Genomic DNA, 57671 nt, shown 5'->3' with positions numbered 1-57671 from the left:
TCACCTCGCCGGCATCCTGTAACTTACTTTTGAACTCAATAAAATAATTGGGGTGAAGCTTCACCATATTGAAGCCTGCATTATCGAGAATTTCCAGATACATTTCGTATAATACGGAATTCCATTTATGGAGTTCCTGAGCCTGAACTTTACGAATGCTTAAGTCTTTAGATTTTTCAAGAGTTTTTTTAATACGAAGGCGGTACTTACTTTCTAGCTCATCCAGGTAGTCTGAAAATTCATTCCAATCTTCCCGAACAAAAAATCGCATTCCAGGCTGAATCTGAAACTCAAAAAATTTGAATTTCCGCAATGTTCTTTGCACTTGAAACCTCTTGCTTGCCGGAAGATCCTTTAGTAGGCAAACTGAAACTTCCTTTAAGACTTTTTCTTCAATAAAGAGTTGATCAATCATCTCCATCATGATCTCTTCCCGATCTCTGCAAGGCACTTCAGGAAGGAAATAAAATCCATGGGGCCCAGATGAAAGTAGATTTCCATTGATCAAAGCTTTGAAAGAAATGTGAGCCGCAAGCATTTTCTTGGTTGTCTGGACGAAAGCACTAAAGAAAGAATTGCAGCTTTTGTCCTGAGGTAGTTTCAAGCTTTTTGCGGCAGAAAAATCAACCAGTTGGAAATAAGCCAATCCTAAGGGCCGTTCTTCTTTGAAAAGGACTACATAGATAAAGCTCATTTTATCTGGCGGCCTACACTCGATAGCAGACAGGTAATCGTAGGAGATTGCAACAGGTAAGCCCTCCAGAGATTCCCATAGTGAAGCACAGGCATCCAGTGAATGCCATGACCTCCAAGTCAAACCCGATTTTGTCAACTTACCCTGTTTCACAACAATTTGTAAGAACTATCTAAACCATCAAATGTTCACCAAACCCACCTTCCTTGACTGCCTGCATTTGAAAAAGTCACAATCCGCGTATAATTTTGGAATTATATTTGCAGAAAATTTAGCATATATGCGCTTAAAGTTTGTTTATTGGGTCGGTCTCGTTGGTCTTTTGCTGGTATATGCAGCTTGTTCATCTGGTAAAAAATATGCTCTGCTTCAATCAGACTATTATACACTTCAGAAAAAATATGAGAGTATTAGTACGATTACCTCAAAGTCAGATTCATTGCAGACCGACTTAAATGATTGCCGATTACAACTAAGCAAAACGGAAGACGTCCTCACAGAGCTTTATTTGAAATTTGAAGGCAAAGAATATCAGACAAATTATCCAACCAGACAAGTCAATGTGTCAAAATGCGATTCTCTACGTTCCTTGAATATTGAGTTGAATCAAAATTTACAAAACCAAAATATTATAACACGAAATTTACAAGATGAAAATCAAAAATTGAAAATTCTCAGTCAAAATTCACTCGCTCAAAATAATGTTGAATTAATGAATTTACAGGCAAAATATTCTTTTAATGAAAATCAACTAAAAGAAAAAGAATCCGAAGTCAATAAATTGAAACAGAATAATTCCGATCTTCAATCCAAGGTATTTACATTGCAAGAGACACTCGATAACACTATTCAAGATCGAAAATCAAATAAATCAAATGATCAGGTCGAAAATGATCTTGCCGAATTAAAGTCTTCAAACAATCAACTTAAAGAAGAAATTAATAAACGCGAACTTACCATTCAGGATCTTAACAGACAACTTAATCAAATTAGCAAAGAATCAGAAACTAAAACTACAAAAAAAGTCAATTCTAAAGAAGTTGAACAATTAAAGAGAGAGAACTCTAAATTACAAACAGAGTCAGAAGAAATTTCAAATAAAATTAAATCACTTGACATAGAGTTAAACACACTAAAAAATTTATTGGCAGAAAAGGACAATAAACTAACAGAACAAAAAGAAAAAGCCTCAAGTTACGAAACTGAGATCAGCAAACTTAATAATCAACTGGAAGTTGAACAAAATAAATTCAATACCTTACAAGCTAAATTAGCTGAGAATCCAAAATCTAAATCAAAAGAACTTCAGGAAAAAGAAAACGAAATACAAGCTCTCCGCATTCAATTGAGCAGTGCTCAACAATCACAAGCCCAACTAAAAGATGAAGAAATTATACTAAGGAATAACCTGGAAAAAGAAAGAATACAAAATCAAGAACTCACTGTTCAAATAAACAGTCAAAATAATACACTGAAGAACAAGCTCAACGAAGATTCCCTAAGAAATGAAATTCAATCCTTGATCATACAAAATCAGAGAACTCAATCCGAATTGAGTCAAAGTAGACAAAAGATCGAATCAATGAATAATGCACAAAATAATTCTGTGCAACAAAATTTAAAATTGGAAAACCTCCAAAAAATGTTGGCTGAAAAAGAAAACGAAATCAAATTATTAAAAGACAAAAATTCTGAAGTAACAAAAACAGAACCTAAAAATCAAACTCTAAAATCCACAATTCCAAACGAGTTGTTGGAAAAGCTTGAGTCCCTTCCACAGAAATACCCTAAAGCGGGTTTATTCTATAGAATTTCGGAATCTGCAGCAAGCATTTTCGTACCCCAATCTTTTCTCTTTGAAGGAGAGACTGTCGCTCTTAGAGAACCTGGCAGTACATTTCTTACAGAATTAATTTCAATATTACCAAAGAGTCAACCACTCGATATTGATATCGTTGGATATGGATCTTCAGATTCCAATGCAAGTAAAACCTTAGATGGGTCATACAGACGAGCCAATACCATCAACAAGCTCATGATGGTTTCCGGTATTTCGCCTACCCAGGTAACGATTGGAGCCAGACCATTTGGACAATTCAACAACAGGCAAGGTATTACACCTGCTGGAATTGAGATCGCACTTAGCCCGAGATAATGAAAATACATATTTTCATAGTATGTTGTTTCATATTCTCTCTTCCTTCCAAATCACAAAGATGTCAGGCAGGACAGCAATTTATTCACACATCTGACGGTGCAAAGCTATCTCCTAGAGACCAAACTTTATATGTACAAACTGTATTTCATATCATTTCGGAAGACAGCTCACACAGTATCAGCAATGATAAAATTTTCCAGCAACTGCAAATTCTGAACGATTTTTACAGCAATAGAAATCTGAGCCAAGATCCGACATTGCCAGAAGTATATCGAAAATTGGCGGCCTGTCCTAAAATACATTTTTGTCTGGCAAATATGGATCCATTAGGAAATCCAACAACTGCAATCACTAAAACACAAACCACCATTCAAAATATTGGATGCAGACAGAATATGACCACCTATTTTGTCATGAAAGAATCTTTAGGAGGAATAGATATATGGGACCCGGCAAAATACCTGAATATTTTCATTGCTGATAGAGCTGACTGCACGCTTGGTGAAGCTGTGCTTCCGGAAGATGCAACTAAGAGCAAGGATGGAATAATCATAGACCCTCGGTTTTTTGGTTACAATTTCTTGCATTCACCTTACCATCTAGGATTGACTTTGGTCCATGAAGTTGGTCACTATCTCGGTCTGTTGCATCTAAGTCCAAATGAAAATTGCAGCTCGGATGATGGAATCTCAGATACTCCTATCCAGGAAACAAATTATAGGGACTGTCCGGAATATCCTCAATTCAGTTGTGGCAACGAAGCCATGGTGCAGAACATTATGTGTCTGGTAGATGACTATTGCATGAAATTTTTTACAAAAGGACAGTGCGAGAGAATGAGAACGGTTTTGCTCACACAAAGAGCTAATGTGACAATGAATAATTGTCAATCTCAAAACATTGATTCAAAAGATGATTGGAGAATTATCAATATATATGATGGGTGGCTGCTCAAATATCAAGGTAACCCGATTTCAGCATTACATTATAAATTATTTAATATAAATGGCCAGTTGATCCATCACCATACTTTTAGAGATCAACAAACTTTCTATATACCGGAACAGGGACTAACTTTGCCTTCCGGTGTTTACATTATCGAGTTAAATTATGAAAACAGATATTCAGTGTTAAAATTGATTCATTAATTTTGAATTCTATGCAAAAATTCAGTACTTCTACCTTGCTTATAGCACTAACGATGACTATCTCACTTACATTCTTCAGGTGCGGCACTTCAAAAAAATCTCAGTCAATGAATAAACCAGTAAGAATTTCCAGAGCGGTCATTATGACTAAAGGACCCTGTTTTGGAAACTGCGGGGTCTATTCTATCACTGTTTTGCAAAATGGTATCGCATTACTTGAAGGGAAGGAGCATGTGGAACTTAAGGGTGTTTACTTTACAGAACTAAATGACGATGTGTTTTCCTCACTGGTAAGAGATCTAAAAAAAATTGATCATTCAAAATTACAAGATCGATATTTTATAAATATACCAGATCTTCCAAGTACAGCATTTCAGTTTTACAACACACAAGGAGAGAAAATAAAAGAGGTTACTTCCAATACTAAATTGCCGGACGACTTACAAGAGATCCAAACCAAATTGGCAAACATTTCTAAAAGTTCTGCATGGACCCAGATCCAAAAAAAGGAGGATATGATCAACCCAGAAATTATTTATAATGAACTCCAAATAGATTTAGATTCAAGTTATACTATAGAAAATTTGATATCAGATTATTCATTATACAATTTGAAAGTTGTACATAAACTCTCACCTTATATGAACTTATACTTAGTTACTTACGATGGTGATTCCATAGGTAAATATGAAATGTTAATGACATTACGCCGTTTAAAAGGTGTAAGAACTGCTTTGTTTAATCGAAAATTAAAAAGCAGAGAGGAGTAATACTATAAACAATATATCCGTACCAGGAATCATAGTAGTTTTTTGATCCATTTAAAATACTTAAAAGGTGGATATCGAAATGGCAGATCAATCCAAACGGGCGTAGTGAGCACTGACTTTTTATTGCTGAATGCAAGAAAGCTTTCTTTTCCGTGATATTTTCCAAATCCACTTCCTGATACGCCACCAAAAGGTAGTCTTGAATTGGCAAAATGCAAAACAGTTTCATTAATACAAGCGCTACCCGATGAAATGCAATTCAAAAAATCAACCGAACCGGATTCAGGGCCAAAATAATAGAAAGCCAGAGGCTTGTCATGTTTATTGATTTCATTTAAAGCTTCTTCATTCTCTTCAAAGCTTAAAATAGGTAATAGAGGTCCAAATATTTCATCCTGCATAATCCTTGCATCGACTTGTATTTGATCCATCAAAGTAGGAGAAATAAAAAGATCTGATTCGGAATACTGACCACCGTAAATCACCCTACCATCAGTAAGATAGGATACAAGTCGATCGAATGAAGATTTATTGATAATTCGAGGATAAAAATGGCTAGATCCCACTGAGCCTCCATACATGGATTGGATACAAGATTTGAAATGCTTCACAAATTCTTCTTTGAGAGATTGGTGGATCAAAATGTAGTCTGGAGCAATACAGGTTTGGCCTGCATTGATAGTCTTGCCCCAAGCAATTCTTCTAGCTGCTATTTCGATGTTCGCCCCTTTGTTAATTACACAGGGGCTCTTTCCACCGAGCTCCAATGTGATTGGAGTTAAATATTTTGAAGCAGACTGCATAACAATTTTCCCAACACGGATGCTTCCAGTAAAAAAAATATGATCCCATTGTAGTGTCAATATAAACTCATTTAATTCCTTCCCTCCCAAGATACAGGATACATAATGTTCATCAAATAAATCACGAATCATCTGATCCATGAATAAGGCAGTGAATTTAGCATCCGGAGATGGTTTAATGACTGAGCAATTCCCTGCTGAAATTGACCCTATCAATGGTGCCATCACTAAAAGAAATGGATAATTCCAAGGAGCAATGATCAAACTTACCCCCAATGGTTCAAGTATAACTTTTGACCTCGATGGAAACAAAAATAAAGGTGTTGGACGTTTTTCATCCCTAGCCCAAGTCTTTAATTTTTTGATATGAAGATCGAGTTCGGCCATCACCAAACTAAGCTCAGTCATATATGCTTCCTCATAGGATTTTTTCAAATCTTTCCAAAGAGCTTCTGAAATTTTATTTTGGTTCTCAAGAATATATAGTTTTATTCTTTTTAATGTTTTTACCCTAAAATCCAAACTCTTGGTTTCCCCTTTTCTAAAATAATTCTTTTGCTCATCTCTTAATTGAATTACTTTCTCGATTGGAGCTGATTTGAATTCCGCTTGAATTGAATTTTCCACTATTTCGTTCTCCCGCATTCTAAATATTTTAAGGTCAATAAAAAAATTTCTGATTAATTGGCATTAAATTTTCTTCAATCTTAGAAGATTCTATCCTTTGAGAAGATAAAATATTTCTCTTATTTTCGCTTTGTTCCAGATCTGCGGTACTGGATAAAACGGATTTGCTTCATAAAAAGTCTTATTCACTAAATCTTCGATATCTGCATCAAGAATTCCTTTCAACTTTTGTGGAATATTTAAGCGCTCGTTCAAAAGCTTTACACTTTGAATAAAATAATTCGCTTTTGATGCGATGTCTTTTCCTTTAAACTCCTCTGAAACTTCATCTGCCAATTCAGCCAATTGGGTATAAATACAAGATCCATAAGCTTCTAAAACGTAAGGCAAGATAACCGCATTGGCTAGTCCATGTGGTATACCATATCTACCCCCGAGTGAGTGCGCCATTGCGTGCACATATCCCACATAAGCTCTGGTAAATGCCAATCCGGCGTGATATGCAGCTATTTGCATATTCTGTCTGTGATCGATTTCATGACCTTGTTCAAATGCAGGTATCAAATTTTCAAAAATTAATCTGACAGCTTTTCTGGCTGATTCTCTAGTTTCATCTGTATTGCTTTGACCAATATAAGCTTCAACCGCGTGAGTGAGGGCATCCATCCCGGTAGTAGCAGTAACAAATGGCGGAAGTCCTAATGTGAGTTTAGGGTCGAGGATTGCTATTTGAGGAATTAATGGAAAATCAGTAATTGCATACTTAGCAAATTTATCTGGATCAGTAATTACTGAGGCCAGAGTTACTTCACTACCGGTACCGGCAGTGGTTGGTATAGCTATCAAATCTGGTGTCTTCCATAAAACTTTCAGTATTCCTCTCATCTGATAAAGAGTTTTGCCAGGCTGGGCTACTCTGGCACAGACTGCTTTGGCACAGTCAATAGGTGACCCACCTCCAATAGCAATAATAGCTTGACAACTCGTCTTTAAAAACAGTTTCAAGGCACTCTCTACATTATCCACTGTTGGATTAGCTACAGTCTCATCATACAACACCACGTCAAAATGGTCACTGACCAAAATATCCTGCAAAATACTGACCAAGCCACTCTGCACCAGACCTTTGTCAGTAATGATTAGTAATTTTCGGATATTCCTGTTTTTCAATTTATCAGGAAGCAAGTAAATACTGTCCGGCCCCACCAAAAGTTCAGGCACTCGCCACGGCATTACATTGGAAGTGCACCTCAGCACCCATTGATAAATTCTACAGTATAGCTTAAACAAAATATCCATCTTTATAGACAGTGGCTTCACTGAATCAAGTTAAGCTTCTATCTGGACAGCAAATATATCGAATAAGACTCAGCAGTTTGGGAGAATAAAGACAGTTGGTGATCAAAATACAGAGGCATGCAAACTAAAGGCAGTATGTCAACAAATCCGTTGGGTCTATCCAAAATTTTCAAAAAAATAATCTAAAATCATTAAAAATCAAAATTCTATCGTATCATTCTTGCGATCTTCAATAGGAATCCGATGGTGTTCTCAGATGAGAATCGTCTTATTTCTTCTTACTTTTTTTTGCCAAAGGGTTAAAGTTCAAACACAGTTGCAGCCACTTTTCAAGTGCTTTGTTTGATTGTGTGCCTTGTTCAGTGATATAAACAAATCCTTTCATCGGTTTTCCGGTAAAATTCATCTCTTTACTTTCAGCAAGTTCAATTGTTTCTAAAAAATCCTCCTCGCTCAACCTGCAAAGGAGCAGGTTTTCCATAGTCATTTTGTCTTGATGTGTCCCGCAGAGCATTTTATCATCGACAAGAAAACAAATCCCACTGAACATTTTCTTTTCAGTGTAATGAACATCTTTTTCATCAAGTACTTTCCTTATTCTATTAGCAAACAATTCATCAAATGGCATAATGATATAAATTGCGTTTTGTAATCTAATCTGACTATGGTCCAAATATAATTATTATATTTTTGGTATTTTCGTATTGGTTTAATTATTGCGTGAATTTCAGTTCTCATTCCAATTGATATTCCTGCCTAATAAAAAAGGTCCCGAATTTCAACATTCGAGACCTTTTTATACAAATTTTTATTAATGGTCTTTATTTCTTTACAAAATTCGATTTTGCAACGATGTTATTATTGTAATAAATCAGTAAATAATATACACCTGGACTAATATTATCCAGATTTATAGGAATATGATTTTCATTTGGCATAAGCTCTAAGCTATATTTCTCTAGCACATTTCCTCTCACATCAGAAATGGCAACAACTACTTTGTACTGTCCATCACTTTTGACAGTGACATCTATGTTATCTGTAGCTGGATTAGGGTTAATATTTGTAATTTCTATATCCGGGTTTTGAAATCCTGCTTTAATCTCTATTTTCTTTTGCACGCTACATTCAACCCCGTTTATCCAAACAGTTAGAGTTACCACATAAGTTCCGGGAGAGTTGTACTTGTGAGTGACCACCAGATCCTTTGAATATGTGCTATCCCCAAAACTCCACAACACGCTATCCGGCTTTTGTCTAAAATTACCTTGAGCATAAAGTGTAAGTTGGTCAGTTTTGAAATACCAGTCAAAGCCACAAGGATTTCCGGTATTCTTCCCAACTTGTATTTCCTTGACGATAATGCATTCTTGTGTACCAAACACCATTACAAGTTTTACTTTATAAATTCCTTCTTTCGAGTACACATGGACCGGCTGCAAATCATTTGATGTTGTTCCATCGCCAAAATCCCAAAACACCTTGTCCGGTTTTTGACTAGAGGTGGGTGTAAAGCTGGCTTCCAACTGATTTACTCTGGCACTAAAGTCAATTGCACATGGATTGGGGTTTTTTGAATCTATTACTTGAATCCAGGTTGAAACCGCTACTTTGCAGAATTCGGATTCGATATATGCAGTGACCAAATACCTCCCTACAGAATCATATTTGTGTCTAACAGGGTTGCCTTCCTCTTTTGGGCTACCATCACCAAAATCCCAGGTAATTTTGGCATTCTTTGCATCTGAACTCGCTGTAAATTCGAAGAATAATCCTGTATTACTTACAGTAGGCGCTACTGATTTGATCATAATTTTAGCGCAACAAGATGCATTGAATGACGTAGGCTTGCGATTTGAACCGATTACCACTTCTAGTATGGCACTGGATGTACAGATTGAATCCTTGTACACCAAAATTACTTTGTATGTTCCTTCAGCAGCGTAGGTATGACTTATTGGATTACCTGTCCCACTGCTTCCGTCACCAAATTCCCAAGAGTATTCACCTGATTTATTAGGAGGTGTTGCTGTGAACTCAACTGTATTGTTCACTCCAACCTTATAATTGAATTTCACAGGGCAGCCAGCTGGATTAACTGCAAGATCACAGATTATAAAATCATGGTTTGTAAGTCCTTTCTGAGGCCTGTATCTGAACTCTTGAGGTGTGGTCGCACATGGATCCTTTACCTGGAACAAATACTCCGAAATACTTGATGCCGAAGGTTTCGCTTCATAAAAATAATATCCATTCCGATCAGTTAGGATGGTTTCTGTTTTCTTGGTAGACAAATCTGTCACCAGAATCGGGTAGTTTGCTACTTTATTTTTAGTAACAGTGAGTACATTCCCTGCAACTGTATAATCAGAAACTTGTGCTTCTGTGATATAGGATATGCAGAAAAAGACGAGGGAAAACAATGCAATTAAACTTTTTTTCATGCTGTATTTTTTTGGAACAATTGATAATATTCGATAAATTCTTTGAAGATATTCAACTTACTCAAGTATTATGCCCATTTTATAAAATTGCTGCCTAATATCTCGCAAAATTACACTAATTTGGACAGAAGTACAATATAATTCGCATTGGGATAATTTTACAACATTAAAAATCGTCTTTAATCAATATGAATTTAATTTTCAATGGATATTATAAACAATCTCATATTTTTATTTCGGAGGAATCTTCAAGTCAAGACGTATGATGCCGGGGGTTTGGCTCTAAGTTAAATCCTTGATTCCTTCACTGGTGAATCCCTGTTCAGGTTTGAGGATCAGCATCTATACAATTTTTTGTTAAATCTTAATGTATTGACAGTCAATACTTAATTTGCTTTATTTTTGCAGCAAATCATGTTATGAAATTCGTTTATTATAGTTTTCTCATCACCTTCAGCCTTCTTTTGGCTTCATGCAAGAATTCATCATCGTTATCCGATCCAGCGGTAAAAACTGCAGAGGATACTTTTGCGGGAAACGCCACACCAGAAACTTATAATGCTTTGATTACCAGCTATCTGGATTTTTTAAAAAATCACAAAGAAGACAAAAAAAATCAGGAGCTGGTGCTAGAAAGGGCTCTTTCTGCAAGTGAAAAAATGGGTAATAAAGGACAGCAAGTCGTATTTTTAAATAATTTGATGAAAGAGTATCCCAACAGGGCTGATCATAATACAAATGTATTGAAAATGGTACAGCTGCTCGATAGTCTGAATAGATTGGCTCCAGCACATGTGATGTCACTTTGCTATATAAAAGCAAACCCTCAAGATCCAAAATCTGCTGAACTGAAAAAGACTTTACCTTCAATAGCTACACCGGAAGAATACATTCTGGAAATCGGTAAAGCTATTTTTTCAGATACAATAAAGGGTTTTAGCGAAGAAAATGCCAGGGTTTACGTAGATGCATGTGAAGCATATGCACTGACAATTCCAAATGATTCAGAAACTCCTGAATTCATTTTCAAAGCAGCAGAAACTTCAAATACCTTACGAACTTATGATAAGTCTTTTGCATTGTATGATTGGATCATAGACAATTATCCGACCCACAAAAGAGCTCCGATGGCATTGTTCATGAAAGCATTTTTATTCGATGGAACGTTTGCTGATTCTACTAATTCCAGAAAATACTATACAGAGTTTCTTGAAAAATATCCAAATCATGAATTTGCAAAAGATGCTAAACTCCTGTTGCAAAATGTCGGCAAAAGCGATGAAGAAGTTCTTAAAGAATTGATGGACAAAAACAAAAAGTAATAGGCTTAACACCAATCATTTTAGAATAAAAAAATCTTAGCGTTTTTCTTTGATTTATAAAGCTCATACTGTATTCCGGTAATTTCGATTGGAATTTTTGACATTGACCAGAGATATGATCTGAACACATCGTTATCTCTTTCAACTTGAGGAACTTTATACCAAGTGGATATAACAATGGCACTATCTTTTTTCCAAAGGATATCTTTTGCTGATTTGCACTTCCAAGCAAAACTTTTACCTTTTCTTTGTCTCTCAGCTACCAAATTGAGTTCTACACCAGTAGTATCTACCATAGCTTTACAAGTATAACTTAATTTTATCCACTTATATTCAGATTGATTGAAGTACCGGTTTGACAAAACGATTCCTTGTGAAAATTCATGCTCAGGTGAAACTACAACGCTAGCATCTAAATGTTGAAAGGAATTCAAAGAATTCGCATCTACATGATAGCTAGACTCATACTCAACTCTCTCTTTATAGAAATCCGGCAAACTGTCTATCATAACAGATTTATCATCTTCCAGCATCAAACTCCTTTGTTGTTCAGAAATAGGATGTCTTTGTCCAAATGTGGAGAAATAGAAAGGAGTTGATATATAATCAGTAGGCAAAATGCCTTTATTTATTTGCCAAATCTGAAAGATGTTTAGCACAGTAAAGCAAGCTATAGAGCCGATGGTAATTAATTTAAATAAAAGCTTAAGTCGTTTGAAATGTTGGAAAAATAATGCTAAACCCAAGCTCCATACCACATACATTGGAATTATAGCTCGTTGCCCAAATGAATCCGCATACCACCAACATGTCCAACTGCAAATAATCCAAAGATTGAGAAAAGTAAATATCACTGTCGGCCAAAACCATTCTCTACAATGCCTATACAAACTCCAAAATCCAACTACAAAAAATATTGCCATTGGTGTATATATGAATAATCCTTTCCTGAAACTAAACAGTACTTCTAAAACATAGGGATTAAATAATTCAAGAGCCTGACCATTATTCCCCTGATATGAATTATAAATAAAATGGCCTGTTACTACCTTCCAATAAATGATTTGCAAACTCAAAATAATCAATCCCGGAGTTAAAGTCTTCATATTCTTGATGACAAGTATTTCACTCTTCATCTTAGGCCAATGATACCACAACATTCCGGCTGGAAGGAAAATACAAAATACCTCAGAATTCCGAATAACAGCTATTAAAGCCATAACTATAAAAATAATGGTCAATTTTATTTCAGAAAATTCATCAATCAAACTTTTTGTATAAAATAATAAAAGTGCATAATACATAAATAAATATGAGTGAGACATCATCGCTTGCCCATTCATAAATCCATGCAACAATAAATTGGTGCCAAATGACAAAATAATCAATGTGATCAAAGCATATTTTTCTTCCACATATTTCACTAAAAATTTAAAAAGGAAGAACAAACCTATAAAGACACATATATAACTCCAATACACTACCGCCTTTACGTAAATCTGATTTGTCCCAAACTCATGGTCTATGCCCAAAATCGCAGAAATGGCATAAGCAGAAAAATAAGCCGGTGAATATGCCAGGGACAAACCCAAAGGATACATGATAACATTGTTTTCGGTACCTGGTGCTTTGTAAATTTGATAGACTACATCACCACCAAGCTTATGATAAACATCTTCAACTTTATTGTAATCTTTCAACTTGATGTCGTTGATATGGGTAATCGCCGGGAGATAGAGATAATATCCAAAAACATCATAAAGTGGTTTTGTATTCCTGTTATAATGCCAAGTGAGCAAAATCAAGCATACAAATAATATTCCAAGGTATAGAAACTTTCTATAGTCCGACAATAGGTGTGGCTTCATAAATACTTGTAAGCAAACAATAAATGTATCTAGATGTACTAATAACAAATTTTAAGTTACCTGTTCTAGAAGTAACAAAGATACACAACAAATACTAGATATCACTGTGATCTAGCATTCTCAGAATATTATAAGAAATCTATTACAATGAGGCATCATCCAGCAAAAATTCCGTTTGAACCTCCAAATCGCGAGGCCTTTATTTGATTTCAAATTTTTTTGATGCTAAAGCGGGGACAGCGCTACCTTTGACTATCCCTCTGACTTTCAACTCATAGAGTGAATTTACACCTTTTAGAATTTTTGCTAATCTGATTGCAGGTTTGAGAAGTATATTCTTACTTTCTATTTCATCAATGGGTGATTTAAGAGATATGGATAGCACAGTGCCCTCAATTGTAGTATCTTCATCTTCTGCAATGCTCCAAGGTCCAGAAAAGTGTGAATGGCCCAATACATAACTTTCATTTTTCTTAGATCGCCCTCTACCCAATGAATAGTGTTCTATCAGTTCCACTTCTATGCTTTCTACTTCTGCACTTGTAATCGTATTCATCTGAAGCTTAAACAAAAACAGGTTCTTCTCAACCCTATCCAATTCAACGATTTGAATTTTTACTGATTCAATCCCAAAATACTTTTTAATCTTACTGATCATACTCCAAATTTAATGCAAAATTGAATATAATAAAAATACTTCGACGAACTGCTCATTCCAAGCTACGAAATCCTGAAATAGAAGTAATAAATGATTCAATATATCCAAACTGAGGGTGTGGTCTAAATAAAAATTTAAATTTGGACGAATTTCCTATGCCAGGAATTTTGCAAAGGCTTGAGCCAAAACTGGTTAAATTCAGATTTCGACTTCACAAGTAAATCAAAGAATAAAGTATCATTCTTCACTCCGCCTGATTTATACAAGTCAGTCAGCTCATCTACTGTAACAACTTTTACTTCATCTTCAAAAATATAATACAACAACTGCCTGTCAAAAAAATGAAGCTGAAACTCATTTTCCAAACTTTTAATAAAATGGACAGAAGAGTCTATTGAGCATCCGCCCGGTTTATTGATGTCTTCATCCACCATTAAAATTACAAAATAATTATGGATCACCCCACCGCTTGCTCTAAGCTGTGTGCCATGACTTGACCAGTTTTGAACGAACTGTTGCACTCTCTCATACAGGTCTGAAATTTTTGAATCATCTATTCTCTTATCTGATGCAAAAATCCACACTCGCGAATCTTCCGGAAAACCAAGAAAGTCTACCATTTAAAATATATTTTGCTGAATAATCCATTCAGATATATCATATACTGTCACTTCATCTTGCTTGTCTTTGGCTTTTACTCCATCCTGCAACATGGTGATACAAAAAGGACAATTGGCAATAATTTTTGTTGCGCCTGTATCCAGAAGTTGTGTAACGCGTTCTTCATTCACACGAATAGATCCCTTCTCCTCTTCTTTAAACATTTGAGCGCCACCGGCACCACAGCACATTCCCAATTTTCTACTCCTTGTCATTTCAGCTATTTCAGTATTCAAAGATTCCAATACATTCCTAGGAGCTTCATATACATCATTTACTCTACCTAGATAGCACGAATCATGATAAGCAACTTTCTGAGACTCGATGTGAGTATTCACTTTCAATTTACCTGTTTTAATCAGTTCATCCAGGAACTCTGAGTAATGCAATACGTGATATATTCCACCCAATCCAGGATATTCATTTTTCAAAGTATTAAAGCAATGTGGACAAGTACAGACAATATTCTTTATTTGATAAGAATTTAAGGATTCTATGTTCTGGATGGCCAGCATCTGAAACAAAAATTCATTTCCAGCTCTACGCGCAGGGTCTCCTGTACATTTTTCTTCATCACCGAGTATTGCATACTTTGCATTTACATGATCTAATATTTTACAGAAAGCTCGAGTTATTTTTTGGGCGCGGGCATCAAAATTTCCTGCACACCCAACCCAAAATAAAAAATCTATTTGTTCCCCAGCAGCGAATACTTCACTCATGATTGGTACTTGGTTCATCACTTACTCTTTTATTTTAATGCAACTTTTGATTTTAAATATTTTCATTCAACCATTCGGTTCTAGAGGCAGAAAGAGACCACACTGATTGATTGTTCTCAAGACTGTTGAACATAGGCAACCATTCTGCGGGTCCTGATGAATTTACCAATATATCATACCTTCTCATTTGAAGAATAATTTCTAAAGGATCAATTAAAACAGGACATGCTTCTACACATGCATTACAACTAGTACACGCATATAATTCTTCTGCTGATATTTTATCAAACAATGATTTTCCATCATCAAACTGTAATTTTGAATTTACTCTTTCAACTGAGATTTTAGCACTCATTGTAGAAATGTCTTCCATTCTGTCTCTTACATCCATCACAATTTTCCTTGGTGACAATACTTTTCCAGTCTGATTTGCCGGACAAAGTTGAGTGCATCGACCACACTCAGTACAAGTCATTGCTGACAATAACACTCTTTGATCCAAATCGAAAACATCCTTGGCACCAAAATCTTCTACTGCCACAGTTTCTGAATGTGTTGGTTCCTGGCCTAGCATGGATCTAACTTCATTTTCGATAGCAAACATTGGGCTCATCATACCCCGTGAGCTTAGCTTTGAAAAATAAGCCTGAGGAAATGCTAAAAAAATGTGTAAATGTTTTGAAAATGGCAAATACAAAATAAATCCGAGAATAACCAGATAATGCAACCACCAGCCCAACCTCTCAATCATTACCAAAGAAGCATTTGAAAGTTCAGATAAGGAAGGCGATACCAACATCCCCGACATATAAAGATTGCCTGTGTTGATGTAATGGCCGTAATGTCTGTCTTGCAAAACTTGATCTGCTCCATTCATCAGGAAAATTCCAGTAATTAAAAGTATCTCTCCGCATAAAATTAAATTCGCATCTCTGAAAGGCCATCCTTTTAGCTCCGGTTTTTGAAATCTGTCCAGGCGCAGAACATTTCGTCTCAATAAAAAAACAATTGTCGCAATAAATGCCAATACGGAAAGAATTTCAATAAAGTTGATCATAAGTGGATAAAGAATCGACAAGAATGGTCTTAATATTCTATGTTGTCCACTAATGCCATCAATGACAATTTCAATGAGATCAATTTGTGTAAATAAAAATGCGACATAAATGAATAGGTGAAATATGCCCGATATCGGTTTTTCAAACATTTTCTTTTGCCCCAAAGCAAACATAATCATATTCTTCCATCGAATACCTGAATGATCATTTGGCAGGGTACCTTCTTTCCCCAACATGATCATACGAAAGATTCTATTGAATCTTTTAGTAGCAATAAATGCAACAGTAATTGTAACTAAAAGGAATAAAACGATTTGGATGATCATATCATCAATTTTTTCGGTACTTGATAATTTTTATCCTGCATGATTTATCTATGAATCTGTTTGTGAAAAATGATGTCAAATTCGACCCAATCTCCCTATTCCAATTCACCGAAATAAGCAATCAAGCTTAAAGATATAAGTTTTCCTAAAAATCTGCTCCCATTGTACCCGAGAAATCTGGACACTAAAGGTCAAATGGCTGGACCCTATCAAACTTTCCAAGTGACAAAAAAGTGTAACTTTGTATTATGGTAATTCTTCAGCATGAGCAAATCGTTTTTAAAATTCGCAGAATGGCTGCTGAAATCATTGAGCGCCATGCAGATGAACCCTACATCATTCTAGCTGGGATTAACAACAATGGATTCAGATTGGCTGGTTTGATTCAGGCTGAACTAAATTCTATACATCAACTTCCTGTGAAAATTGGCCGAATTCGGCTAAATCCTGCAGCTCCACTCGAAGACAAAGCAAGTTTGGATTTGGAGAATAAAGAAATAAGCAATAAAGTCATCATCATCATTGATGATGTCGCGAATACAGGCAGGACTATTTTCTTTGCCTTTCAACCTCTATTTCAATCTTTGCCCAAAAGATTGGAAGTGGCAGTATTGATAGACAGACTACACAAGTCCTTTCCTGTACATGTAGATTACATGGGCTTGCGTCTGGCAACTACAACTAAAGATAATATACTTGTAGATATACAAAACAATGGCGCTTTTCTTGCATCTATGCAATGATTGTGGTATCTATTTTCCTGGATTTAATTGAAGTGAATCGTCTTTAAGGTAGCTGAGAATATCTGCTTGAGATAAAATTCTGCTTGCTGTTTCGTATCCAAGTTGGTAGACTTGGTTTGAAGATTTAAAATCAAATCTTCCATACTTGCTGAGATCATCTGTCTCAATCAAAAGGTCGCACTTTTGTTTTTGATATGCAGAATTACTATTTACGGACAATTCAAGGCATCTGCTCATCAAAGGTATGTACCCAGAAAGCTGTTTTTTATCCATTTCACAAAGCGGAAACAAACTCGACCCGATCAAAAAATCGCAAGAATTTCTCAACAAGGTAGCCGGTAGATTCATCAATATACCTCCATCGAGATACATTTGTGTTCCAATCATAACAGGCTTAAACAACATTGGGACAGAACAAGAAGCGCGGATAGGCCTGCTCAACTCACCTGATTCGAACACTTCTAATAATCCAGTATTCAAATTTGTAGCGGTAATTCGAAGTGGTATCTTTAATTTGTCAAAACTATTGTGCGGGATATGCTTCTTTACCAAATCCCCTAAATAATGCAAACCGGTGAGACCATTGATTGGAAGTTTAGGTTTAAAAAAATGAAACCAACTTGTGCTCAATGCGACATTGAGCATTTCTTTAGCAGAAATGCCTGCACAAAAAAAACTTCCAACCAATGCTCCAGCACTAGAGCCTGCTACTATATCAGGTTTAATGTCGTACTCTTCCAATGCCTGGAGTACGCCGATATGAAATATCCCGCGAGTACCCCCTCCTGACAAGCATAGGCCTATTCGCATGTCTTATTTGATAATTTTAAAATAAGTTTCTACTTCCTCATTCGACATCCTCAATAAGTACATACCAGGTGGCAAGTCAACGACATTTACTTGATCTATCGCAAAACCATGTTTTACAGTTCTGCCGCCAGTGTTCAGCAATTTATAGCTCCATGATCTTTTTTGCCCATCTTGGATATAAATAGTGTTCTGGACCGGATTAGGATAAATGATTAATCCATCTTTACTTACATTTTCGTTGGCAGTTATCCAATGAAGATCAGAAGAATATCGTGGTAGTATCTGATAATCTCCCGTCAAAGGGTCAGTAGAGTCAAACTGTCCACCGAGACCTATCAGGTTGAGTTTAGTACCTGAGGCTGGACTGGATGAAATATCAGTATTATCATCAATGCGCATAACAAATTGGTTTAGCCCATCCGTAAGTGTAACGTTAAAACTAGACCCGTCACCTTTCCATTCTGAAGGATTAACGAGGGTCAGATTTTTCAATTCAACAAGCTCAGATTCAGTTGACTCATCCAACTTGATTACAAGGCTTGGCGACTTCAGCGGATTGTCAGAAGATAATTTCCATAATGTATCAAGATTGATTTGAGTCAAACCCCTGAATTGATCAATGGTCCCTCTCACGGTCAACAAATCTCCTTCTTTCACGTCATATCCAAAAAACTCAAGACCTGAAAAAACTCCAATTCCGCCTGTAGCATCAATTATGGTAAATTGCAATCCTTGATTTCCATTGAGATCAATACCATAAACGATTCCGGTCAGTTCACATTTCACGCCTAGCGAATCTGCCTTTCCTTCAATGTTTGAGGTGGTTACTTTTCCAATAGTTAACGCCTTATAGAATCCTCCCTCAGGATCATATGGATTGATATCTGAAATATACCTAGGCATCAACTGATATCCGTCAAAATAAGGACTTGCCCCGTCAAATTGGCTTCCAATCCCAGTAATATTGAATGTTCCACCCGGCGCTTTTTTTGAAACAAGATCTACGTCATTATCGATTCTCACTTCATAACTATTCACTCCGTCAGTTACGCGGGTTGTAAATCCAGTTGGATTGTTACTCCAAGTGATTGGGTTCTCTATGTGCACATTTTTTATTGTTACCAACTGTGATTCGGTTAATTCATTTAGATTGGTCACAACTGTAGGATCTACAAGTTTGTTTCCGGATGAGATGTAAATGATCGTATCAGGAGCTGTGATGGGTGTGATTTGGATAAGTCCATTGAACTGGGAGATAGATCCTCTGACTGAAACTTTGTCTCCTTCTTTAACGGTATAACTGTAATTTTTATTTGGGCTGAACACTGCAATTCCATCGTTGTATTGATCTATGAGCGTGAATTGAAGGCCCTGAGGTCTCAAATTAACACCATAGACTACACCATCAAGTTGGCAATTTATGTTCAACGAATCTGCGTCGCCTAATGAATTCACCGATGTGACTACACCAATCGGATAGACAGGATATCCACCAGACAGTGGTTTCACGGTAATGATCCCATGAAGCTGATTAGGGTCAGAATCGGACTGGTACTGGTATGTTCCTACAATGTCAAATCGTTTTACATAACTCCAGTTTGAACCTGAAAGGCTTCCATTACCAAAACCCTCAGGATTCAATGGGAAAGTGGACAAATTCCCATTGACATTGTTAACCCCTGAGATATTTTGCCATTCGATATGTTCGCCTTGGAAAATTTCAATTTGAGCGGGATTGAACGTATTGTTGGTTATGCCAATCGTATATTCAGCACATTCTACATTGTTGGCAATATTAGGCGAAGCGAAAAGTTGTTTTCCATCGATCGAAAACCCAGTACTTCTATTGGAAGGTTTCCAATAGCCTGCTTGAGAGTTATCAGCTGTTGCTCTACACAGTTCTAGAGAATAGCCTTGGCCATTTGCTTTGCTGTTCCACCCTCCCAAGCCTGGTGAATACCTCACTGAATCCACTAGATTGCCGCTGGGGTCCGCTATAGAAACCAATTCACCTCCATTTGCCAATGCAGAAGTCCCTGTCCAAAAGGCAGGTTTAAAACCAAAGATTGAATCAAACTTTTGTTGATTTCCACAGATCACATAAAATGATCGAGCTTTGATTATTGTATCCGGGAAAGTATAGGTGACACCATCTTTGATCTTATAATCCTTTAAAGGAATGTCTGAATTTCCGGGATTATAAAGTTCGATGAATTCCAAATAATCAGTGCCCGCTTCCGGCGGATTGTACATGATTTCATTAATCACAACTTGTGCCTGACACAATTGGATGCTCATCCAAAGAAAAGTGCAAATACCTAGAGATAACTTCATCTTTATTTTTTTAAAGGTTAAAAAGAACGCACGAATTGAATTGAGGTAGAGTATTCTTCTAAAGACAATCTCAATTCACTCCAAATGCAATTAAATTAAGCGAAGATAAAATGATTTGACTGAAATTTTATCCGTAGAAAGCCTGATTTTATTGACATTTAGATAAGCTAACAATATAGATGCGTCATTCGTTTTCTCAAAAATGAATTATCTTTGATTCCTGTGAATGCAGTTACCAAAAGCAAAGGCAAAATAATCGCGAGTAAAGATAGCCTCACAAGAAGCATCCAGCGTCTTTGTTTTCAGTTGATGGAGCACCATGGAGATTTTTCCGGGTCATGTATCATTGGCATACAAAACAAAGGTGTCTGGCTAGCTGAGCGCCTAAAAGAAAAATTATATCAACTTGACCCCAAGCTTGCAATTCTTTCCGGAAAGTTAGACATCACTTTTTTTAGAGACGACTTTCGAAAAGGAAACAAAATCCTGACTGCCGCTTCCACAGAAATTGACTTTTTGATCGAAAATAAAAGAGTTATTTTGGTGGATGATGTCCTATATACCGGCAGGACAATACAGGCAGCATTACAAGCCCTGCAACAGTTTGGACGACCAGCATCAGTAGAATTATTGGTTCTTGTGGATCGAAGATTCAACCGCCACCTTCCTATTCAGCCAAACTATGTTGGTATGAGGGTGGACGCTCTGGAAGAAGCCTACGTACAAGTCAAATGGTCTGAAGAAGGTGATACTGATAAGATCATAATGTTTGACTCCGAACCTAAACAAATATGACCAACCAAACTCTCACAGGAAGACATCTGATTGGCATTAAAGATCTAAGCGTTCAAGATATAGAGCTCATTCTCCAGACCGCAGAGCAGTTTAAAGAAGTCTTGCAAAGACCGATAAAGAAAGTGCCTTCTTTGAGAGATATAACAATAGGAAACCTCTTCTTTGAGAATTCAACTAGGACCAAGCTTTCATTTGAACTGGCAGAAAAAAGACTTTCTGCTGACATCATCAATTTTTCTGCTTCAGGATCCTCAGTCAGCAAAGGTGAAACCTTGCTGGATACCGTACAAAACATCCTGGCTATGAAAGTGGACATGATTGTAGTCCGGCACCCATCTGTAGGAGCTGCCAGATTTTTGTCTGAGAGGATTCCCGCTCAAGTGATCAATGCCGGTGATGGCACACATGAACATCCAACCCAAGCTTTGCTAGATGCATTTTCAATCAGGGAGAAAAAAGGCACATTGCAAGACATCAAAGTAGCCATTATAGGTGATGTACTACATTCCAGAGTGGCTCTTTCTAATATCTTGTTACTGCGCAAAATGGGGGCAAAGGTGAAAGTTTGTGGTCCACCTACACTCTTACCCAAGTTTATCCAATCACTTGGTGTAGAACAAACATACCAGGTCAAAGAAGCTCTGAAATGGTGTGATGTAGCCAATGTCTTGCGTATTCAAACTGAAAGGCAGGATCTTCAATATTTTCCATCTGCCCGAGAGTACCAACAGTATTTTGGGATTGATAGAGCACTTCTCGACAGTCTTGACAAAGAAATTATCCTGATGCATCCCGGTCCCATAAACAGGGGAGTTGAACTAACCACAGATGCTGCTGATAGCAAGCACTCTATTATACTCAATCAGGTGGAAAACGGAGTTGCGGTCAGAATGGCAGTTTTATTTCTTCTTGCCAACCGCCCATTATCAAATTAAAGAAATGTTAATATCTCTGCCTGCATCACGCAAAAAGGCAACTAAATATGTTTCTTCACGTATTATTAAGCAGTTGGCACAATTTTTTTAATCCCAGAGAAGAAAGCTTTCCATTTCATGAACAGAATCACATTATTTATTATCCACTTAATGTTTGTCCAGGCTGTCTTTAGTCAGGCTTACAAAATAAAAGTTACCATAGACAATTACCCCAACGATACTCTGATGTTAGGGTATCACTATGGAGAAAAGCAATATTTGAAAGATACCGCTATCGGGAAGAATGGAGAATTTATTTTTCAAGGAAAAGACGAACTCGAACCAGGCATGTATCTGATAGTTACGAGACCAGACAATGATTATTTCCAGATGCTGGTTGAAAGTGGAAAACAAAATTTTAGTATCCGGACCAGTGCAGATGATCTCAGCGGAAAACTTAAGTATAAGGATAGCAAACTGAATGAAGAATTCATAGAATATGTAGATTTCGTCTCATCTAGACGTTCTGAAGCTGATTCATTACAAGGCAAGTTAAGGTCAGAAACTGATAGTTTGAAGCAGGCTCCGATCAAACAGCGACTTGCTAACTTGGATACTGAGGTCAAGAACAAACAAAACCTAATTCTTAAGACGAGGGACAAAAGTGTACTTTCTACACTGATCAGATGGTCTTTGGATGTCGATATTCCAGTGTTCGAAGGCACCACACAAATGGAAAAAGATGAGAAAGCTTTCCTCTATTATAGAACGCATTATTTTGATTTCGTTGACTTTACAGACGATCGGGCGGTCAGATTACCGCTTTTTCATAATAAAATTGACCGTTACCTAACCAAACTTACTGCACAGGTCCCTGATTCAATCAATCAAGCTTTGGATTATATCTTTTCAAAATGCCCGGAGAAGGGTGAATTATATAAATATTTATTGTCTTCTTCACTCAATAACTATGGCAATAGCAAGTATGTTGGGATGGATGGGGTTTATGTACACCTCGCCGAAAAGTATTATGGAGCAGGGAAAGCTCCTTGGGTTGATGCAGAAACTTTAGCCAAAATTGTCCAGGATGCCAAAGCCTTGAAGCCTTTGCTTATCGACAAAATTGCCCCCGACATCAAAGTTTTCAAACAAGATGGAACTCCTATCACGCTACATAGTGTTAATTCGCCATATACGGTATTCGTCATTTGGGCTCCTGATTGTTCCCATTGCAAGCATTCGATGCCTGAATTGATCAAGTTTTATAACGAGTATAAGTCAAAAGGAGTAGAAATATTTGCCCTTTGCAACAAAGTAGGTAAAGATGAAAAATCATGTTGGGAAGGAGTTGAATCCCTTCATATGGATAACTGGATCAACACAAGTGATCCTACACATTCTTCAAATTTTAGGATACTCTACGACGTAAAAAGCACTCCCCAGGTTTATATATTGGATGAAAACAAAAAGATCTTGACCAAAAAAATCGCCATCGAACAGTTGGGCGATGTAATGGAAAAACTGTTCAAATTCAAAGCAAACGAAAAAAAATAGTAGATTTTAGCTGCAAAAAGGAAAATATTTTATCAAATACTTACACATTAAATAAAAATGTAATATGTTTGTGTTTGATTGGGCATTTTAGCCCATGTAAACAGTTAAATCTTTAGAATATGAAACGATTCAGGTCGAACGTAGCAGCCTGTCTGCTCCTCGCTTTCAGCGCTTTCGTCACTTCGTGCCGCAAAGAGCCATCACCTGTACCACCCACCTCACTTCAATCTGCTGATCCAAAGATGCTTACTGACTGGTTTGAAATGAGCCTTTTGCTGAGTAGCAGGGTCAACGGTTATTCAGACCCGGTCACCGCTAGAGCATTGAGTTATATGGCATTGACCATGTATGAAAATGTCATACCTGCTTTGCCTGAATACAAATCTCTACAAAACCGTGTAGGCGGTTTTCAAACTCAGCTGAGCCAAGGAGATCCTGAATTGGAATACAATTATGGACTCGTGTACAACCGAGCAATGTTGACGCTGGCACAATCGCTCTATGGTGCAGCCGGCTCGTCAAACCTTGATTTATTAGAGAATATGTACCAAAACTGGGTCACTAAACTATCCTTAGGCATTGATTCCAACATTGTGCACAGATCACTCCTCTTAGGAGCGAAAAGAGGCTCAGAGATTTACAATTTTTCTACTACTGATGGACAAGATGCGGCTTTTTTGCAAAATTATATCAAAGGCTATACTTTACCCCAAAGTCCAGGAATGTGGGTACCTACACCTCCTGACTATTCTCCCAATCCACTCCTGCCCTATTGGGGTGGAACCAGAACGATCCTCACAGAAAGTGTCTCAAGCGTGAGCCCGTCCAAAATATTGGCTTACAGCCCAGATCCAAATTCAATCATGTACACCGAAGCTTTCGAGGCTTATCAGAAATCAACAAATCTGAGCCAAGCCGAGTTGGATTTGCTTGATTACTATAATGGTGAGATGGATCCAAAAGCTTCAGCCATTTGTCATACCTCATGGCTATTGTTGCAGCTTTGCGAAAGTGCTGAATTGAATTTTACTCAGACTCTTGAAGCTATATGTCTTTTGTCGTGGTCAAATCATGATGCTATGGTTGCAGCTTATCAACAGAAATACACATATAAGCTGATGCGGCCTTCCACATACATCAGGACCTTCATCCAGAAGTTTTTCATACCACCTGTTTCAAGTCAACCGACTCCGGAATTCGTATCTGATGATGCTGTGGTATATTACAATGCATCAGAGATATTGTCTCGCACTTTTGGTTACAGGTATGAATTCATGGATTATACACAAGCTAAAAGGACTAACCTTCGCGTAAAGCAGAAATACTTTTCATCTTTTCATGAATTAGCAAAGGAAGCCTCATTCATAGATCTTACCGGCTCGGTTCACTTCCGAACAAGTATTGAAGAAGGAGCGGCGATGGGTTATGACATCGCTCAAAATTATTTGAAGTTGGCATTAAAATAAGCTGAAAATAAAATTCTATCCGGGCCCTGTTCATTGCAGGTTATTGCTAATAAATTGTGTGAGTCCTTTGACAATATATTACGTTCCTGTTGAATCAACGATTCAAGTAATGAAATATAATCGACACAAATATTTAGCCAATCAGATACTGTAGCTGTTAAAATTCAAACCTGAAAGAAATCCTGCTAATGTAAGAGTTAGCAGGATTTCTTATTTAAAATTCTAGCACAAATCCTAGACTAGGAATAAAACTTGCTTGCGCTTCAGAAAGAATTTTTGGAATAGCATTTGAACCATCAGGTTTTATGGGTTGCCCATCTGAAGTTTTAAAACCACTGTTGTCCTCAGTACGCTCGAACACATAATCAGGAACATCTTGATTTTTAAATAATAGTGCATTTGTCATATCATAAAATGCCTCAATGCTCCATTTCTTCATGTTCCATTTCTTGTTAATTCGAAAATCTACCTGATGAAAACTTGAGAGTCTTTTTGTATTTAACTTTTCGTAATCAAGTACTCCAACTCCACTGCTCAGATAATTTAAGCGCGATGCAGCTTCATCAAAAGGGGTGTACGGTGTTCCTCCCGCAAATCGGTATTTGAGACCTAATTCCCAAGATTTCTTGAATTTTTTTCCCAAAGTGATCGAAAATAAATGGCGATTGTCCCAGGAAGAAGGAATCAAACTTCCATCCTCACCACTAAAATCACTTAAGATATATGAATAAGAACCTAAAGCAAAAAAACTCTTGACTAATTTTTGCTGTACAAAAAATTCAAATCCATACGCACGGCCTTTTCCATTGCTATTAATGTCCTCATTTCCAATATATCCAAACTCTGATCCCGTATTGGCTAGATTTATCCCCGTCCTCTGAGAAAGCGGATAATCCCAATACCTTTTTAGAAAAACTTCAGCCGTGATTCTAGTACTTGCACGAGGCAAAAATTCAGTTCCCATACTATAATGCACACATTTAATATAAGATGCGTCGCTATTGACATACTCTCCATTATTGTTTTTGTATCCTAAAATGGTATATGCAGGTAATTTTACATATCTACCGACAGACGCAGTTGTTTTCCAATGATTGTTCCATGTAAATGATAAAGATACTCTGGGTGAAATATGATCGACCCAGTGCAAGAGTGTTGGGCCGGTGAATTGGTCAGCATCCGATCGAATTCCCACCGACAATCCCAAGCTATTTTGTAAAAAGCTCCTCGAAGCCTGCACATGAACACCGTACTTTGCAAAATCGATATTTGTCTGAAACATATATTTTAGTTCGGATTGTAGAACTTGGCCTGAACTATCTCTGATTTCTCTTTTGAGGATCGATTCAAAATTATTGCTATAAGTAACCCACTGGAAATGTCCTCCATAATGTATAGTCCAACCAGTTAATTGTTGGCTTAGATTCACTTTTAGTTTATTTTCAGCCTCTTGTGAAAAGGTACTTATATTTCTTTTGTTCGGATCATTTTTATCTGCATCTTCATACTGCTCAAACTGATTGTTAAGCGTATTTCTACTCAATGCTACATCCAAAACCGACCTCGAAAAAATGTGCTTCAAATTCAATCCAACAGTGTAATTCCATTGATCAATAAAAGGAGCCCTCTTCAGGATATAGGCATTGGTGACATCTTTTTCAGCCCCGGCATCAACAAAAAAATTATCCAATGCACCCAGACCTATTAGAGTGAGAGTCGTTTTGGATGAAAATCGATGTTGTACTTTTGTTTGAAAGTCCCAATAATTCGGTCGAATTGCGAGATTTAGAGCTTGAAACAAATATTGCAAATAAGAGCGTCTCACCGATCCCAAAAAACTTGTATTTTTTGAAAGCGGGCCTTCAGCTGTCGCTGCAAATTCAGATGAGCTCAAACGAAAATTGGTCTGCAAGCGAGTGCTATTGCCAGATTTTTGTTTAAACTGAAAAATCGACGATAAAGCATTATCATACCTCGCGTCGAATGCACTTGAGTGCAATGTCAGCTCATTGACAAAAGCCACATTGATAATCCCATTGGATCCACCTGCAGAACCTTGAGTGGTAAAGTGATTAATGACAGGAATTTCAATCCCGTCCAGATAATATACATTTTCTGAAGGTGATCCTCCACGGATAATTACGTCATTTCTATTTCCCACCCCAGGCACTGATGCTATACCAGGCAATGACTGGATCACTTTAAAAACGTCAAAATTTCCTCCGGGGCTTGATTTAATCTCCTGAGCACTTAATCTCTGCAGTGAGTTAGGACTTTCCAAACTACCGACTTGGATACTTCTGTTTGCAGATAATTCTATTTCATCCAAAAGCTTGACGTCCTCTTCCATTTCAATTTTAACTACATTCACATTACCGCTGGAAACCTCATTATGGAAAATCGTTTGAGTCAGATAGCCTGTATAAGTTACCTGTATTTGATATGTTCCTACAGGTAGACTGAGAATGAATTTTCCATTTTCATCCGTCGCTGTTCCTACCATAGGATCGGTACCAGGAACAAGCACACTTGCACCTATGATAGAAGCTTCTGTATTTTTATCCACCACCCGACCTTCAATTATTCCTACACTTTGAGCCACGAAGCATACTCTCCATGACATCATCAGCAATACCAATATCCATTTCATATATTGTCTCAATTAACAAGGCGCAAACAAGTTTAGAATTGAAAGGTTTATCATTTGGTTTCTTGTCCCAGTATGCTGTCGTCAAACATGGATGGACTCCAAAAATTGCTTTACACCCAATTCCAATTTGATGCAATAAATCTTCCAAGTGGATTTACACATCCCTGCTGTCTTAGTCTAAACATCTCTGATTAGTGCTTAGTCCTAAGAAAATTTACACCAAACTGTTTTTATCAATGGAGAAATTTACTTTAGGTATATCGCGATCTTGTCTTTGAGATGGAATCTCAAAGCAAAAAATTGGCTTAAACCAAATAAATCATCAGCTTTCGTTTGAATTTGGTTTGTTTGCTTTCGGCCAACAATTAATCAAATCGAGAGACATTGCTTTGTCGATTTGTTCGAAAATCCCAATGGATCAAAGTATTTTTGACCTTCAAATCATTAACGTATGTTAGAAATGGTGAAGCGGTTTCCTGACCAATTGCAAGAAGCAATTGAGATTGGGGCCGGGTCAAATATCACAAAGCTCCCTATTCATCCAAATTTGGTTTTTGTGGCGGGCATGGGTGGATCAGGGATTGGTGCAGATTTCGTTGCCTCTTTTTTTAAAAATGAGTTAAAGATTCCTTATATCGTAGGGAAATCATATGACCCGCCTGCCTTTGTTGATTCAGCAGCATTGGTCATTGCTTCATCATATTCAGGAAATACTGAAGAAACCATTTCTTGCTTAAACACTTTGGAGAATCGGGTAAATTCAATAAAATGTATAAGCTCTGGTGGGGAGATTAAAAAAATGGCCCTCGCTAAATCCTATGACTTCATCCAACTTCCTACAGGATGGACATCACCTAGAGCTTGCTTAGGTTATTCCGTCGTTGCTCAGATGTTTATTTTGAAAAAATTAGAATTGCTGAGTTCAGAATTTGAAACTTCTCTGAAAAATACTATCCAAAGACTTTCACTTGGACAACAAGTAATCATGCAAGATGCAAGGCGGCTGGCAGATCATTTGAACGGAAAAAGAATCATCATTTACAGCTCTGACCTATTAGAACCCGTAGCCATCAGGTTCAGGCAACAAATCAATGAAAACACAAAAAGGCTCTGCAGCCACCATGTTATTCCTGAAATGAATCACAATGAACTTGTGGGATGGAGACAACAAGATCCGAATATTGCGGTCCTGTTTTTAAGGTCCGGTGATGATCATCCCAGGGTGCAACTTAGGACAGACCTGTGTAAAGAAATAATAGGCCATTATGCCGGGTCTGTCTTTGAAATCTATGGGAAGGGTGCCGACCTGATAGAAAAAAGTTTTTATCTGGTGCATTTGCTGGATTTCGTTTCTGTTTATCTGGCATTAGATTACAACATTGACCCGGTGGAGGTTAAAGTCATTGATTTTCTGAAGTCAGAGTTGTCAAAAACGGAATGAAGCCACCGGCTAACCCGGGCGTTTGTCGGGAATGCATTATATTAGCAGCTCATTTGAAAACAAAAAATGAAGCCACACCAGGCCAACTTACTGACCAGTGCCATCTTTGTGATTGTGGGCTTATGGAGTTATGAAGCTTCCGGTAGGGATCTCCATACTTTATCAATTCCATTTATCGGCATTCTCCTTTCTTTTTTTTACAAACCTTTGAAAGAAAATAGAAGGTATGCCCTGGAAGCAGTCGGAATATTAAGTAGTCTAATCGTATTACTATTGCTCTTGCCCATGCGCAATACGATTCAATCCACCAAACCTGATAAATATTATGCTGTATTGAGAGTTTCTCTTATGCTTGCGGCAGTGCTATTTGCAGTTATAATATACTACAAGGAATATCGAAATAGAATCCATAAAACTGTTTAATCGAACAAATTTCCAGCCTCAACATTGACTTTCTTGATTAAATATCGTTACTCTTCTTCAAGCACGGCTGTTACATTATTATCCTTGCTCTTTGGGATCTGTATTTTTTTTAGTGCATGCTTCCCGCCTATTGAAGAAAATCCGAATGATATCTCCTTCAAAGCTGATGATCCAAATATTATCAATATTTGGGAAGGTAAAGACAAAAAGTGGACAGAAACCCATACAGCATACCTGAGCCATTCCAAAGCAGCTTACCGATACGCAGCAGCTTTTGCTCTTGCTTCTGTAAGAGATACAACAACCGTGTCCGCACTGATTAAAAATTTAAAGGATCCTGTTGAAGAAGTTAGACAAGCAGCAGCTTTTGCCCTCGGCCAAATCGGACATCCGAGCGCAGAAAATGACTTGATCTCTGCATTTATTAATGTGGACTCAGTAGGTCCATATATGAAAACCAATGCTATAATCCTAGAAGCTCTGGGTAAGTGTGGTGGAGATAGCACATTGGCTAAAATTTGTGCCATCAAAAGTTATGAGCCCAAAGATTCCAGTCTATCCTACGGTCAGATAATGGCAATTTATAGATTTGGCCTGCGCAATAAGTTCTGTAAAAGTAGTGTAGAGCGTATTATCCAGATTTTGGAAAATCCGAAATATTCGGAGACCACAAGAATGATGGCTGCTCATTGCATCCAGCGCTTCAAAAATTTAGATTTTAGCCCTGAGCTTGCTCGTCTGTCAAAACTTTGTATAGAAGAAAAGAATGCCGAAATAAGAATGGCACTGGTTGCAGGATTTTCTAGAATTGGCACGCCTGAAGTCCTCCAAAGTCTTGAAGAATTATACTCGCGCGGCCTTGAAAACAGGGTCATAAGCAATATCTTCAAAAATCTGGATGGTTTTAAAGCTGGGCAAGCTACCACATTTGCGCTCCGTGCTACACAGAATCCTTCTTATCAAGTTTCACTCCCCGCATTTGACTATTTGATTCAATATGGTAATGCAGAAAAAATTGAGGAATACAAGCAATTGGCGGACCAAAACTCTTTCATACCTCAACTTAGAGCGAAAGCCTTTGAATTGGTTTTGAAAAAAGTCCCAGCCTATATGTCCCTCACCAGACAGATATATGTAGACAGGTTGAAAAGCCAAATCCAATCGACGTCCATTCCGGTAGCTAAAGCTTCATATATACGTGCTTTATCTACTGAAGTCAAAGAACTATCTTACCTTTTTGCACTTTCCAGAGATGAGCAAGATCCCGCAGTACAAACTGCAATTGCAGAAACGATAGGTCAGCTCATCTCCAGACCTGACTTTCCATACGTGTACAAAGGAAACAGAAACCCGATTTATATAGAGCTCGCATTGTATTTTCAAAGACAAATGAACCATGCTGATCCAGGAGTTTGTGCAGTATTGGGTAATTTTTTTACCAAAGAAAGGGGTCTAATTTCGGCTTACTGCCAACCGGATTCCTTGCTGCCTCTAGCACAAGCAAAACTGACTTTGCCTCGTGATATCGAAAGCTACAATGAAATGGAATCAGCTATTTCATTTCTTCAAAAGCGAAAATTTGTAGCCAAAATTCCAGAATACAATCATCCCGTAAATTGGCAAAATGTGGCTAATCTGAATGATACACTAAACTGTATTATCAAAACTGCAAAAGGGGAAATGCAATGCCAATTATTTTCAAAAAAAGCACCGGCTACTGTGCTCAATTTTGTTGAGCTCGCTAAAAATGGATTTTATAAAGAAAAATATTTTCACAGAGTTGTTCCAAATTTCGTTATCCAAGGAGGTTGTCCAAGGGGAGATGGTTATGGTGGACTGAATTATACCATACGGACTGAGATTAGCGATTTGAATTTTCAATCATCTTATATTTTGGGAATGGCTAGTGCAGGAGCAAATACTGAATGCACACAATTTTTCATTACTCATTCTCCAACGCCTCATTTAGATGGAATTTACACCGCTTTTGGAAAATTAATTTCAGGAATGGATGTTTTAATTAACATCACACCAAATGATCAAATTACAGAAATTATTATAGAATAAAATGGAAATTAAAAATACTCCTCTGCATTCCAGGCATGAAGCGCTGCAAGCCAAAATGGCTCCCTTTGCCGGATACAATATGCCTATCAGTTACAAAGGAATAAACATCGAACACGAAGCCGTACGAAAAAATGCCGGTATTTTTGATGTTTCACACATGGGTGAGTTTATCGTAAAAGGGAAGCAGGCTCTGGAACTTATCCAACATGTAACCAGCAATGATGTGTCCAAATTAAAAATTGGTGATGCACAGTATTCTTGTCTTCCGAATCTTTCAGGAGGAATAGTAGATGATTTATTGGTATATCGACTTCCTGAAGATAAATGTGCAGAAGGCGAAAAAGCATTCATGTTGGTAGTCAATGCATCTAATATTCAAAAAGACTGGGATTGGATATCACAGCAAAATACATTTGATGCTAAAATGACCAACATATCCGAGAAAACAGGTTTAGTTGCTGTCCAGGGTCCAAAAGCTATGAAGATCTTACAAAGCTTAACTGACCTACCTTTGGATCAAATCTCTTATTATTCTTTTCGTAAGGGTGATTTGGCTGGTATTCCCAATGTTCTCATTTCAGCAACAGGATATACGGGATCAGGGGGATTTGAACTTTATGCAAATGCAGAGGCAATTGATGTCATATGGGATGCAGTAATTGAAGCAGGTAAAACTGAAGGTCTTGAGCCTGCAGGTTTGGGTGCAAGAGACACATTGCGACTTGAGATGGGATTTTGTCTTTATGGCAACGACATCGATGACACTACTTCTCCTTTAGAAGCCGGATTAGGTTGGATTACTAAACTCAACAAAGGTAATTTTATTGGGTCTGATTATTTGAATAAGCAAAAAGCATCAGGCGTTTCCAGAAAACTAGTAGGCTTTGTTATGGAAGATAGAAGGGTGCCTCGACATGGATACCCTATTTGCGACGCGGCGGACAATCAAATTGGAGTTGTCAGTTCAGGAACCCAATCACCCAGTCTTGAAATTCCTTTAGGCATGGGTTATGTACCTGCCGATCAAGCGACTTTGGATAATCAAATATTTGTGAAAATGGGTAATAAATTGATGAGCGCAAAGATTTGCAAAATCCCATTCTATCAGTCTCCGAAATAATTTTTAGCAAAGGAGTATTGAACTATTTGACCTTTGTGGTATTTCTATGAATACCGTCAAATGGCAGATTTTCAACAGTGTAAGGGAAAATTTATTGATACCTGGGGTACATTAGGGGTACAATGGGGTATCAACAAAACTATGGCCCAAATCCATGCTTTATTACTCATCGCTGCAGAGCCGATTAACGCAGACCAAATCATTTCTGAGTTGCATATTTCTCAGGGAAATGCCAATATGAATATTCGAGCATTGATAGAATGGGATCTGGTGCGAAAAATTCAAAAAACGGGTATGAGATGTGACTATTTTGTTGCCGAAAAAGATATCCACATCGTCTTTAAGACCATCCTTGAACGCAGAAAACAGAAGGAATTGGATCCTCTCATCGAGGAGCTCAAAACCTTGAAATCCTGCCATCAATGCGGCGAAGAGCAAAAAGAATTCAGCGAGATGTTGGGAAATATTACTGACTTTGTTCTCAAAGCCAACACTGCTCTAGACACTCTGATCAAAGCTGATTCTCATTGGTTTTTCAACACACTCATGAAAATTTTAAAGTAATTCAAATCAAGGAGTTGTGAATATAAAAGAAATAAAATATGCGCATCCGGATTTCAATTCCATCTATGACATTGACGGATTTTTCGAGACGGTAAAAAATGATTTTCCAGAGTTAAACAAACAAGGCATTTTTTATGAAGAAAAAAATCCTGGAATTTTCATTTACCGTATCAAGACGAAATTAAGGACTCATTACGGTATTCTTGCAGGAGTTGATATCAACGAATATTTGAAAGGCAACATTAAAAAACATGAAAATACTTTAACTGCACAAGAGAAAAAGATAGCCGGCCTCATGTATGAGCGTGATGCAGTGATCAAACCCGTACTACTCGCCTATCAACCTGTTAAAAAAATTAAAAATCTGATTGTAGAAAACTTTCTTGGAGTAAAACCGAGTTTTCATTTGAATTTTAAGAAAGATGATCAAATCCACGATCTGTTTTGCATCAAATCCAAAAAGGATATAAAAGAATTTCAAAAAGCATTTAAGCGCAATGTAAAAACAGCATACATCGCAGATGGTCACCATAGAATGTCATCAATCAGTACAATATTAGAACAAGGTCATCATCTGTCAGATAAAGGTTTCAAATATCTTTTTTGTGCCCTCTTCGATTTCGATGAACTTTCGATTTTCCCTTACAACAGATTTGTCCAATTAGACAATTTGATTTCAGCAGAAGTTTTTTTTGAGAAAGTGCTTGAATTTGGCAAATTGAAGGAATTGAGTGATGCCGCAAAACCGACAAAAAAACACCAGCTCATTTTTTATTTTGCAGGTAAATACTTCAATTTTGTTTGGGATAAAAAAATGATTGGCGCTTCAAAAAAACTGAACGGAGTAAGTTTTGATATTGATTTATTCAACAAACATATTTTAGGGGATATTTTGCATATCAAAGATATCCGATCGGATCAAAGAATAGGATATGTCGAAGGCACAAAATCTTGGAAAACTGTGATAAAAAATTTGCCTCATCCTGAGCAAACCCTAGCTGTCCAATTTTATCCGGTGCGAAAAACAGATTTTACAAAAATAGCTGATCAACACAAAGTTCTACCACCTAAAAGTACTTGGTTCGAACCACGGATTCGAAATGGTATTTTGATTCAGGAATTAAACTTACCCGAATTAAATCAGAAGTAATTTTATGCTGAAATGAAAAAAATCTATTCCAATTGTATTTTTGACGGTGAAGCTAATTTTTTATTTGATGCAGGACTTATACTCAATCAACAAGATGAAATTGTTGAATTACTTCCTGCCGGGAATTTTCGCAAAGAGGAATTCATATTTTATCCCGGTCTTCTTACACCCGGATTTATTAATGCCCATTGTCATTTGGAATTATCGCACCTCAAAGGTAGAATCCCCAGTGGCACGGGTTTGTTGGCTTTTCTAAAGCAGGTGGTTAGCCAAAGGGAAATTAGCCAATCCGAAATCGATGAAGCCATCATTCGCGCAGATCAGGAAATGTATCAAAATGGGATTGTTGCTGTGGGAGATATTTCTAACCAATCTGATACATATGCTGTAAAAAAATCAAGCAAAATTTACTACCACACATTTGTAGAAGCTTTTGATTTTATGCAAGATCATTTAGCAGAACAAATGTTTGATCAATACAGCAGCGTTTATCACTCATTTGGTGAGTTACCCAGATCCATAGTGCCACATGCATCGTATTCGGTTTCAGATCGATTGTTTGAAAAAATCCGGACTTTCAATTCTGAGCAAGCCATCATCTCCATACACAATCAAGAGGTCAAAGATGAGGACGAGTTGTTTGAATCCAAAGGAGGAGGATTTATTCCTTTCTTTGAAGGATTCGGATTTGATTATTCCCACTTTCAAGCAAAAACATATAATGCAATCGACCATAACCTCATTCATCTTGACAAAAAATTCCAAACTCTGTTTGTACACAATACCCAAACTCACTACAATGACGTCAAAAAAGTAATAGAAAATTTTGATCGTGCCTACTTCGTCACCTGTCCAAATGCTAATTTATATATCGAAAATCAATTGCCGGATTATGAACAATTTGCAGCGGCTGGTCATAGAATTTGTATCGGGACAGATAGTTTGTCATCAAACTGGCAATTGGATATATTATCGGAAATCAAAACTATCCTTAAGTATAAATCAAAGTTATCATTAAATTCTGTTCTTTCCTGGGCGTGCAAACAAGGTGCAAATGCACTTGGAATAGAAGACAAATATGGCAGTTTCAGTCCTGGTAAATCTCCGGGTGTAAATTGGATAAAGGAGATTGTCATTATGGGTCAAGACCTCACAATATTACCTGAAGCTAAGGTGAAGAAATTACATTAATTGAATCTGATTTAGCTTATCCAGAAACAAATTTATCACGTGCCAGCAAGTTCTCTGAGTGCTGTTTTTAAATGGTTGAGTGTATCATCCAATGAAACCTTACTTGAGCCTCCGGAAGCATTTTTATGACCTCCACCATTGAAATACTTTCTGCAAATCATTTGTACATTGATATCCCCTTTGGATCTCATGGAAAGTTTAATGATAGATGGCTGATGCATCACCAACACACCCACTCTTACACTTTTCAACATCATCAGATAATTGATTATGCCTTCGGTGTCCCCTCTTTGGATATCAAATTTTTTGTAATCTTCTCGGGTCAAATAAATATATCCGGCGTGAAGGTCAGGAAGTAATTCCATTCTGTTGTACAAACAATGCCCTAACAATTGCAAATATTTATCCGGCTGGCTGTTGTTTACCATCTCTTGAATCGTGCCATCTTGCAATCCGCGTTCCTTCATATCCGCCACTATACGATAGAGTTCCGGACTGGTATTATGGTGAAACGAGCCAGTATCTGTCAATATCCCTGTATAAATGCATTTGTCTATTTCATCAGAAAATTTTGCCTCACGACCCAATTGCGATAAGATGATATACACCATTTCAGACGTTGAGGATCTCCAATCTTCAGATAGGATGACGTCTGCGATCGGCTCCGGCTCGATGTGATGGTCTATCATGACTTTGGGTGCAGAAGATTCTTGGACCCATAAACCCATTTTGTCGATGCGATCCAAAGAATTAAAATCAAGCAAAAAAATCAACTGTGACGCTTTAATCCAATCTTCAGCCTGTTTGGGTGAAAGGTCATAAGTAATGATCTGATTAGCCTGTGGCAACCATTCAAAATTGAGCGGATACTCACTGGGCATAATGACTTTGACTTGATGCCCCAATCCTTGAAGGTAATGAGATAAAGCAAGGGTTGATCCCAATGCATCCCCATCGGGATTTCGATGTGACAAGATGGATATATTCTTAGGAAAGGAAATAAGCTCTCGGATAGAGTTTATATTGACGGGATGAATCATTGAAAAAGGATTAACAATTGATTTGAGAATTCGGATTCATAAGTATGAACCAAAAACCATACGGCTGGTTTACTCTGCGTTACAAAAAACTTTATAACGATGGCTACCAACAGGACATTTACAATGATTAAGCCCGATGCAGTTGAATCTGGACATATCGGCGCTATTTTAGATAAAATTTGCAGTGCAGGATTTAAAATCAAAGCACTCAAATACACAAGACTCTCCCGGGCAAAAGCATCAGAATTTTATGCAATCCATTCAGATAAAGGATTTTTTGATGAATTGGTATCATTCATGTCAAGAGGACCTATCGTCGCAGCAATTCTTGAAAAAGAAAATGCAGTAGAAGATTTTCGAAAACTTATCGGTGCAACCAACCCCGCAAATGCTGCGCCAGGAACGATCAGAGCATTATATGCCAAAAGTGTAGGCGAAAATGCAGTACATGGATCTGATTCTGATGAAAATGCTGCAATTGAATCAGCTTTCCACTTTGCAGGAACTGAAATATTCTAAAAAACCAGACGAGAAAAAACGTATTCTATCATTTGCTTGACAATCCCAGCAGGATTGGTACTGAATTGGTTTGTATTGCGCTGAGCAAGTATGGCATTTACACTCAGGCATTTATGACCCAAGCTTTCTCCCAGAGAGTAAATACCTGAAGTTTCCATTTCCATGTTAGTTATCTTTCCAAAGGAAAAATCAGCATCTGAAAGTTTTTCAATGATAGAATCTTCCCGCAATGGGAGTCGGGTTTTACGACCTTGAGGACCATAAAAACCAGGTGCCGTCAAAGTGTTGCCTAAGATAGTTTGAGGTGATTGGAACTGATTTAATAAATCTGCGTCTGCTCTTGTCACATGCACCATACCCAGAAAAGGAAATAATTCCATCTCATAATTTTCAAATTTTCGTTTGAGCACATAATGTCTGTGCAGATTGTCCATTGAAATCGCAAAATCCGTAAGCAAGATTTGATCTACAGATATATGAGGTTGAATACTCCCTGAAGTACCAAGTCGAATGATTTTCAAATTTTTAATCTCCGGCTTCGCCTCCATAGTACTAAAATCCACGTTGACAAGAGCATCTAATTCCTGCATGACGATGTCTATATTATCAGTGCCCATACCGGTTGACATTGCCAAAATATCATGCCCACCAAGCTTGCCAATATGAATCTCAAACTCTCTGTTTCGAATCTTTTTATGGATAGTGTCAAAATGTCGACTCACTTCGGGTACTCGATCCGGATCTCCTACTGTCAAAATGTTGGAGGGAACATCTTCAGGTTTTAGACATAAATGATAAATGCTTCCATCAGTATTCAATATCCAATTCGCATTATTTTTCTCCATCCTGTAAATTTATAATTTATTCAAACAAAATCTTCTTTTGTTCCTTCATTCGTTATAAGCTTAGGACAAAACTCATGGCAAAAAAAATCTACCATCTCCCTCATTGCGGCACCTGTAAAAAAATAATTTCAGATCTCAATACTGAGTCTTGTGAACTAATTGATATCAAATCAAGCCCAATCAATGAAAAAATTCTGGATCAATGGGCCAAACTCGCGGGATCTTATCAAGCTTTATTTAGTAAAAAAGCGATTAAATACAAAACCATGGGTTTGAAAGATAAAGTTTTAACTGAAGCTGACTACAAAAAATATATCCTCAGTGACTATACTTTTATCAAACGTCCAGTAATTGTTGTAGGGAAAAAAATTTTTATAGGACATGCAGCAGATCAAATTCTTGGTGCTCAGGCAGCATTAAACTAAAAAAATAAAAAAACCCTCGCAGTCTTCACTCCGCGAGGGTCGTAGTAAATATTATATAAACCCTGAAGCCTTCATATAGCCGCAACTACGGCAAAGTTGATTTTATGTCAATTTGTTTTTCGAAATGTATACCTCAGAACGCATCTGCTATACAAAACACATGCATAGAGCTATCAGCCTGTTAGGCCTCAACAACACTGAAATTAAACGACTTAATTGTTCAGTAGTATCAGCTTATACATCCTGGATGCAGAGCCAAGAGTCAATCTTAGATTGTACACACCTGGTTGACCAACCATTTCTTTTGTGATTCTAAGTAGATTATGTCCTTTCTGCATTGAACTCATTTTAGTAGTCAAAATTTTACCTTCCAAACTGATGATTTCTATCTGCATTTCAGCATCGAGAGGTGAATCGATTTCTACTGTCGCCTGGTCGGTGAACGGATTTGGAAGCAGCTGCTTAAATACCACTTGTTTAGCAATATCGCTCTCTCTGCTTTCAAGTACCAGATTCTTAGTTTCACCTGAAGCCAGGTAAAGTTCAGGTCGTATCCGTCCCACATTAAAGGCCATTTTGGCAACTATTTCCTGATTTACTTCACGATCTGTAAGAAGATAAAACAAGACCTCTCCTGCTTCTACATGCTTCTTCTGCTCACTATTCCACGATATTGGCAGCAAACCATTGTCAGCAAACATCCAGTTAATTTGATTCTCTTGGAGTGAAATCGCTCCAGGTTGAACACCTACCGCATGCATTTGATCATGATTGAACTCTAGCCAGCATTGGAAACCTTCCATTTCGAAAGTCTCGGTTGCTCTGAAAGCAATTCGGGATCCATCCGCTGCTACCTCTGCTCTTAATACCGCATCTTGAGCTGATCTGGCTTGTCCGGAGCTCAACAAATCCCACATATCTTTGCTGACGTCGCCTACTTTGATGCCTCTGAAATCGAGGTACATCATATCACCTGGCAAGGATTGGATTTGATATTTTTCATTGAATGATTCAGCCCAAGGATCATCCTTAACCGGAAACACATAATTTCCTTCTATGAATTTCCAGGAGAGATTATTCAAATATTTGGAATCCACTCCCAGTATCAATTTTCTCAATGCAGATATGTCTGATGCTGTCACCCGATGATCATTGGTCACATCAGCAGCAAGATACTGCCAAGGCTCGGAAAATGTTTCTTTCCCTAAAATGTGTTTTTGAATTTTCACAATATCAAGTGTGGATATGCCTTCCAGATAATTTATTTCCCTACTTGCAGAGATTGTATAGTTCTCTCCTCTCAATAATCCTGAGAAAGCAAACTGCCCGGAAAAACTTCCAGCCATCGGATTGGATCGACCGTTGACTTGTATTTCGACACCCTTGATTGGTTCATCATATGGTGTCAATATTGCCCCTGCGATATTGGCAAATGTAGAGCTACCGGAGCAAACTTTATTGTTGTCTTGCACGACGACATTCGTCACACAATAGTCTTGTAAACCGGTAAGTTGGTCTGTAACCCATATCGTCACTCTGCGCAATCCCAGACTGTCGCAGTCATAATTTCTGTATTTGTCGTTGGTATCCCGTGAGAACGACAGTGTCACAGGATTACCACAAATCTGATAAGAGCCTTTGTCAAGATCTGAAGCCCATACTGTAGCCAGACCATCGTCGATGGTTCCATTCTTGTCAGTGTCCACTCCCATTAGATTGACAGCAACTCCTGTCAAGCAATAAGCAGTAGGTCCTTTGCAATTGAGTATTCGCACGATCTGGGCACATACCGTCTGATTGCCGCATTGGTCCTCAAAGAACCAGAAAAATTCGTGCTCACCGAGAGGTAACTCAATATCCACAGATATGCGATTTCCCAATTGGAAATAGGTACTGTCAAACAAGCCATTATTGTACAAATCGAGTTTAAAACCGGACCTGAGCAAGCTATCAGGCGTGCAGTCATCTTCGGCTATATGGCGCAATCTGGCCAGCCCTTTCAAACAATTGTCATCGCTGACACAAATCGTCAGTGGTTCACAATCATCCAGCATTTTCGGTGGAAGCTTATTGTGTACTTTAATGACCTGCTCATGTGTCCAGGTCGGTATGATAGGATTGTTGTCTTGATCATATGTCAACTGGCACCAGTCAATGATTTTCCATTTGCGCAGAACTTTAAAGCACAGATTTGTATCCTGGATAAAATTGAAAACATGATCTTCAAAGCTGATACCGATAAGAGCACAAGTTCTGTCTAAGATGATAGGATATCCAAATGTATCCCTGAAATGGGCAGGATCTGTGTTAGCACCACAGCTCGTTATCGTAGTATCATGTGGCCATATGATATATCTCTCGTCAAAGAGGTCTGTATCGCGCACAAATATCTTTTGTGTGCAAGTGTCATACCTTCCCATATTGTCGCGCACTACAAAATTTCTATCGTAATAGCCTAGATTGCACTGATTCAGATGGGGCTCAATATACTCATGCATAGTAACAACGCAATTATCGTAATAGCTTGCCGTGCCAAAATGATTTTTGAAATCGGCGGTATCAATATGGTTTGAACATGCGATTGTCACATCATGAGGACAATAAATGACAGGTGGAGTTTTGTCTTGAACTTCTACTAATACCATGCATTCATTATAGTTGCCGGCTTTGTCCACAACACGAAGCGCCACGGGGATGATTTTGCCAACGTCCATGCAGCAGAATCTGACGTAAGGTCTGAATATTTTGTCATTGAATCCGCATCCAAAACCGAGGTCCATCCTTCGCACCAGAAAACTATCCAGATGGCATTCGTCATGACTTCCATCATCTAATGCCGTACCGTAGAGGTGAACTTCATCATCGCGACTCATTGTGATGACGGTCTGCCGTTGGCACACCGCTACAGGAGGAGTTCTGTCCAATACGCTCACATGCACCTGGCAAGTATCCAGATTACCACAACGATCATACGCCCTGTAAGTTACTGTATGCTCTCCCTCGGTAAGAGTCACCAAACCGCCATTCGAATTGAGCAAAATGCCATTTTCATAATAAACATCTACTCGAATACTGTCCTGACATGAGTCAAACACAAATGCAGGAGGGAGATTGAAAATTGCCCTACAGTCAGTGTATCCGGAGCTTGTGTTTACAGTAAGATTGTAGGGACAATGGATATATGGAGGCTTACTATCAATGATTTCGATCGTTTGGGGGTGATTGTGAACTTTTGCTTGCCCACACCACCATTCTACTACTCGCCACACGCGAAGTATTTTTGTTTTGCACTCATTCTGAACGAGTACAATATCTTCATAAGAAGCTCCAGTGTTGCAGAATGCGTTGTATTCCGGCCAGAGAGGCAATCCATGTACAGTAGGTACTCCTGTGGCGTCAGGATGTGGATGTCCTTTGTCGTCTTTTGGCCATATGCCATTACACTCTAAGTGACATTCATCTGCATGTACATAATCCTTAGGATAATGGACAGAATCGAGAGGAATCTTTTTCAACCAGATGGTATCCACGCAAATTTTTGACAAATTGCCCCATGCGTCCTTGGCTTGCCAGGACCTGACGATCATTTTTACGAAAACAGTGTCACAATCAAGGAGTATAGGATTTCGGTCCACCAATTCAATTGTAGGATGAGGATCACACCAGTCATAAAAAACAGGTGGATTGTACACTGCGGTATCATTGCAGTATGTAGTATCATTCTTACATTCGATGATAGGACCACCTTTGTCTTCAATGAGAAGATAACTCCAGCAAGAATTTTTGCTCGTGGAGTCATATACCATTGCGATCAGGTTTTTCTTGATATGGCCAGACCCAACAAAAGGACTGCCCGGTATCAACTTCATATTATAATCCAGCAAATCGACGCGGTATCTTGCTGAGGGGCAATCAACCCCTTTAGTGAGAAACATGGATGGAGTCAACTCCACCGCACAGTCCACTCCTACAGAGACATTTACCTTGCCCCGGCAGGCCATAGAACATTGAGCATGTGCAAGATTATTTACAGCGCTACCAGTCCAGAGCAGGACGAGCGCAAAGGTGAGTCTAAAAAGCCCCGAAGGGCATAGTTTTCTTACTCCGTTACCGAGTACAGTCAGCGGATTCATATTGCTTCAAGGTTTAAATTGAAATCCGTGGTGCCACTGAAAATGAAGATGTGACATTCACGAAAAAAAATATTATGCTTCAGAAGGACACAAATGCGAATAGCAATTCGAATTTGTATCTACAGAGTAAGAAATAAAATCAATGTGGAAAGACTTAAAAAAGTCCACTCAGGTAGGAATACAGAACAGTGATCTTGTCGACCAAGGTTCTATCATTATCTGGCCCAAAGGTAGATAACAGCTTTTATATAATCCTAATTATACATAAATTATTTTTAAATATTATTTTATTTAATTTATAACATGCTCATTATCTTATATATATAAATTTATTTTAATTAATATTCTATTTATTCAAATGTGTTATCTCTTGATAATCTGAACAGAGACTGACCGGATTTCAGGAGTTGTGTTTTGTCGACGCCGAAGAAACCTATCTTTTTGCTATTACTTTAGCATGGCTCTACATCTATATGCACAACATTATGTCTGGAATCTCGTTATTTTACCTTAATTTTGCGGTTTCTTCAGAATGAATATCAGATTTGTCTTCTTTGTCGTACTCCTTGCTGCTTCGGCATGTAAGTCGTCTTATGAAAAAATCCGAACCAGCAATGACGCCGCATTGCAGTTCAAAGCGGCAAATGATTTTTACAAAAAGAAAGATTACGTCAGGGCACAGGCTTTGTACGAATTGGCTTTGTCCAGTTACAGGGGTCAGAAAGAAGCAGAAGAATTGTATTACAACTATGCGGACTGTCATTATCAATTGAGAGAATATGAGATGGCGGCTCACCTTTATAAGAATTTCGCCAGCACATTCATCAACAGTCCATTGAAAGAAACAGCTGAATTTAATGCAGCACAAGCGATCTATAAAACCTCTCCAAACTATCGCTTGGACCAATCCGGAACTATCAAAGCGATAGATGCCTTCCAGTCTTTCGTCAACACTTATCCGGAATCACCTAAAGTGGCTGAAAGCAACAAGCTGATCGATGAGTTGCGTGCTAAGTTGGAAAAAAAGGCTTATGAGCAAGGTAAACTCTACCTTGACATCAAAAATTACCAAGCTGCTATCAGCACTTTCGAAAATCTACTCACTGACTTTCCGGATACAAAAAATGATCGGGAAGTGAGATATCTCATAGCAAAGTCGATGTTTCTACTTGCTGAAAACAGCATCTTTGAAAAACAGAAAGAACGATATGTGGAGTCAGTCAACAAGTCTGAATATTTTCTCAATCGATATCCTACAGGCACTTACTCCAAAGAGGTGATTGCCATTAAAAAAGAAGCTAATAAAAAACATAAAAATCCAGAATATGACAGATATCAAAACACAGGCGACAGGAATAAATCCTAATATCCAAGCCAGAGATGTCAAAGATCTAGCCGCCCGTACAGGAAATATCTACGAAACCATCAACGTCATCGCCAAAAGAGCCAGCCAGCTCTCCAACGATCTAAAAGTTGAACTGCACGACAAACTGGAAGAATTTGCCTCCAGCTCAGATACCATCGAAGAGGTACACGAAAACAAGGAGCAGATTGAAATCTCAAAATTTTACGAAAAGCTTCCAAATCCAGTATTGATAGCTGTGGATGAATATATCAATGGCAGCATCGAATTCCAATACAAATCAGAAAACGAGGAGGAGAAATAATTTTCGTCCCCATCTATGACGTCCCTCAAGGATTACAAAATATTGCTGGCAGTAACAGGTAGCATTGCAGCTTACAAGTCTATCATACTACTAAGGCTGCTCAGCAAAGCCGGAGCAGAAGTGAAAGTCCTGATGTCTGAGAGCGCCAAAGAATTTGTAGGTGAGCTTTCATTCAGCACACTCAGTGGAGCCAAAGTCATCAGTGGATTGAGTACCGATCAGCAATGGAATCAACACGTTGAACTCGGGCTTTGGGCCGATCTAATGATTGTAGCTCCTGCTACCGCCCAAACCATGGCAAAATGCGCTCATGGTCAAGTGGACAATATCATCACAGCATGTTACCTTTCAGCCAGATGTCCTGTAATATGGGCACCTGCCATGGACGTTGATATGTGGCACCACCCTGCGACTCAAAACAATATCAAGCTGCTCCAATCCTACGGCAACCAAATCATTCCTGTTGGGCATGGACCTTTGGCCAGTGGCCTCTCTGGTGATGGCAGACTTGCAGAACCGGAATTTATATTCCAGACTGTGGTCCAACACCTCAACTCACTCAAGCGATTTTCCGGGATCAATTTTCTTGTGACAGCAGGACCCACTCAAGAGCCAATAGATCCTGTGCGATTCATCGGCAATCATTCCTCTGGTAAAATGGGACTACGTATAGCGGAAGAAATTTTACGCCAAGGGGGCAAATGTCAGCTCGTCCTTGGTCCGGTCTCCCTCCAGATAGAACCTCATCCAAATCTTGAAATACATCACATCAATACTGCGGCAGACTTATTTGAAAAATCCAAAAATCTACTTGAACAAACAGACGTTTTTGTGCTGGCAGCAGCTGTTGCAGATTTCAGACCTGCTCAGGTCTCGGCTGAAAAGATCAAAAAGTCAAAAAACCAGATTCGCCTTATCGAGCTGGAGAATACTGAAGATACCGCTGCTTTCATAGGTAAACACAAGAGGAAAGACCAGTTTATGGTAGGATTTGCATTAGAAACAGAAAACGTCCTCTCTCACGCTCAGGCAAAGCTCGAGCATAAAAACATGGACATCATCGTAATCAATAGTCCCAGGGACGAAGGTGCTGCATTTGGAAAAGATACAAATAAAATCAGCCTTCTACATGCGAATCGAAAGCTCAAATCGTTTGAATTGAAGTCAAAGGCCGATGTAGCCAAAGACATTCTTGAAGAAATTTTTATAAGCTATAAGAAAAAATGAAACAAATATTCCTTACTGTTTTAGTCTGCTTAGTATGTAGTCCTCTGGTGCAATCACAAGAATTACTCGCCAAAGTCAGAGTAAATGCACCGAATCTGGTAATCAGCGACAAGAATATTTTTGTCCAGATGGAAAACAACATCAGGGAATTCCTAAATTCTCAAAAATGGACAGACGATAAATTTGAAAACAACGAAAAAGTAAAATGCAGTTTTCAGTTCAATATCAGTGGTGACTTAGGCAACAACCTCTACACAGCTGACATCCAAGTTCAGTCTACAAGACCCGTATTCAATTCCACTTACGAAACCACACTGCTCAAGATCTCCGACAATGCGGTCCAGTTTACCTTTGACCCCTACAAACCTATTGAAAATAGCAAATCTACATATTATGATAATTTATCAAGTGTTTTGACTTATTATGCCCTGTTGATCGTCGCTATGGATTACGAAAGTTTTGGTCTTGAAGGTGGTGACAGCTACCTCAACTCCCTCAAAAACATGATCAACACCATGCCTTCCAACGGTATTGCAGCAGACAAAAAATGGCAGAATAAAATAGACCTGTCTTACAATCGCTACAAACTCATAGAGACTCTCAAAGATCCTCGTATGAAACTTTTTAGAAGGGTATATTACGAATACCACCGCTTGTGCTTGGACGGTATGGAAAAAGACAAGGACAATGCCAGACGCATCATGACGAATGCTATAGAAGACCTGGTCAAGTTAAATACTGAATTTCCCAACACCTGGGCGCTCCAGATTTTTGTCAATGCAAAAAGTAACGAATTGGTAGAAATCTATAAGCAAGCTCCTCTCCAGGAAAAACAAAGAATTTATCAGGCATTGTTATTGCTTGATCCATCAAATAATAGTGCATACAATGTACTAAAGTCTTAATTTTGTGACCGCAAGAAAATTAAGACAATGAAGAAGAAGAAAGTAGCTGTGTTTGCATCAGGAAATGGCACAAATGCTCTCCAACTCATCAAACACTTCAAGAATCACTCACATATCCAGATTGGGCTGATTGTGACCAATCATTCAAAGGCTGGTGTGATTAAAATTGCAGAGGAAAACAACATTCCTTTTGCGGTAATCAACAAGTCTTTGCTGGCCAACAACAGTTATATGACGGCCTTACTCAATCTTTATGACGTTGACTTTATCGTGCTGGCAGGATTTCTCTTGCTGGTTCCTCCATTTCTAGTCAAGCTTTTCGATCAGAAGATGATCAACATCCACCCTGCCTTGTTGCCGAGGCACGGAGGCAAAGGCATGTTTGGTATGCAGGTTCACCAGGCAGTCATCAATGATGGTGATCCGGAAACGGGTATCACCATTCATTACGTGAACGAACTTTACGACAAAGGGAAAATCATTTTTCAGGCTACCTGCAAGGTGGAGAAAAAAGACAATGCAGAGAAAATAGCAAAAAAAGTGCAGGAACTCGAGCACGAGCATCTGCCTGCCTGGAGTGAAAAACTGATCATGCAGATGCGATATCTGTAATTTTCATTTGTTTTCGGTTCAACTGTTGATTTTTATTATCCATGAGGGATTCTTGTTTGAATGCTTAATGTGCTGCCTGTTAGGATCAAGGTTGGAATAGCTTGAAGAGTGTGCATATTGAACTACAACTATGGTTTCATTGATTTTAAAGTATTTTTACGGTTTCAATTTATAAGTGAACATGAGTCATTCAGTGATATCTCGCGAATACAGTCCCTTCAAAGCCAGATTGGACGAATTGGTAAAAGATCTACATCAATTGACACATGACATTCAGCATCAACAACTGACTGAAACGGTAGGCGATTTGCGCAATCGGATCCATGATCCATTTATGTTTGTCATCGTGGGAGAGGTCAAAGTAGGGAAGTCCAGCTTTATCAACGCCTTGCTGGAGTCAAAAACAGATATCTGCGCAGTAGCGCCTTCACCGATGACAGATACCATCCAACAGATTATTTATGGTGAAGAGCACACAGTGACTGCTTTGAGTCCGGTGTTAAAAAGAATCACATATCCGGAAGAAATTCTTCGCGAAATCGCAATTGTCGATACTCCGGGAACTAATACGATCATCGCGCACCATCAGGAGATTACTGAAAAATTTATTCCCACTTCAGATCTTGCCGTTTTCGTTTTTGAAGCAAAAAACCCCTATAGACAATCTGCATGGGATTTTTTTCAATTCATCAAGGAGGAATGGAGAAAAAAAATCATTTTTGTTTTGCAACAGAAAGACTTGATGAATGCTGCTGATCTTGAAATCAACAAGAAAGGTCTGGAACAATATGCAAAAGAAAGAGGTATCGAAAATCCAAAAATATTTGCCGTTTCCGCTAAACTTGAACAAGAAGGCAATTTTGATGAAAGCGGGTTTGTTGAACTGAGAAATTATATCACTCAAAACATCACTGGGGGCAAAGCATATATTTTTAAATTGCTGAACAACATCGACGCATGTACGACTATCAATGAAAAAATTGCAGATGGAATTTCACTCAGAAAGAACCAATACGAATACGATTTGAAATTTCGATCTGATATCAATAAAACTCTTGAAGATCAGACGCGTATCAGCCAAAATAACGTGAAGATGCTGGTAGAAAATCTCATTGGAGCTTATGACCAGGTGACCAATGAGAAAAAAGAAGAATTAGATAAAAATCTTGGATTTTTTAATGTGCTTAAAAGAGGCATCGGAGGCATTTTCAGCAAGCAGCAGTCTCTCCACCAATGGCTCAGTGAGTTTTCTTCGGAGCTTGAAAAAAGTCTCAACTCCGCTTTGCAGAACAGAATGAATGATGGAGTGAAGGATATATCTGATTCGATACAACAGATGGGACAAATGATTTCACTCAAAATTCAAAACAGCACTACTCTATTGCGAAATGACCATGAAATATTTGCTGCCATTGCTGAAAAAAGAGCGCATGTTCTGGACGAACTACATTCTGCTTTCAAAGAATTCTTAAAGACTACGGAAAATTATTATACTAAAGACCTTATCAAAGAAGATAATAAACTGGCGCCACAAGTGGCTACTGGAACGGGCATTGCTATAGTGGGTGCCATCATTACCGCGTTGACACATGGCGCTGTGTTTGACATCACAGGTGGAGTGCTCACAACTCTTGGACTTGCATTCGCAGGAATTACTTTGGGTCTCAATAAAAGAAAAATCATGAACCAATTTTCAAAAGAAATTGATTCCGGTAGATCACAACTTCATGATAACGTGTCTCAAAAATTAAATCAATATGTCGATTGGATCAAATCTAAAATGAACGAGAATTTTCACAAACTGGATGCACATCTCCAAAACGAAAAATCACAGATTGAAAATTTGGACAAAACACAGCAAAGAATAAACCATTCATTAGATTCTCTCAAATCAGAAATCGAACAAAAAAGCAACTGGAAATTCGAATAAAAGGATTTTACATTTTCCAAACAGAGATCTCCGCCCAACTCTCGCTGTCTGACTTGAGTTGAACGTAGAATTAATTATTCAGTAATTTCCTTCGAAAATTATTTCATAATCTGTGACAAAAATCCAACCCGGCCATTAAATCTTTACAAATCTGCCCGACTGTAGTTTTTGATTGGCGCGATGGATGACATAGTAATATATGCCCGCACTGAATTGGCTCAGATTGATCTTGTGCTTGTATGCAGTCTCTATGCGCGAGCTGTAAACTTGTGTCCCCCATTCATTGAAAATGGAGATCTCGGATGCTTTATAGTGGTACTCATTGCTGTACACATAGATTTCTTCCTGTGCGGGATTCGGTGTCAGGAGATAATGCTCCGGAAAGGATTCTTTTTCTGTGATGCCTACAGGATTGCAGCCCGGGATCAGGCAGCCGTTGCTGTCCACCCGTACCAACCAGTTTCTACCTTCATAAATATCCGGCAACCAGCTAAATCCTCCAAAATAAAATCCACCATCCCGAGAGAGGCCGAGGTTAAAAAACAACTCTACCAGACTGTCCACTGCACTGTATTCCTGCTCCCACAATATCTTCCCATCCATATTGAGTTTGTGTGCAAATCCATTTCTCAAATCATCATCTAAAATATCTCCGGTTCTTTGCATATCCCCTGCGCATATGATATTTCCATCCAGGGTAGGTTTACATCGCCAATATCCTATTGACTCGTAATTTCGAGTATCTTTAAATTCATGAATAATTTTTCCTGATGTATCAATGATACTATACAATATCGCTACGGAATCCGTCTGATAATCATAGCTGCTTCCTAATAAGATCAGATTACCGTCAGGTCTTTCCTGAATGTACGTATACCGATCAGCAAATCCCGGTGAGTCTATCTCTTTAAACCATATTAATCTACCATCAGCAGTGAACTTTGCATACAACGCATTCCAATCCCGATCATTTCTGAAGTTTTGTCCGCATACATAAAGATTACCCAGGTGATCTTCGGTGACATGATAAAAACTGTACAGATCAAATGGAAGAACTGTATTATCAAACTCGTGATACCATTTCTTCTCTCCGAGGCTATCCGTGCAAAGTATGAATGCTCTGCCCCATCCAAGGCCTCCTCCGGGTTGATTGTAATACTTGCCGGAAAGGCCGCAAAATATCAGGTCGCCGTCGCTGTGTTGATGAAAACTCCAGAGGTCGTTGGTGTCGTATTCTACCGGATAAATCTTTTCATCCAGTTTGTTGAAATCTCCGTCAAAAAATGCCAACCAGTTTTGTAGCTCTGTCATACTATCTTGGACAATACTCCCCCCTACGATATACCTGCCATCTCTGAGTTTGGCCATCAAGCGAGGGGTGCTAGGTTCTAGTACTGTATCAGATATTGGCTTAGCCCATTCAACCTGACCCCTTTTATCCACTTTAGATAAAAACGTATAACTATATAGTTGCTTTGGGTCCAAACTCCAGGCAACAGATCCAAAATAGGCCTTACCCTTTTCATCTTCTATGATGTCAGAAAATATTCCTTCGGCTATCCGGTTGATATTTTTTCTATAGGATTCGTACACACGAGAATACTGCGCTATACATTCAATCTGAATCAGGAAGAGTAAGAATAATATCAGGTATTTTTTCATGTTGTTGATTGTTGGAATGAGTAGTATTTTAAATATAGATCATCCACTTTAAACTTCGATTCTCAAGCCAATCCACTGCGGCACCACCACAATAAAAGCTGTAAATTGATAGTTGAAAATCATCATCATTGGAACGAGAAATTCCTGATGAGGTCTTTACAAACATCATCATTTAGGTCAAACTACTTTTTCTCAAAAACCAGATTTTCTGAACCGCCACTCCCGATACATTGTACCACATAATGTCCGGGTATAAGATCTGAAATATTGATCCTAAACTCACTTTCAGATCCTTTGTAAAAAAAATTCTGATCAATCAGTTTCCCATCCATTTCATACAAGCTGATCCTCATTCTGCTGCCAATCGGATGTTTTGACTTTAATAAGATGAAATCATGTGCAGGGTTTGGATACAAACTCCAAATTACTGAGGACCTGTCCTGCTTTAGAATTGCTGTGACCCAGTCGGATCGCACTTCTACGTCATTCTTGAAGAATCGGATCTGATAATGATATCGCTTTGATTTGGAGACTTTGACATCAACATAAGCCAAAGTTTCATGAGCATCGTCTCCTTCTGCTACAATCATTTCATCTGATTGTCCCTCAGCCCTTCTTACGAGCTTCCAGGGGAGATTTCGGAGAGAGGGGTCTATTGTCCAGGATAAACGGATTGCGTCTTGCAATGCCGTGCTATACAGTGACAAGTCCTCTGCTGCCAGGACTATGCTCCCGAATAATTCGGATTCGTTCATTTTGACACAGCCGGGTGGCAGATTGTATGCAGCCACGCCGTCATTACGCCTGAAACTGCTGCCTTGATTTGCACTAAAACCCAATCCCCTTCTCGCAAACACATTCCAAATTATACATGAATTGGCCCCGCCAAAAAGCAAGCTGTCTGCTTTCAAAATCGCATTTCTAGAATCGACAAATCCGGGACTACAGGTTTGCAATTTTAAGCCCTCCATCACCAATCGCGCCACTTTTATATTTCCTTTAGAAGAGCCGCTGTTGTACACATTCTGCTCGTTGCCGTATGTTTTGATAAAAGCCCAATGTAAATCCCACAACATTGAGCACCAGATGTATCCTATCCCGTGTGGTTGTGAAATGATCTGCAAGTCATTCAGTTGTGAATAATCAGCAGGATCTATCTTGAGGTCAACATTGTAAGGCGTAGGTCTCACACCGATGCCTGCTTGAGGATGACCAGAAGGCCAAGTACCTACTCCTCGATTGAGATAAGGATAATCCGACGGGCGAGAGGTCATGAAAAGACCAAAATAGTCGCTCCAGCCTTCTCCGGCCTGCTCCACATTGTCCAGACAGCTGACAGTTGAGGGTCCGCCGGTGAGCCGATTGGAGATACCATGAGCGTATTCGTGACAGATAATCCCGGCATCAAACGAGCCATCAAGCAAAGGAGGTAATCGATTTTCTATCGATACAGGCTTGTTTAGATGCTGCATCAAAATGGCTGCATCTGTAGCAGAAACCTGCATGACAGGAATTTGGATCAAACTTCCGTATGAACTATTGTCAAGAGATGACGGATATTCGTCTGAATCGCTCATCATGACTACTGCTACTGCACCTGCTTTCTGAGCATGCAAGGCTTGCAAATCTGGATAACAGTTGGCCTTGTCGATCAGGGCAATATTGCCTTGAAGTTCTGAGGAATTCACTATGGAGTCGCAAGCGTCGCTCCATGGTGCCCAAAGATCTCTCACCAGAATGGCTTCTGCTGATAAATACTTCGGTATTCCTACCCCAAAATCAGCCTGGGATAACTCGATTGTAGCTGAGGAAGTTTGGATGAGTTTCTTTGAAGTCGGAAGAATTTGTGCAGAGAGAGTGTCTGACAACTTCGATTTGAGCCAATCGCCGTCTTGCTGGCTAATCATCACCACAGGAACTCCAGCCGATGAGAGATAGCCAGAGATTACAAAGGGAGCCGTATTCACATTGTTGGCAATGATGACGCCTGTTGCACCGGCGGCAATTGCCCTTGCTATCTTCGCATTAAAGGTACAGATACCACGGTCTATCAAAACAATTTTTCCCTTGACCAATGCACCATTTTTCAATGCTTCACATGCACATTGGGGTGCAGAAGACCCGTCATCTGCCAAAACCACGGTTCCGGTAAATGGTGATTTCAAAGGTTTAGAAACTGTAGCTTGTATGTAGGGTACTTTTCTTTTGAAACCACTGAGCGTGCTGCAAATTATCGTGTCATACACGGGTTGTTGCCAGACATACATCTGCATGACGGGAGATGTGCCATCCGAGGGAGTATAAAAATTTGCATTGTTTCGGGCTTCCCAAATATCATCCAGCGTTTCTGCTTTCACACGATCACCGGATAGTCCACCTCTATAAAAATTGTCCGCTTGAAAATTCCCTGAAAGCTCATCAAATCCATATCGATGCCATACATCATGCATGATATTGTTCCAATAAAAGAGATTGCTAACTGAGGCATCCTTATTGATTTCAGGAATAGTATCTATATGCAATGGGAAGTCAAATCGCAGATCGGCCCCACCATCTGCAAAATTGCTGTCAGCCTCCGGTGCATTGTTCGCGTCACGATCTTCATATGACAAGCAATTGTTACCACGAGTGTATGTGGAGCTTCCTGAGCCGTCATCATGCCAACCCAATGGACTTGCATCCGGATTGAGAAGATGAGGATTAACTATTAATGTACGAGAACCATGAGATGGACTTTCTGTCGGTTGAGCAAATACGCGATAGGATGCGTCAGGTGCCGCAAATGGCGCAGAAACTGAAACGATACGGTTTTGATTCATGCTGAACTGTCCGGGAATAAGCTCGCAGGAAAGCACCCGCTCAGAATGTTGGAGTACAGTTACATCTTCGTCTGCAACGATAATTTGTTGCACAGAATGTTCATCCGGGCGCTGCCATACCAGTTTAAAAGCAGCAATCAACTGCCCGGTATTCTCATCGTAATAGAAAGCCTTTTGTGATTCTATAATCTCTGTCTGAGAACTATTGACCTGAAGTCGCGCAGCCTCATCTGTCCTTGTATTGATCTGCTGCAGCGCAACTTCTGAGTGGAGTACGCTTTTGAGGTAAGCACCGGCAATACTGATCTCGGTATTTCTGAAGCTGTTGGCTGTGATCTTCTCCGAAAGTTTCTTTACAGCAACTCCGGTTTTGAAGAGCACTGTCCCTTGTGCATCGATATGCATGGCCAAACGTTGAGGCTCAATCACATAACCAAATGCTTTTTGGGATAAATAAACATGCCAGACCGCAGAATTTTTGTCCCAGTACGCATCCGTAATGTCACATTCTAAATTTGGGCCGGAGGCTTGTATTTGGAATTCATGCTGTGCCATCGCACACCAATCCCACGTTACAGATTGCGCACTTAAATATATACCGAACGAGAAAGCCAGACTGAAAAAGCCAAATTTCATTCTTCACCTATCTTTAGCTCAAAGTTACTCCAATTTTCAATATATGCAATTATATATTATATATTTTAATAATATATTTGATTGCTGAGTAGCTGGCAATGAATCCATTAACCGCAGAATTGAAATCGAATATATTTGATCGATTTTCCTGCTAACAGATGTTTTTTTTCATAGTAAGTCCGAATATCCATGTCTTCAATCCCCGGAAGTTCTGATTGATAAATATCATGATGATGAAGAAGAATTTTAAATCCTGGGTGCGAAGAAATAGTTTCCAGGGAGAATTGATATAGAGTGTCATTGTTGGTTTTGAGGTGCAAAAGAGCTGATGGCTTTAAATACGAGGTATAAAGGTCCAGAAAAGGTGAAGAAGTCAGTCTTTTGTTGGAACGGCTTTTTTTCAAAAATGGATCCGGAAAGGTGATCCACAATTCATCTACTTCCGAAGGCGAAAAGAATGCCGCCAGTAACTCGATGCGCGATCTTACGAAACAGACATTATGCAGTTGTTTATCCATCGCTTTCTTGGCACCTTCCCATATTCGTGCTCCCTTGATATCAATTCCAATAAAATTCTTTTCCGGATATCTGGCAGCAAGGGCGCACGAATACTCACCCCTACCACAGGCGAGCTCAATCACCAGAGGCTTTGCATTCTGAAAGTAAGCTGACTTCCAGGTCCCTTTGAAATCTACTTTTTCTCCCAGGGATTTGTAAAGTGCCGGCAGCTTAAATTCAAAATTTTCAAAAACATTGGGCAGTTGAAGGTTCTCTGCAAATTTTTCAAGTTTTGTCCGTTTTCCCATGGGTTTCAGAAGACAGGTAAATTCATTCGTAGGAGAGGATCAAATTGAGTTGCTCAATAGGTGGAAATTGTTTATCATTTTCAATATTGGTTTGGTCAATCCAGCTGAACTTATTGCGGTCTTTAAGTTGATTTCGCATTTGATTCAGTTCTGATTGTGTAGCAAACTCGTTCTTTTTAGAAGCCAAAATAAAAGTAGGGCTGATCGCATTGGGTAAATACTCTTGTATGATAAAGTCGTACTTGAGCTCCAGATGCAACCACAATGCCGGAAATTTCTTGTAAAGCCAATTTTTAATCCCATAAACAGGATTTTCAAGAACTGTCATCCTGTTGGGTATACTCATATTAGTATAGGCTGCAACTACTGCTCCTATATCTACTCCATATACCAAGATACTATCTTCCCTGTATTGCTTTCTAACATAAGCCATTGCGAGGGTAGCATCTTCATACATATGAATCTCGGAAGAATTGTAAGCAGATCTTCCGTAACCCCGGTATTCAGGAGCAAATACATCGTAACCCTGATCGTAGAAATAATCTATATACGCGTTCCAGTCGTCGATATTTCCTTTGTAGCCATGAAAAAAAATCATACAACCTTTAGAAGTCCCCGCTTTCTGAATAAAATGGTAGTTGTCTATGACTTCTTTGTCCGGATGGCTTAGGATAACATGCTTTGCCGAATTCGTAAATACAGGACTTTGATTCTGTGCTAGATGCCGGGGTTGAAATACGATGTGGTCAATAAAAATATACAGGTACAATACGCCTACCACATAGAGCATCGCCACACTCATGATCAGTATAATCGTTCGCTTCCAGGACCAGCTCATCTTGGGGAAAATTGGATGGACGAAGATAAGCCTTTCGCATCAAGGATTTGAAAAGATACCAGTCTATTTCAGTTCCAATTCAGAAGTATCAATCTCAACTTCATGCGTTTGATCCACCAATATTTGATCGAATTCGCTTGTGTCTATTTCGATTTCTCTCTCTTTGTTTTGTGTTTTGGTCTGGCTTTGTTTATTATCGGCTATAATGACCACCTGATCTTCTTTATTAGCCTGGTCGGTGACTTTGGTGTCTGTATTGCTTTTGCTCACTACAACCTGGTCAGCTTCCTCTACAGAAGTTTTTGCAGTTTTGGCTGAGGTTTTCTTCTTTACAATTTTAATCATTGAAAAAGAATTAGTTTTCTTCTGAATCTGAACGTTTGAAGCAGATGCAGGCTTCATCAGTTGGTTCTGCTGTTTGCAAGAAAACGCAGTCACAAAAAGTAAAATCACTCCTAGATTAAGAATTGATTTGGAAGAGATTGCAGAAGTTTTCATTTTAATAGAATTTAATAGTCTGACAGACAATCACCCTCCTAGTTTAATTTCCATTCGTTAAGAAGTTCTTAAACTCAAGTTTTCAGCTGTATTCTATCGCAAGTCAAATTATCTACTGATTAATTTGTCTAACACGACGAATCTCAACTGAAAATCCGGGTGTAAATACAAGTCAGTCTGGTTTACCCTCAATGTAAGGGCAACTGTTTAAGTCTTGAGGAGTAAGTCTGACAAGCGCAAAAAAATTGATATAATAGCTTTCTCAATTGCTGTATAGGGCAAAGATTTGGTTGGGGTATAAATGATTGCAATATCCATTTTGAACTCAGCTAGTGGAAGCTGCAGCAGGTGAAGATTGCGTCGGCACGCTTCTTTCATTCTTCTTTTGATGGTATTGCGGGTGCTTGCTTTGGGGTGCTTTTTTTTGGATACGGCGAATACAAATTGTACAGGACTGAGGTCTTGCCTGTTGCTTTGATTGTATTTCAGTAGAAGTGGTGAAGATTGCATCATCGAGCCTTCGGAAAAAAGGGCATCGATTGACTTGGTAGAGCGAAGTCGTAGGGCTTTGCCGAAACTCATCCGAGGAGTCTCGTCTGTTTTCATAGCAAACCAGCTTACTTCAAGCTGCTTTCGCTGGAAACAGTCAGCCTTACGCGGCCACGGCTTCTACGTCTCGCAAGAACTTTGCGTCCATTTTTAGACTTCATTCTGGAGCGAAAACCGTGTTTGTTAGCTCTTTTTCTTCTGGATGGCTGAAAAGTACGTTTCATGATACAATTTTTAAGTCAGCTTTTTTAAAGGAACGCAAAGATACAAAATTCTTATTAAATACTAGTGGTTTGTTTAACTATTCATCGAAATCAGAAAATCTTCATTCGTCAAGGTACCGACCATATGTTTTTTGATGAATTCTATGGCTTCTTCAGGTTTCATGTCTGCGAGATGGTTACGCAGCACGAACATTTTCTGTATGATGGATTCGTCAAGGAGAAGATCTTCTCTTCTGGTACTGGATTTTGTAAGGTCGATAGATGGGTACAATCGCTTGTTGGCCAAAGTTCTATCGAGTTGCAACTCCATATTACCCGTTCCTTTGAACTCCTCAAAAATCACTCCATCCATTTTACTTCCTGTATCGATCAATGCGGTAGCAAGTATGGTCAATGATCCACCATTCTCAATTTTTCTGGCTGCGCCAAAAAATTTCTTTGGTTTTTGCAATGCATTGGCTTCAACACCTCCTGACAATACTTTTCCTGAAGAAGGAGCGACAGTATTGTAGGCTCTTGCCAATCTTGTAATTGAATCCAACAAGATTACTACATCG

At 38.6% G+C, this 57671-nt stretch carries 48 protein-coding genes (2 of these 48 only partly in view); 24 read left to right on the top strand and 24 right to left on the bottom strand.

Features of this window, described 5'->3' with window-relative positions:
• Positions 1 to 832, bottom strand: partial view of an N-acetyltransferase gene (locus tag IPI99_09295; protein ID MBK7340709.1) — the 5' portion only. The gene continues 377 nt to the left of window position 1, outside the view; the window shows 832 of its 1209 coding nt (coding positions 1-832); its start codon is at positions 830 to 832; its stop codon lies beyond the left edge, outside the window.
• A 142-nt stretch (positions 833 to 974) separates the two neighbouring features.
• Between IPI99_09295 and IPI99_09290 the strand changes: the two genes are divergently transcribed.
• The 3 genes from IPI99_09290 (at position 975) to IPI99_09280 (ending at position 4770) form a co-directional block, all read left to right on the top strand.
• A complete protein-coding gene (locus IPI99_09290; protein ID MBK7340708.1) occupies positions 975 to 2849 on the top strand; it encodes a hypothetical protein in 1875 nt (624 codons plus the stop codon).
• A complete protein-coding gene (locus IPI99_09285; GenBank protein ID MBK7340707.1) occupies positions 2849 to 4000 on the top strand; it encodes a T9SS type A sorting domain-containing protein in 1152 nt (383 codons plus the stop codon). The genes IPI99_09290 and IPI99_09285 overlap by 1 nt, the downstream gene beginning before the upstream one ends.
• Positions 4001 to 4107: 107 nt before the next feature.
• Entirely contained in the window at positions 4108 to 4770 is a 663-nt protein-coding gene (locus IPI99_09280) for a hypothetical protein (protein ID MBK7340706.1), read from the top strand.
• 29 nt (positions 4771 to 4799) lie between these two features.
• Here the strand turns inward: IPI99_09280 and IPI99_09275 are convergent, their stop codons facing one another.
• The 4 genes from IPI99_09275 to IPI99_09260 form a co-directional block, all read right to left on the bottom strand.
• On the bottom strand, positions 4800 to 6218 hold the full coding sequence (locus IPI99_09275) for an aldehyde dehydrogenase family protein (protein ID MBK7340705.1): 1419 nt from the start codon (positions 6216 to 6218) through the stop codon (positions 4800 to 4802).
• Positions 6219 to 6290: 72 nt separating this feature from the next.
• Positions 6291 to 7490 (bottom strand): iron-containing alcohol dehydrogenase, encoded by a 1200-nt coding sequence (locus IPI99_09270; GenBank protein ID MBK7340704.1) that lies wholly within the window; start codon positions 7488 to 7490, stop codon positions 6291 to 6293.
• A 277-nt stretch (positions 7491 to 7767) separates the two neighbouring features.
• Positions 7768 to 8127: a TfoX/Sxy family protein gene (locus IPI99_09265; protein ID MBK7340703.1), complete on the bottom strand. Its 360-nt coding sequence runs from the start codon at positions 8125 to 8127 to the stop codon at positions 7768 to 7770.
• A 193-nt stretch (positions 8128 to 8320) separates the two neighbouring features.
• The gene (locus IPI99_09260; GenBank protein ID MBK7340702.1) at positions 8321 to 9943 is read right to left on the bottom strand and encodes a PKD domain-containing protein; all 1623 of its coding nucleotides are present in this window, start codon (positions 9941 to 9943) and stop codon (positions 8321 to 8323) included.
• A gap of 419 nt (positions 9944 to 10362) precedes the next feature.
• Between IPI99_09260 and IPI99_09255 the strand changes: the two genes are divergently transcribed.
• A complete protein-coding gene (locus IPI99_09255) occupies positions 10363 to 11265 on the top strand; it encodes a hypothetical protein (protein MBK7340701.1) in 903 nt (300 codons plus the stop codon).
• Positions 11266 to 11285: 20 nt separating this feature from the next.
• Here the strand turns inward: IPI99_09255 and IPI99_09250 are convergent, their stop codons facing one another.
• From IPI99_09250 to IPI99_09230, 5 genes are all read right to left on the bottom strand, one after another.
• On the bottom strand, positions 11286 to 13133 hold the full coding sequence (locus tag IPI99_09250; protein ID MBK7340700.1) for a hypothetical protein: 1848 nt from the start codon (positions 13131 to 13133) through the stop codon (positions 11286 to 11288).
• Between the two features lie 199 nt (positions 13134 to 13332).
• Entirely contained in the window at positions 13333 to 13791 is a 459-nt protein-coding gene (locus IPI99_09245) for a hypothetical protein (protein MBK7340699.1), read from the bottom strand.
• A gap of 134 nt (positions 13792 to 13925) precedes the next feature.
• A complete protein-coding gene (locus tag IPI99_09240; protein MBK7340698.1) occupies positions 13926 to 14411 on the bottom strand; it encodes a hypothetical protein in 486 nt (161 codons plus the stop codon).
• Positions 14412 to 15191 (bottom strand): (Fe-S)-binding protein, encoded by a 780-nt coding sequence (locus IPI99_09235; protein ID MBK7340697.1) that lies wholly within the window; start codon positions 15189 to 15191, stop codon positions 14412 to 14414. It lies immediately after the preceding gene.
• Between the two features lie 34 nt (positions 15192 to 15225).
• Entirely contained in the window at positions 15226 to 16554 is a 1329-nt protein-coding gene (locus tag IPI99_09230; GenBank protein MBK7340696.1) for a (Fe-S)-binding protein, read from the bottom strand.
• 251 nt (positions 16555 to 16805) lie between these two features.
• Between IPI99_09230 and IPI99_09225 the strand changes: the two genes are divergently transcribed.
• Entirely contained in the window at positions 16806 to 17300 is a 495-nt protein-coding gene (locus tag IPI99_09225; protein MBK7340695.1) for a phosphoribosyltransferase, read from the top strand.
• A gap of 9 nt (positions 17301 to 17309) precedes the next feature.
• Here IPI99_09225 and IPI99_09220 read toward each other — a convergent pair whose 3' ends face one another.
• Together IPI99_09220 and IPI99_09215 are read right to left on the bottom strand one after the other, a co-directional pair.
• Positions 17310 to 18110, bottom strand: coding sequence for a patatin-like phospholipase family protein (locus IPI99_09220; GenBank protein MBK7340694.1), 801 nt, complete (start codon positions 18108 to 18110; stop codon positions 17310 to 17312).
• Positions 18111 to 18113: 3 nt separating this feature from the next.
• Positions 18114 to 20444, bottom strand: coding sequence for a lamin tail domain-containing protein (locus tag IPI99_09215; GenBank protein ID MBK7340693.1), 2331 nt, complete (start codon positions 20442 to 20444; stop codon positions 18114 to 18116).
• Between the two features lie 252 nt (positions 20445 to 20696).
• On the opposite strand from IPI99_09215, the gene pyrR reads away from it, so the two are divergent.
• The 4 genes from pyrR to IPI99_09195 all read left to right on the top strand — a co-directional run bounded on the left by pyrR (position 20697) and on the right by IPI99_09195 (position 25173).
• On the top strand, positions 20697 to 21239 hold the full coding sequence (gene pyrR, locus IPI99_09210; GenBank protein MBK7340692.1) for a bifunctional pyr operon transcriptional regulator/uracil phosphoribosyltransferase PyrR: 543 nt from the start codon (positions 20697 to 20699) through the stop codon (positions 21237 to 21239).
• Entirely contained in the window at positions 21236 to 22174 is a 939-nt protein-coding gene (locus IPI99_09205; protein MBK7340691.1) for an aspartate carbamoyltransferase catalytic subunit, read from the top strand. Before pyrR ends, IPI99_09205 begins: the two co-directional genes overlap by 4 nt.
• A gap of 117 nt (positions 22175 to 22291) precedes the next feature.
• Positions 22292 to 23707 carry a DUF5106 domain-containing protein gene (locus tag IPI99_09200; GenBank protein ID MBK7340690.1) on the top strand — a complete coding sequence of 472 codons (1416 nt, stop codon included), beginning with the start codon at positions 22292 to 22294 and terminating at the stop codon, positions 23705 to 23707.
• Between the two features lie 119 nt (positions 23708 to 23826).
• A complete protein-coding gene (locus IPI99_09195; protein ID MBK7340689.1) occupies positions 23827 to 25173 on the top strand; it encodes a hypothetical protein in 1347 nt (448 codons plus the stop codon).
• A 214-nt stretch (positions 25174 to 25387) separates the two neighbouring features.
• Here IPI99_09195 and IPI99_09190 read toward each other — a convergent pair whose 3' ends face one another.
• Entirely contained in the window at positions 25388 to 27823 is a 2436-nt protein-coding gene (locus IPI99_09190) for a TonB-dependent receptor (protein ID MBK7340688.1), read from the bottom strand.
• A 460-nt stretch (positions 27824 to 28283) separates the two neighbouring features.
• On the opposite strand from IPI99_09190, the gene IPI99_09185 reads away from it, so the two are divergent.
• The 7 genes from IPI99_09185 (at position 28284) to IPI99_09155 (ending at position 35779) form a co-directional block, all read left to right on the top strand.
• Positions 28284 to 29264: a bifunctional phosphoglucose/phosphomannose isomerase gene (locus IPI99_09185; GenBank protein ID MBK7340687.1), complete on the top strand. Its 981-nt coding sequence runs from the start codon at positions 28284 to 28286 to the stop codon at positions 29262 to 29264.
• A gap of 66 nt (positions 29265 to 29330) precedes the next feature.
• Entirely contained in the window at positions 29331 to 29687 is a 357-nt protein-coding gene (locus IPI99_09180; GenBank protein MBK7340686.1) for a hypothetical protein, read from the top strand.
• 33 nt (positions 29688 to 29720) lie between these two features.
• Positions 29721 to 31754 (top strand): peptidylprolyl isomerase, encoded by a 2034-nt coding sequence (locus IPI99_09175; GenBank protein ID MBK7340685.1) that lies wholly within the window; start codon positions 29721 to 29723, stop codon positions 31752 to 31754.
• A 7-nt stretch (positions 31755 to 31761) separates the two neighbouring features.
• Positions 31762 to 32874: a glycine cleavage system aminomethyltransferase GcvT gene (gcvT, locus tag IPI99_09170; GenBank protein ID MBK7340684.1), complete on the top strand. Its 1113-nt coding sequence runs from the start codon at positions 31762 to 31764 to the stop codon at positions 32872 to 32874.
• Between the two features lie 60 nt (positions 32875 to 32934).
• Positions 32935 to 33438 carry a transcriptional regulator gene (locus IPI99_09165; protein ID MBK7340683.1) on the top strand — a complete coding sequence of 168 codons (504 nt, stop codon included), beginning with the start codon at positions 32935 to 32937 and terminating at the stop codon, positions 33436 to 33438.
• A 16-nt stretch (positions 33439 to 33454) separates the two neighbouring features.
• Positions 33455 to 34588, top strand: coding sequence for a DUF1015 domain-containing protein (locus IPI99_09160; GenBank protein MBK7340682.1), 1134 nt, complete (start codon positions 33455 to 33457; stop codon positions 34586 to 34588).
• A gap of 12 nt (positions 34589 to 34600) precedes the next feature.
• Positions 34601 to 35779, top strand: a complete 1179-nt coding sequence (locus IPI99_09155) for an amidohydrolase family protein (GenBank protein MBK7340681.1) — start codon at positions 34601 to 34603, stop codon at positions 35777 to 35779.
• A gap of 35 nt (positions 35780 to 35814) precedes the next feature.
• Here the strand turns inward: IPI99_09155 and IPI99_09150 are convergent, their stop codons facing one another.
• Positions 35815 to 36819, bottom strand: coding sequence for a DHH family phosphoesterase (locus tag IPI99_09150; GenBank protein ID MBK7340680.1), 1005 nt, complete (start codon positions 36817 to 36819; stop codon positions 35815 to 35817).
• 99 nt (positions 36820 to 36918) lie between these two features.
• Here IPI99_09150 and IPI99_09145 point away from each other — a divergent pair, with 99 nt between their 5' ends.
• Complete coding sequence (locus tag IPI99_09145) at positions 36919 to 37338, top strand: nucleoside-diphosphate kinase (protein MBK7340679.1); 420 nt, start codon at positions 36919 to 36921, stop codon at positions 37336 to 37338.
• Here the strand turns inward: IPI99_09145 and IPI99_09140 are convergent.
• On the bottom strand, positions 37335 to 38183 hold the full coding sequence (locus IPI99_09140) for a nucleoside phosphorylase (GenBank protein ID MBK7340678.1): 849 nt from the start codon (positions 38181 to 38183) through the stop codon (positions 37335 to 37337). The genes IPI99_09145 and IPI99_09140 overlap by 4 nt on opposite strands.
• Positions 38184 to 38257: 74 nt before the next feature.
• Here IPI99_09140 and IPI99_09135 point away from each other — a divergent pair, with 74 nt between their 5' ends.
• The gene (locus tag IPI99_09135) at positions 38258 to 38608 is read left to right on the top strand and encodes an arsenate reductase (protein MBK7340677.1); all 351 of its coding nucleotides are present in this window, start codon (positions 38258 to 38260) and stop codon (positions 38606 to 38608) included.
• Between the two features lie 212 nt (positions 38609 to 38820).
• Here IPI99_09135 and IPI99_09130 read toward each other — a convergent pair whose 3' ends face one another.
• Positions 38821 to 42741 carry an HYR domain-containing protein gene (locus tag IPI99_09130; GenBank protein ID MBK7340676.1) on the bottom strand — a complete coding sequence of 1307 codons (3921 nt, stop codon included), beginning with the start codon at positions 42739 to 42741 and terminating at the stop codon, positions 38821 to 38823.
• 532 nt (positions 42742 to 43273) lie between these two features.
• Between IPI99_09130 and bamD the strand changes: the two genes are divergently transcribed.
• The 6 genes from bamD (at position 43274) to IPI99_09100 (ending at position 49082) form a co-directional block, all read left to right on the top strand.
• Positions 43274 to 44107: an outer membrane protein assembly factor BamD gene (gene bamD / locus IPI99_09125; protein ID MBK7340675.1), complete on the top strand. Its 834-nt coding sequence runs from the start codon at positions 43274 to 43276 to the stop codon at positions 44105 to 44107.
• Positions 44067 to 44408: a DNA-directed RNA polymerase subunit omega gene (locus IPI99_09120; protein ID MBK7340674.1), complete on the top strand. Its 342-nt coding sequence runs from the start codon at positions 44067 to 44069 to the stop codon at positions 44406 to 44408. The genes bamD and IPI99_09120 overlap by 41 nt, the downstream gene beginning before the upstream one ends.
• Before the next feature lie 15 nt (positions 44409 to 44423).
• Complete coding sequence (gene coaBC / locus IPI99_09115; GenBank protein ID MBK7340673.1) at positions 44424 to 45635, top strand: bifunctional phosphopantothenoylcysteine decarboxylase/phosphopantothenate--cysteine ligase CoaBC; 1212 nt, start codon at positions 44424 to 44426, stop codon at positions 45633 to 45635.
• Positions 45632 to 46540: a DUF4835 family protein gene (locus tag IPI99_09110; GenBank protein MBK7340672.1), complete on the top strand. Its 909-nt coding sequence runs from the start codon at positions 45632 to 45634 to the stop codon at positions 46538 to 46540. The genes coaBC and IPI99_09110 overlap by 4 nt, the downstream gene beginning before the upstream one ends.
• A gap of 27 nt (positions 46541 to 46567) precedes the next feature.
• On the top strand, positions 46568 to 47152 hold the full coding sequence (locus IPI99_09105; GenBank protein ID MBK7340671.1) for a phosphoribosylglycinamide formyltransferase: 585 nt from the start codon (positions 46568 to 46570) through the stop codon (positions 47150 to 47152).
• A 181-nt stretch (positions 47153 to 47333) separates the two neighbouring features.
• Positions 47334 to 49082 carry a dynamin family protein gene (locus tag IPI99_09100; protein ID MBK7340670.1) on the top strand — a complete coding sequence of 583 codons (1749 nt, stop codon included), beginning with the start codon at positions 47334 to 47336 and terminating at the stop codon, positions 49080 to 49082.
• Between the two features lie 135 nt (positions 49083 to 49217).
• On the opposite strand, the gene IPI99_09095 is transcribed toward IPI99_09100, so the two are convergent.
• The 8 genes from IPI99_09095 to rho form a co-directional block, all read right to left on the bottom strand.
• Positions 49218 to 50744, bottom strand: coding sequence for a T9SS type A sorting domain-containing protein (locus IPI99_09095; GenBank protein MBK7340669.1), 1527 nt, complete (start codon positions 50742 to 50744; stop codon positions 49218 to 49220).
• Positions 50745 to 50926: 182 nt separating this feature from the next.
• Complete coding sequence (locus IPI99_09090; GenBank protein ID MBK7340668.1) at positions 50927 to 54199, bottom strand: M36 family metallopeptidase; 3273 nt, start codon at positions 54197 to 54199, stop codon at positions 50927 to 50929.
• A 107-nt stretch (positions 54200 to 54306) separates the two neighbouring features.
• Positions 54307 to 55005, bottom strand: coding sequence for a tRNA (guanosine(46)-N7)-methyltransferase TrmB (trmB, locus tag IPI99_09085; protein ID MBK7340667.1), 699 nt, complete (start codon positions 55003 to 55005; stop codon positions 54307 to 54309).
• A 22-nt stretch (positions 55006 to 55027) separates the two neighbouring features.
• A complete protein-coding gene (locus tag IPI99_09080) occupies positions 55028 to 55843 on the bottom strand; it encodes an alpha/beta hydrolase (GenBank protein MBK7340666.1) in 816 nt (271 codons plus the stop codon).
• Positions 55844 to 55906: 63 nt separating this feature from the next.
• Positions 55907 to 56341, bottom strand: coding sequence for a hypothetical protein (locus IPI99_09075; protein MBK7340665.1), 435 nt, complete (start codon positions 56339 to 56341; stop codon positions 55907 to 55909).
• A gap of 207 nt (positions 56342 to 56548) precedes the next feature.
• Positions 56549 to 56947 (bottom strand): ribonuclease P protein component, encoded by a 399-nt coding sequence (gene rnpA / locus IPI99_09070; GenBank protein ID MBK7340664.1) that lies wholly within the window; start codon positions 56945 to 56947, stop codon positions 56549 to 56551.
• An 11-nt stretch (positions 56948 to 56958) separates the two neighbouring features.
• On the bottom strand, positions 56959 to 57114 hold the full coding sequence (gene rpmH, locus IPI99_09065; protein ID MBK7340663.1) for a 50S ribosomal protein L34: 156 nt from the start codon (positions 57112 to 57114) through the stop codon (positions 56959 to 56961).
• 73 nt (positions 57115 to 57187) lie between these two features.
• Positions 57188 to 57671 carry the 3' end of a transcription termination factor Rho gene (gene rho / locus IPI99_09060; protein ID MBK7340662.1) on the bottom strand. It continues 1367 nt past the right edge of the window, so the window shows 484 of its 1851 coding nt (coding positions 1368-1851); its start codon lies off the right edge, out of view; its stop codon occupies positions 57188 to 57190.

The organism is Saprospiraceae bacterium (genome assembly GCA_016710235.1).
GTDB lineage: Bacteria > Bacteroidota > Bacteroidia > Chitinophagales > Saprospiraceae > Vicinibacter.
This window is presented reverse-complemented; position numbering and strand designations above follow the sequence as displayed.

Coding starts and splice junctions, on each gene's coding strand:
- IPI99_09180 (MBK7340686.1), top strand. CDS start 29,331: ATGAAGCCACACCAGGCCAACTTACTGACCAGTGCCATCTTTGTGATT.
- IPI99_09255 (MBK7340701.1), top strand. CDS start 10,363: ATGAAATTCGTTTATTATAGTTTTCTCATCACCTTCAGCCTTCTTTTG.
- IPI99_09215 (MBK7340693.1), bottom strand. CDS start 20,444: ATGAAGTTATCTCTAGGTATTTGCACTTTTCTTTGGATGAGCATCCAA.
- IPI99_09205 (MBK7340691.1), top strand. CDS start 21,236: ATGACCAACCAAACTCTCACAGGAAGACATCTGATTGGCATTAAAGAT.
- IPI99_09185 (MBK7340687.1), top strand. CDS start 28,284: ATGGTGAAGCGGTTTCCTGACCAATTGCAAGAAGCAATTGAGATTGGG.
- IPI99_09220 (MBK7340694.1), bottom strand. CDS start 18,110: ATGCGAATAGGCCTATGCTTGTCAGGAGGGGGTACTCGCGGGATATTT.
- IPI99_09235 (MBK7340697.1), bottom strand. CDS start 15,191: ATGAACCAAGTACCAATCATGAGTGAAGTATTCGCTGCTGGGGAACAA.
- IPI99_09145 (MBK7340679.1), top strand. CDS start 36,919: ATGGCTACCAACAGGACATTTACAATGATTAAGCCCGATGCAGTTGAA.
- IPI99_09195 (MBK7340689.1), top strand. CDS start 23,827: ATGAAACGATTCAGGTCGAACGTAGCAGCCTGTCTGCTCCTCGCTTTC.
- IPI99_09190 (MBK7340688.1), bottom strand. CDS start 27,823: ATGAAATGGATATTGGTATTGCTGATGATGTCATGGAGAGTATGCTTC.
- IPI99_09165 (MBK7340683.1), top strand. CDS start 32,935: ATGGCAGATTTTCAACAGTGTAAGGGAAAATTTATTGATACCTGGGGT.
- IPI99_09100 (MBK7340670.1), top strand. CDS start 47,334: ATGAGTCATTCAGTGATATCTCGCGAATACAGTCCCTTCAAAGCCAGA.
- coaBC (MBK7340673.1), top strand. CDS start 44,424: ATGACGTCCCTCAAGGATTACAAAATATTGCTGGCAGTAACAGGTAGC.
- trmB (MBK7340667.1), bottom strand. CDS start 55,005: ATGGGAAAACGGACAAAACTTGAAAAATTTGCAGAGAACCTTCAACTG.
- IPI99_09200 (MBK7340690.1), top strand. CDS start 22,292: ATGAACAGAATCACATTATTTATTATCCACTTAATGTTTGTCCAGGCT.
- IPI99_09135 (MBK7340677.1), top strand. CDS start 38,258: ATGGCAAAAAAAATCTACCATCTCCCTCATTGCGGCACCTGTAAAAAA.
- IPI99_09090 (MBK7340668.1), bottom strand. CDS start 54,199: ATGAAATTTGGCTTTTTCAGTCTGGCTTTCTCGTTCGGTATATATTTA.
- IPI99_09280 (MBK7340706.1), top strand. CDS start 4,108: ATGAATAAACCAGTAAGAATTTCCAGAGCGGTCATTATGACTAAAGGA.
- IPI99_09095 (MBK7340669.1), bottom strand. CDS start 50,744: ATGAAAAAATACCTGATATTATTCTTACTCTTCCTGATTCAGATTGAA.
- IPI99_09250 (MBK7340700.1), bottom strand. CDS start 13,133: ATGAAGCCACACCTATTGTCGGACTATAGAAAGTTTCTATACCTTGGA.
- IPI99_09130 (MBK7340676.1), bottom strand. CDS start 42,741: ATGAATCCGCTGACTGTACTCGGTAACGGAGTAAGAAAACTATGCCCT.
- IPI99_09105 (MBK7340671.1), top strand. CDS start 46,568: ATGAAGAAGAAGAAAGTAGCTGTGTTTGCATCAGGAAATGGCACAAAT.
- IPI99_09275 (MBK7340705.1), bottom strand. CDS start 6,218: ATGCGGGAGAACGAAATAGTGGAAAATTCAATTCAAGCGGAATTCAAA.
- IPI99_09290 (MBK7340708.1), top strand. CDS start 975: ATGCGCTTAAAGTTTGTTTATTGGGTCGGTCTCGTTGGTCTTTTGCTG.
- IPI99_09080 (MBK7340666.1), bottom strand. CDS start 55,843: ATGAGCTGGTCCTGGAAGCGAACGATTATACTGATCATGAGTGTGGCG.
- IPI99_09245 (MBK7340699.1), bottom strand. CDS start 13,791: ATGATCAGTAAGATTAAAAAGTATTTTGGGATTGAATCAGTAAAAATT.
- IPI99_09120 (MBK7340674.1), top strand. CDS start 44,067: ATGACAGATATCAAAACACAGGCGACAGGAATAAATCCTAATATCCAA.
- IPI99_09140 (MBK7340678.1), bottom strand. CDS start 38,183: ATGGAGAAAAATAATGCGAATTGGATATTGAATACTGATGGAAGCATT.
- IPI99_09285 (MBK7340707.1), top strand. CDS start 2,849: ATGAAAATACATATTTTCATAGTATGTTGTTTCATATTCTCTCTTCCT.
- IPI99_09225 (MBK7340695.1), top strand. CDS start 16,806: ATGGTAATTCTTCAGCATGAGCAAATCGTTTTTAAAATTCGCAGAATG.
- IPI99_09075 (MBK7340665.1), bottom strand. CDS start 56,341: ATGAAAACTTCTGCAATCTCTTCCAAATCAATTCTTAATCTAGGAGTG.
- IPI99_09150 (MBK7340680.1), bottom strand. CDS start 36,819: ATGATTCATCCCGTCAATATAAACTCTATCCGAGAGCTTATTTCCTTT.
- IPI99_09240 (MBK7340698.1), bottom strand. CDS start 14,411: ATGGTAGACTTTCTTGGTTTTCCGGAAGATTCGCGAGTGTGGATTTTT.
- IPI99_09155 (MBK7340681.1), top strand. CDS start 34,601: ATGAAAAAAATCTATTCCAATTGTATTTTTGACGGTGAAGCTAATTTT.
- IPI99_09110 (MBK7340672.1), top strand. CDS start 45,632: ATGAAACAAATATTCCTTACTGTTTTAGTCTGCTTAGTATGTAGTCCT.
- IPI99_09260 (MBK7340702.1), bottom strand. CDS start 9,943: ATGAAAAAAAGTTTAATTGCATTGTTTTCCCTCGTCTTTTTCTGCATA.
- bamD (MBK7340675.1), top strand. CDS start 43,274: ATGAATATCAGATTTGTCTTCTTTGTCGTACTCCTTGCTGCTTCGGCA.
- IPI99_09265 (MBK7340703.1), bottom strand. CDS start 8,127: ATGCCATTTGATGAATTGTTTGCTAATAGAATAAGGAAAGTACTTGAT.
- rpmH (MBK7340663.1), bottom strand. CDS start 57,114: ATGAAACGTACTTTTCAGCCATCCAGAAGAAAAAGAGCTAACAAACAC.
- rnpA (MBK7340664.1), bottom strand. CDS start 56,947: ATGAAAACAGACGAGACTCCTCGGATGAGTTTCGGCAAAGCCCTACGA.